We start from the raw sequence: 53,666 nt of genomic DNA, 5'->3' as shown, positions 1-53,666 counted from the left end.
TCGGTGGTGGCCACCGGATACGATATTTCCACCACCGACGGGGTTAACGAGAAGGGCCTGGCCGCCAACCTGCTGTGGCTGGTGGCGTCGCAGTACCCGGACTTCAACCAGGACAGCAAACCCGGGCTGACCATAGCGGCCTGGGCCCAGTATGTGTTGGACAATTTCGCCACAGTGGACCAGGCGGTCAAGGCCTTGGCCCAGGAGCCCTTCACCTTGGTAACGGACCAGGTGCCTGGCGAAAAACGCCTGGCCACCTTGCACCTGTCGTTGTCCGACAGCAGTGGCGACAGCGCCATCATCGAGTACCTGGGAGGCCGCCAGGTGATCCACCACGGCCGTCAGTACCAGGTGATGACCAACTCTCCCGTGTTCGACCAGCAACTGGCCCTGAATAGCTACTGGCAACAGATTGGTGGCACCGTGATGTTGCCCGGGACCAACAGGGCGTCTGACCGTTTTGCCCGGGCTGCCTTTTACATCAATGCCATTCCCAAGCACGAAGACCCAGCCAAGGCGGTGGCCAGCGTATTTAGCGTGATACGCAATGTCTCGGTCCCCTTTGGCCTGACGACGCCGGACCAGCCCAATATTTCCTCCACCCGTTGGCGGACCCTGGTGGACCACAAGGCCATGCGCTATTTCTTCGAGTCGGCCCTGACCCCCAATACCTTCTGGGTCAACCTCAAAGATCTCGATTTCTCCGCCGAGACCGGCCAGGTGAAAAAACTGGATTTGGGGCCAGAGCAGCGCAATGTCTATGCCGGCAATGTGGCTGGCAAGTTCCAGGCGAGTCCGCCCTTTCCCTTTCTTGGGCTGACTCCATAAGCGTTTAAAAAAGGGCCCGCAAGGGCCCTTTTCTCAGTAGAAGCTGTAGATGAAGCTGATGCCGAAGGTCCGTGGCGGGGCATAGATCTCGGTGCTGATACTGAGGTCGGAGCTGGCCAGGTCCTGTACATAGACCTTGTCGTCCTGGTCCAGCAGGTTCTTGGCCCAGAGCATCACTTCCAGGCTGCCGTCATCGGACACCAGGCCCAGTTGGGCGTTGACCCTGTGGCTGTCGTCCAACTTGGTGCTGTCAAGGTTGCGGGCGTCGGAATACATGGCGCTGTGGTAGCTGTAATCAAGGCCGGCGAACAGGTCCCAGTTGCTCAGCAGCGGGTAGTCAAGGTTGACGCCGGCGGTGGCGGTCCACTTGGAGGCGCCGGGCAGCCGGTTGCCGGTGCAATCATCCACGGCGTGGCAGTTGCTGAAGTCATCGAAGGTGGCGTCGGCATAACCCAGGGCGGCATTGAAGGACAGGTACTGATGGGCCCTGACCGTCAGTTCCGCTTCAAGGCCCTTACTGGTGGCGGCGGGGCCGTTGATCACCCGGTTAACACCGGCGTCGTCCACCACCCGGGTCTGGATGTCCTGGTAATCCAGGTAGAAAGCGGCCAGGTTCAGGCGCACCCGGCGCTCGAACAGATCGCTTTTCAGGCCCAGCTCATAGCTGGTGACCTGTTCCCGGCCAAAGTCCATCTGCGGGTTGCTGGTGTCGCCCCCGATAGCGTCCAGGGACTGGGGCCGGAAGTTATAGCCCCCTTCCTTGTAGCCACGGGACACCTTGGCGTAGGTGTGGATGGGCTGATCGGTCAGCCCCTCGATACGGGCATTGGCCCCCAGGGTCCAGGACAGGAAGCTGTCGTCCTGCTTCTGGTGGGTTTCGGGAATGTCGTGGTAGTCCAGCAGGTAGACGCCGGGCAGAGAGGTGGCAAAACCGTTCTGGAAGAAGCGCATCTTCTTGTCCACCTGGGAATAACGCAGGCCGACAAAACCGCTGTAGATGTCGCTGAAGTCGTAGGTGAGGTTACCGAAGGCGGCGCTGCTCTTGGTGCTCAAATCGCCCCCCAACGTTACCCCGGCCCTCGGCGCCAGGTTCAGGCTCTGGGGGTAGGGCTGGGGCAGGCCGGTGGGGATACCGAAGATACCGGCCGTCGAGCCGAAGGCCTGGTCGTTGACTGCGTCGTTATCCAGATAATAGAGGCCGGCCACATAGCGCAGGGGCTGGTCCGAGGGGGAGATCAGCTGGAATTCCTGGGTGAACTGGTCGTTGTTCTCGGTTTCTACCGAATGGTAGAGGCGGATGTCGGTGCCGTCGGCGTCATTGCCGACGCTGGAATCATAGACTTTGCGGGCGGTGATGGCCTTGAACTCAAAGCCGTTGTCGAAGCGGTAGCTCAAGGTGGCATCCAGGCCCCAGTTGTCGCGGCTGCCAAAGGACTCGTCGGCATTGGCGTAGAGGTCGCGCTTGCCCGGGGTCAGGTAGTCGGCGGCGCTGACGCCGTTGTTGTACAGGCCAAGGGCGGCCAGGCCATAGGGGCTGACGGCGGTCAGCTTGTTGGCCGGGGGCAGGGAGTCTTCCTTTAACAGCTCGGCGTTGACGTCCAGGGTCAGCTGGTCGTTGGGGGTAAAGCGGAACTGGGCGCGGCCGCCGTAGCGGTCGTCGTCTTGCAGGTCTTCGCCGCCGGCCAGGTTGTGCTGGTAGCCGTCCCGTTTCACCGAAAAGCCGGTCAGGCTGGCGGCCAGGGTGTTGTCGATAAGGGGCCCGGAGATATAGCCGTTGAAGCGGCGCAAATCGTAGTTGCCAAGGTCAATCTTCAGTTTGCCTTCCAGCAAATCGGAGGGCTTGCGGGTAACGATATTGACCACCCCCAGGTTGGTGTTCTGGCCAAACAAGGTGCCCTGGGGGCCGCGCAGCACTTCCACCCGCTCTATGTTGCTCAGCTCCTGGTTAAAGCCGGTGGCCCTGGCATAGACCACGCCGTCCACGTAAATGCCCAGGCCCGGGCTGGTGCCGGAGTTGAACACACCGTTGGGGTTGGAAGGCACGCCGCGCATGTTGACCGTGGTGGCAAAGGGAGAATAGGTGGCCATGGTCAGGTTGGGCACCGAGTATTGGATATCCTGGAAAGACTGGATATTGCCCCGTTCCAGATCCTTGTTGCTCAGCACCGACACCGCCAGGGGCACTTCCTGCAGGTTCTCACCGCGCTTTTGCGCCGTGACGGTGATCTGTTCCACTTCCAGGTTGTCGCTGTCCTGGGCCAGGGCATTGCTCAGGGGCAGCAGTATCAGCAGGCCGGGCAGGGCGGTTTTGGGGGATGGCTTCACTGTCCTTCTCCTTGTCAGGGCTATTGTTATGGCCAGCGTCCCGTTACGGCAAAGGACGGCATTGGCGTTGTTATAACCAAGGTCGCGAGGGGCGGCGTCCGACTTTGCAAAGTTGTAGCGAAATGGTGCAAGCAGTTGTACGGATTGGCAAAGCTGGAATAGGAAAGTACCGCATTTTGTGAGCTGGCGCCTTTTCCCTGACTGTTATTCATTTGTAATCTAGGGGCCATAACAACAAAAGAAGGGAAGTATCATTGATGCAAGGGCTGCTGGATAGGGAATTGACGTTGCACCTAAACAGCCTGGTGATACTGCTGGGTGTGGCCATGGGCCTGGGATTGGCCTTTTACATGTGGTGCCATGCCGCCGCAGGCAAAGCGGCCCGCCTTTGCCTGGGGCTGATGATGGCGGTGGTGGGAGTCTTGGCACTGACCTATGTGCTGCGCCGGGAATCCCTGGGATTGGGGCTGGTGCTGCTGACCCTCACCTCCCTGCAGATGGCCTTGGGGCCGCTGCTCTACCTTTATACCCGTATCCTCACCCAGGACGGCTTTCGCTGGCAGCGCCGCCAGCTGTGGCATTTCTTGCCGGTCCTGCTGTTGGGTTTGCTGTGGCTGGGGCAACTGCCCCTGGCCGAAGACGGCGTGCTGACCCTGTCTTGCGCCACCATTGGCCCTTGCGATCTACTGAACCAAAGCCGCTTTGTGCACAGGGCCTTTACCTGGATGTCGCTGCTGGCCTACGGCTGGTGGTCCCTGACCCTGCTCAAGCCCTACGGCGAGCGGATCCGCGCCTGCTATTCGGATATCGAAGGCATCAACCTGGCCTGGCTGCAATTGCTGGTTCGCAGCTTCCTGGGGCTGACGGTGCTGGCCATGGCCATGGAACTGGGCCATCACCTGGGGCTGCCCCTGGATCTCAACGGTGCCCAGCTTCAGGCCTGGGGGCCGCTGCTGTGGTCGGTGCTTATCGTGCATTATGGCCTGCGCCAACAGGGGGCCAGCAAGGGCAGCCCCCCCGACGCGCCGGCGGCTCAGGCCGAGCCCCGCAAGTACCAGACCTCCAGCCTCACCAAGAGCGACGCCGGCCAGTTGTGGGAGCGCCTGCAGCGGCTAATGGTCAAGGAGGCCCCCTATCTGGAACATGGCCTGAAGATCTCCGAACTGGCGGCCCGCCTGGACGTGCCGCCCCACCATTTGTCGGAAACCATCAATGGCCTGGCCGGCCAGAGCTTTTACGACTACATCAATCAGTTTCGCCTGGACCAGGCCCTGCGGCTGCTGGCGGATCCGGCTTTTGGCCACCTGTCGGTGACGGAGGTGGGCTTTGAAGCCGGTTTCAACTCCAACTCCACCTTCTTTGCCCATTTCAAGAAACGCTACAACCAGACCCCCAGCGCCTACCGGCGCCAATTGCAGCCCGCCGAAGCCGGATAATTGCAGTTTTGCAAAGGCGGACGTCAGGGCCCTTTGGCTGGGGTATACCCCTGAACATCGCACCCGGTATGGCGCCGGGTGCCTTTGTTGAGAGGTCCAAGGCATGACGATTCGAAGAGCCCTGCTGGTACTGCTGGCGGCCCTGGTACTGTTGGCGGCAGTGCTGGTGGTCCGTACCCTGCAATTTACCCCCGCCCCCCAACCCCAGCAGCCGCGCCAGACGGTGGCGGTGGATGCCCAGCAGGTGGCGGCCCACCTGGCCGAGGCCATTCGTTTCAGGACAGTGTCCTACGGTGAAGCCGAGCGTATCGACTACGACCAGTTCGGCGCCTTTATCCAATGGCTGGGCCAAACCTATCCCAAGGTCCACCAGGTGCTGAGCCGCACCCCCATCAACCAGTACACCCAGCTCTATCGCTGGCAGGGCACTGATCCCAGCCTGGCCCCGGTGTTGCTGTCGGCCCACTTCGACGTGGTGCCGGTAGATCCGGGCAGTGAAGCCCTGTGGCAGCACCCGCCCTTTGCCGGCGTGGTGGCGGACGGCCAGGTATGGGGCCGGGGCGCCTTGGACGACAAAGGCTCGGTAGTGTCCCTGATGGAGTCCCTGACGCTGCTGATAGATCAAGGCTTTAGCCCCAAGCGCACCATCTTGGTGGCCCTCACCCATGACGAGGAAATCGGCTCGCGCCACGGTGCCCAGGCGGTGGTGGCTAAGCTCAAGGCCGACGGCATCAAGCCGGCCTGGTCCCTGGATGAAGGCTCTTTTATCCTCGACGGCGTGGTGCCCGGCGTCACCCAGAAGGTGGCCAGCATCAATGTCGCCGAGAAGGGCTTTTTAACCCTGGAACTGGTGGCCAGGGCCCAGGGCGGCCACAGCTCCATGCCCCCCAGGGAAACGGCGGTAGGGATATTGGCCAAGGCCCTGGTCAAGCTCCAGGACCACCCGGTGCCAGGCGGCCTTGATGGCCTGAGCGCCGAGATGTACGGCACCCTGGCCCGCAACATGGGCTTTGGCAAGCGCCTGCTTTTTGCCAACCGCTGGTTGTTCGACCCCCTGATCACCGGTGCCCTGGAAGCCATGCCCAGCGGCAATGCCCTGCTGCGCACCACCACCGCCCCCACCATGCTGTCCGGTAGCGTCAAGGCCAACGTCTTGCCCATCGAAGCGGTGGGTACGGTCAACTTCCGCCTCCACCCCCGTGACAGCGCCGAATCGGTGGTGGCCTATGTCAAAGAGCAGATCCAGGACCCCCGGGTCGAGGTCAAGGTCACCGACAGCATGGACGCCTCCCGGGTGTCCAGTGCCGACACCGACGGCTTCAAGGCCCTGGCCCAGGCGTCGCAGCAGAGCTATGGTCAGTTGGTGGTTACCCCCGGCCTGACCCTGGGAGCCACCGACAGCCGCTTTTACGATAACTGGGCCGACAACGCCTACCGCTTTACCCCCATGGTGCTCAGGGCCGACGAGATCCCCTTGTTCCATGGCACCAATGAACGGGTGCGTATCGACAACCTGGCCGGGGCGGTCAGCTTTTACACCCTGTTGCTGACCCACAGCTGCGGCGGCTGAGCAGCCTGGCCGGGCTCGGCTATTCTTGGACCTGTAACCCGCCAACCAAAGGGAATGCGCATGTCCGTGGAAATGATGAGCCTGGCCTTATCCACCCTGTTACTGTTGCTGCTGGTGTTGATCGCCGCCAGCCTGCATATCCAGCAGGCCGGCTTCAAGGCGGTGATGGGCAACAGGGAAGCGGTGGCCGAGCCTTCCGGTATCGCCGGCCGGGCCCGCCGGGCCCATGCCAACCTGCTGGAAAACCTGCTGCCCTTTGCCGTGGCGGTATTGATGGCCCAGGCCCTTGGGGTGTCCAGCAGTTACACCGTGGCCGGCGCCTGGCTGTTCCTGGGGGGCAGGGTTGCCCATGGGGTCTTTTACCTGCTGGGGGTAACGGTGCTGCGCACCTTGGCCTTTTTTACCGGCCTGGCCGGCATAGCGCTGATACTGGTGCCGCTGCTGTTTCGCTAAGGCTTACCAGAACACCAGCACCACAGTTGCCGCCGTCAGGGTGCCCATGCCATGGGCAAACCAGCGCTGGCGGCGGGGGCTGTGCAGTAGCCGGCGTATCCCCACCCCAAAGCCTATCCACATCAGGTTCATCACCGAGCCGCTCACCAGCCAGGCCAGCATCAGCCACCAGATAGACGGCCAGTATTGGCTGCCGGGCAGGCTGAAGGCACTGACCGAGGCCAAGGTGGTGGCCCAGATCTTGGGGTTGACGAATTGGAAGGCGGTGGCGCCAAGCACCCCGATGGGCTGGTCCTGCTGGGACTGGTCCTGGCTAAAACGAACCTGGGCGATACGCCAGGCCAGGTACAGCAGGTAAAGCGCCGAGGCCACTTGCAGGCTGCGATGCAGGGCCGGGTAGCGGGTCAGTAATTCGCCCATGCCGGCGGCCACCCCCAGCAGCATCAGCACGCCCCCCAGCCTTATCCCCAACCAGAACGGCAGGCTGCGCCACAGGCCAAACTGGGCCCCGCTGGCGGTCAACAACATGTTGTTGGGCCCCGGTGTGCCGGCGGCGGCGGCGGTAAATAGCAGGGCGGCGCCGAAGGTGCTCAACAGCTCAGGGGTCATGCGTTTTCCTTTATTGTATGCATACAATTTTCTTGGTAGATACCGGGCTTGTGCAGCTCCATCAGCCCTTCGGGATTGGCCGGGGGCACAAAGCCCAGTTGCCGGTATAGGCCCTGGGCGTCACGGGTGACCAGCAGAATGCGGCGCAGCCCCTGGCACCATTGCTGGGCAAACACCGACTGGAGCATCCAGCGAGCCAGGCCCTGGCCCTGGTAGGGGGCCAAGACAAACACATCCGCCAGGTAGGCAAAGCTGGCCCTGTCGGTGATCAGGCGGCCAAAGCCGATCTGCTGGTCGCCATGGAACAGCCCAAAGCAATAGGAACCGGCCATGGCCTTGGCCACCTGCCCCTGGCTGATGCCCTTGGCCCAGTAGCTTTGGGTCAGGTAACCGTGGATAACCGCCAATTGCTGGCGGCCGGGATCGTCGCTAAGAATGATGTCGCCCTGGTAAGACTCCATGGGATCTCCCTACTGGTATCGGCCTGGTCTTTCTGTAAAAATCATGCAATCCGTTGGTTTTGTATGGCAACAATTTTATTGTTATGGTGACAATCTGGGTGCCCGATCTGACCCCTTTCCAGGGGCCCAAATACCAAAGGCTGGCCGACGCCCTGGGGGCCGCCGTGGCCGGTGGCGAGCTGACTCCGGGTAGCCGGCTGCCGCCCCAGCGGCAACTGGCCGATCGCCTGGGGGTGACGGTGGGCACCGTGACCCGGGCTTATGCCCTGGCGGAGCGCCGTGGCTTGGTGGAGGCCAGGGTGGGCAGCGGCACCTTTGTCAAAGGGGTGGTCGAAGAGGCTCCCAAGCTGCAAAAGGCGCCCCTGGCCATGGACGGGGCCATGGCCCCCCTTGGGCCCCAAACCCAGATGATGAGCACCGCCCTGGCCGCCTTGGCCAGTGACCCCTTGGGGCTGGCCGCCTGCCTACCCTATCCCCAGGACAACGGCCTGCCCGAGCAGCGCCAGCGCTTTTTAGACTGGTTGGCCGGTCAGGGGCTGGCGGTGGAGGATGACCAGCTGCTGCTGACCTGCGGTGGCCAGCACGGCATCAGCCTGGCCCTGCAGGTATTGTGCGAGCCGGGGGATACTGTGCTGTGCGAGGGCTTGGCCTTTGCCGGCATCAAGCTGGCCTGTGAAAGCCAGGGCCTCAAGGCCGTTGGCCTGGTCATGGACGACCAGGGCCTGGTGCCGGAGGCCCTGGAAGCAGCTTGCCAGCAATACCGGCCCCGGGTGCTCTACCTGACCCCCAACCTGCAAAATCCCCGCTGCCTGACCATGCCCCTGGCCCGTCGCCAGGCCCTGCTGGCGCTGTGCGAGCGCCATGACATCTGGGTTATCGAGGACGACGTCCAATTCAGCGACCCCAGCCTCAAGCCGCCGTTCCTGGTCAGCCTGGCTCCCCAGCGGGTGCTAATGCTGTCGAGCTTTTCCAAGCGCTTTGCCGGCAGTGTGCGGGTGGGCTTTGTGCTGAGCCCGCCGGCCCTGAAAAACCGCCTGCGCCTGAGCCTGCAGGCGTCGGTCTGGGCGGTGTCCCCTTTGCTGCTGGAGCTGGTCAGCCGCTGGCTGGAAGACGGCCAGATGGCGGCCCTGGAGCAGTGGCTGGCGGACGAGATGCGCCAGCGCCGGGCCTTGGCCGAGGCGGTGCTGGGCCCAGGCTTGTTGCAAGGGGAGAGCAGCGGCTTTAACGCCTGGCTGCCGCTGCCGGAGCCTTGGCGGGCCAGCAGCTTTGCCCGGGCCGCCGCCGAGCGCGGGGTCAGGCTACGCCTGGCCGAAGACTATGCCATTGGCCGTTTCCCGGCGCCCCAGGCGGTCAGGCTCAGTCTCAGCCAACCGGCCAGCCGGGCGCTGCTGGCCGAGGCCCTGGCGGTGCTCAAGGAGTTATTGCAGGAAGGCCCAGGGCTGAGCCGGGCGGTACTTTGATTGGTTATGAGCCCTAACGCAGGATTTATGCAGGTGTGGCAGGCTGTGTAATCTGAATAGATATTATCTAAATGGCGTTTTTGAGAGGTTTAACGCAGTTTTTTCGGGGCTTTGCTAAAAAATTATTCGCTGATATTTCATAATTATTTCATCTGAATATAATGGCGTTTCGTCGGAGCCCCAGGCTCGGGTTGCTTGCCATCAAGCCCGGGTCAAGACCACTCCAAGGTGGCGGGGACGGACGCTAGACCCGATGTAAGGGCCCGCTGCGGGATCGGCGGCGCCCCTCCAGCCCCCGAGAGAACACAGATGAATCGCACCAGCTTCAAGGCCTCATTGTCGCCTCTGGCCCTTGCCGTAGGCTCCCTGTTCACCAGCTTGCCCCTTATCGTCCACGCCGAAGAGGCCACCGACGACAGCGGTGTGGAGCGGATCCAGGTCACCGCCTCCAGGCGCCTTACCACCACCGACGAAATTCCTTACAACATCAGCGTGCTGGACGGTAAGAAGCTGGGCGAGCAGGGGGTCAACAACCTGGCCGACCTGGGCTACGCCATTCCCGGCCTGACCGTGGTTGATACCGGCCCCCGCAACAACAAACCCATGAGCATGCGTGGCCTGACCGTGGACGAGCTGTCCGCCAACGACCAGGGCGACAACGGCGGCACCGTCTCCGTCTATGTCAACGACACCCCGCTGCTGGTGGATCTGAAGCTGATCGACATCGACCATGTGGAAGTGCTGCGCGGCCCCCAGGGCACCCTCTACGGCGCCGGCTCCCTGGGCGGTACCCTGCGTTACATCCTGAAAAAGCCGCAGATCGGCGAGGCCGACGGCTACGTGGGGGTCAAGGCCTACCAGGTCAAGGAAGCGGACGACCCCAGCGGCGAAGTCTATGGCGCCGCCAACATTCCCCTCAACAGCGACAGCTTTGCCCTGCGGGTGGCCGGTAGCTACCGCAAGGACTCGGGCTTTGTGGACTACCCCAATATCCTCAGCGGCGCCCAGAAGGACGTGGACGACGAAGAGTCCTTCTCCGGCCGTGTTGCCCTGCGTTATGCCCCTTCCGATGAGTTTGACGCCACCCTGACCTACATGGCCCAGTCCCAGGACGTGGGCGGCCGTACCGGCGTCAACCCCGGCTTTACCGGCGACGACTACAGCAACGGCCTGCGCTACGACGAGCCCCTGGACCGGGACGTGGATCTGACCAGCCTGGAGCTGAACTGGGATCTGGAATTTGCCACCCTGTCCTCTTCCACCAGCTACACCACCGTCAAGGAAAAGGGCCAGCGCGACCAGACCGACCTGCTGGTAACCTCCATCTGGCCCGGCTATGCCGACTACCCGGACTTTTCCGCCTACACCCGTGAAGACCAGGACGACAGCACCTTCACCCAGGAACTGCGCCTGGCCTCCAACGACGACGGCGGCAAGGTCTTGTGGCTGGTGGGCGCCTATTACAGCAAGGAAGACAACCAGGACAGCTCCATCGAGTACACCCCCGGCTACCCCGAGTTCATCGGCCTGAACCGCCCGGACAACATCGAGTACTTCGAGGATCACAGCGAGAACGTCAAGGAAAGGGCGCTGTTCGGCGAACTGACCTACCGCCTCACCGACCAGTGGGACCTGACCTTCGGCGCCCGTGCCTTCCACCTGGAGCAGGACCAGGTCAGCTGCCTGGACTTCCCCATCTACGCCGAGCGTGAAGGCACCACCCTGGAGCCCGAATGCTCCCTGGGTGAAGGCAAGAACAGCGACGTGATCTACAAGGCCAGTACCTTCTACCGCTTCACCGACGACTTCAACGTCTACGCCCTCTACTCCCAGGGCTTTCGCCGTGGCGGCTCCAACGGCGTACCGGAAGGCGGCCAGGTGTCCTTCACCGATGACGAAAAGCAGTTCAGCCCCGACACCGTCGACAACTACGAGATGGGCTGGCACAGCAACTGGCTGGGGGGTGACCTGAGCGTGCAGGGCTCCTTCTACTACATCAACTGGGAAGACATCCAGGTGTCGGGCAAGACCAGCGAAGGCTCCATTCCCATCACCGTCAACGGTGGCAAGGCCCGTTCCCAGGGCCTGGAACTGGAAAGCGTCTACAGCCCGGTGCGTGGCGTGCTGCTTACCGCTGGCTACGCCTTTACCGACTCCAAGCTGGCTGAAGACGCCCCCTCCCTGGACGGTAAGGATGGTGACCGGGTGCCCGGCGTGGCCCGCCACGAAGGTAACCTGGGCGCCACCTTTATCCAGGATTACGGCAGCATCGAGGCTCGCTACAGCCTCAACGCCGTCTTCAAGAGCGCCGTCTACACCCGGGTCAACGGCAATGTCGGCACCCGCAACGAAGACAACCAGAAGCTGCCGGGCTTTGCCATCGTCAATGCCTCCGCCACCTTCAACCTGGACGACTGGATGCTGCGCCTCTACGCCGACAACCTGCTGGACCGCTACGCCTACGTCGGCGCCAGGGGCGCCCGGGACTACGGCGAGCAAGGCCAGCTGTACTTCATCAACAGGCCCCTTACGGTAGGCGCCGAGTTGCAGTACCGTTTCTAACACCCAGCCCCCGCAAGGGGGCTTTTTGTTACCGCTCACCGGAGCCTTTTGATGTCCCCTCTGCACCAGGCGGCCCAGGCTGCCTTGACCGCCCAGCAATGGCCCAAGCTTGAGCAATTGGCCCGGCAGCTGCTGGCTACCGACCCTGCCGAAGGCCAGTTCCTGCTGGGCCTGGCCCTGTGGCGCCAGGGGCTGCTGGCCAAGGCCGGCCCGGCCCTGCAACAGGCCGCCACCCTGGCCCCCCGGCGCCTGGACTACCGGGCCCAGCTGCTGCACTTTTTGTTTGACGCCGGGCTGATGGCGCCGGCCTTGCAGGTGCTGGCCGGGGCCATGGCCCTGGCGGGCGGCCAGGCCCAGGATTGGGATACCCTCGGCAATGTGGCCACCCGCTTAGAACGCCATGATCTGGCCCAGCGCTGCTTTGAAACCGCCACCGCCCTGGCTCCGCAACAAGAGCCGCTGTGGCGCCACCTGGGGGCGGCCTGCACCTTCCTTGGGGACAAGCCGGCGGCCCTGGCCGCTTACGCCAAGGCGGTGGCCCTGGCGCCGGATGCGCCTTTGGCCCACTGGGCCCGCAGCCAGTTGCTGCGCTACCAGGAGGGCAGTACCGAGCTGGCCCAGCTGGAGCGGCTCTGGCAGCGGCTTGAGGGGGAAGACAAGGGCATGGTGGGCATAGCCCTGGCCAAGGCCTTGGACGATCTGGACCAGCAGCCAAGGGCCTTTGCCCTGCTGGCGCAGGCCAGGGAACTGCTGGCGCCAAGCCAGCCTTACCCGGCCGAAAAGCTGGAGGCAGCTCTTGCACCGCTGATGGCCGGCAAGGTGGCCGCCAAGGCCCAAGTGGCCGGGCGCCCGGCGCCGCTGTTTATCGTCGGCCTGCCAAGGGCCGGGTCCACCCTCCTGGAGCAACTCTTGGGCAGCCACCCGGCCATTGCCCTGGGGGGCGAGCAGCTGGCCCTGCCCAGGGCCTTGCAGGAACTGGCCGGGGTGCGCAGGAACTGGCCGGGGTGCGCAGCGACGACGGCCTGGACCAGGCCCTGGTGCAGCGCCTGGACCAGCTGGACAGCCGGCGCCTGGCCGAGCGCTACCGGCAGCTGGGGGGCCACCTGCCCCAGGACAGGCCCTACCTGACCGACAAACTGCCCTTCAACGGCCTCTACCTTGGCGCCATACTCCAGCACTGGCCGGACGCCCGCATCCTGTATATCCGCCGTGCGCCCCTGGCCGCCTGCTGGGCCAACTACCGGCGGCTGCTGCGCTTTCCCATCGCCCTTGGCCAGAGCCTGGACAGCGCCCTGCATTACTACCGCTGCCAGGAACAGCTGGCGAACCATTGGCAAGCCCAGGCACCGGAGCGGATGCAGACCCTGGACTACGAAGCCCTGGTGGCCAACCCCGAGCAGAGCCTGGCCACACTTTTTACCTGGCTGGACCTGGCTGGACCTGGCGCCCCTGGCCGGCCCCTTGAGTACCGACCGAGGCCAGGGGGTGGCCACCGCCAGTGCCGCCCAGGTGCGCCAAGGGGTGCATACCAGGGGTATCGACGAGTGGCGGCGCTATCAGCAGCCCTTGCTGGCCTGGGCCAAGGCCGCCGGTATCAGCGCTCCCAAATAATCGCTGGACTGCATCTCCACCAGCCGGCTCTGGGTGCGGCGAAACTCAAAAGCCAGGGCGCCGCCCTGGTAAAGCGCGGCCGGTGGCGCCGGCGCTTCCAGACACAGGGCCACTTTCTGGTCGTAGAGCTCGTCCACCAGGCTGATAAAGCGCCGGGCCGGATCGTCCCCCACAGCGTAATGGACCCGCCGTTCGCCGGTAGCGGTGGCTTCCACCCCGTCTTCGGTGCCCCTGGCTTTGATCCATTCCTTGGCCTGGCCCCCCAGCAGCGGCACGCCGCTCAGCAGCACCAGCTTTACCTGGCCGGCCAGGGCGATGTAATCGAGGGCAGAGCGCGGCCCTTCGCACAAGGCCTTGAAGTCAAACCAGGCCACCCCGTCGGCCAGCCCCAGGGTGGGTACTGGCCTGTTGCACAGCAGCAGCTGCCCTGCCTGGGGGGCTTGGCCGGTCATTTGGGTAAAGAGGGCGGCAAAGTGGCCCTGGCCTGGGGCAAAGCAGGTGGGCACCACCTTTAGGTGGCGCAGCCTGTGGTCAAGGCCCCCGTCCAGGTGCAGCTGCCGGCAGTGGCGCTGCAACAGGGCGATACCCGGCAGGAACCTGTCCCGCTGCAGGCCGTTTTCATAGAGGCGCTGCATCGGGATATTGGAGGTGGCCACCAGCACCAGCCCTTCGGCAAAAAGGGCCTGGAACAGCCGGGTCAGCAGCATGGCGTCACCGATGTCAGAGACGAAGAACTCGTCAAAGCACAACACCCGGCAGCGCTGGCGCAGCCTTTTGGCGATCAGCGCCAGGGGCTCGGCGTGGCCCGCCTCCTGGCGCAGTTCCTCGTGCACCCAGGCCATAAAGCGGTGAAAGTGCAGCCGCAATTTCAGGCTGTCGTCCAGGGCCTCGAAGAACAAGTCCATCAGCATGGTCTTGCCCCGGCCCACGTCTCCCCAGAGGTAAAGGCCAAGGGGCTGGCCGGGGGTCTTGAGGGCCTGGTAAAGCTGGTTGAGGGCGGTAACGGCCTGGGCCTGGGCGGGGTCCGGGGCAAAGCCGGCACCGGCCAGCAGGGCCTGGTAGCGCTGGGCGGGGGTCTGGGACATGGCACAACGGGGCTGACAAAACTGGCGCCAGCTTACCAGGCCAGGGGCTTGCCAAACAGGCTGCCTTGGCGTTAGCTGGGCACAGCAACTGCCGAGAGGAACAATCATGGACGTCAAAACCCCAAGGCCCGGCTGGGTCAGCGCCTTTGCCTGGGTAATGCTGGTGTGGAACCTGCTGGGGGTCTTTGCCTGGGTGATGCACCTGAGCCTCACTCCCCAGGCCCTGGCCCAGTTGCCGCCGGCCCAGCAGGCCCTGTACCAGGACATTCCCCTCTGGCTGACCCTGGCTTTTGGGGTGGCGGTGCTGGCGGGCACCCTGGGGGCGCTGCTGCTGTTGGCCGGCAAGGCCCTGGCGCTACCGGTTTATGCCCTGTCCCTGCTGGGCATAGGGGTGCAGCAGTTCTACAACTTCGTGGTGATAGACAGCCTGGCGGTACTGGGCCACGGAGCCCTGGTGATGCCAAGCCTGGTGCTGCTGCTGGCCCTGGTGCAGCTGCGCATCAGTTGGCAGGGCCGGCAATTGGGCTGGCTGCAATAAAAAAGCCGCCCTAAGGCGGCTTTTTGGCAAGGCTCTGTTAGGAGCGGATCAGGTGGTCGAAGGCAGAGAGGGCGGCGGTGGCGCCGGCGCCCATGGAGATCACTATCTGCTTGTAGGGCACTGTGGTGGCGTCGCCGGCGGCAAAGACCCCGGCCATGGAGGTGGCGCCTTTGGCGTCGATGATCACTTCGCCAAAACGGGTCAGCTCGATGCCGCTTTCCTTGAGGAACTCGGTGTTGGGCACCAGGCCTATCTGCACGAAGATCCCCGCCAGTTCCAGCTGTTTGTCCTTGCCGCTGACCCTGTCCTTGTAGGCCAGGCCGTTGACCTTGCTGCCGTCACCCAGCACTTCGGTGGTCTGGGCGTTGGTGATGATATCGACGTTGCCGAGGGAGCGGGCCTTTTTCACCAGCACTTCGTCGGCGCGCAGGGTGTCGGCAAATTCCAGCACCGTGACGTGCTCGACGATACCGGCCAGATCGATGGCCGCTTCGATACCGGAGTTACCGCCGCCAATCACCGCCACTTTCTTGCCCTTGAAGAAGGGGCCGTCGCAGTGGGGGCAGTAGGCCACACCCTTGGTGCGGTACTGGGCTTCACCCGGTACTCCCAGTTCCCGCCAGCGGGCGCCGGTGGCCAGGATCAGGCTGCGGGCCTTGAGGGTGGCGCCGCTTTCCAGGGCCACTTCCACCAGATCGCCACGGCTGACCTGGGCGGCGCGCTGGCCGGTGATGATATCCACCCCGTATTCCTTTACGTGCTGCTCCAGGCCGGCGGCCAGTTTCGGGCCTTCGGTGTAGGGCACGGAGATGAAGTTTTCGATGCCGACGGTGTCCATCACCTGGCCGCCGAAGCGCTCGGCCACCAGGCCGGTGCGAATGCCTTTACGGGCGGCATAGATGGCGGCAGCGGCGCCGGCCGGGCCACCGCCCAGTACCAGCACGTCGTAGGTTTCCTTGTCGTTAAGGGCGGCGGCCTTGGCCTCGGCGGCGTTGCTGTCGACCTTGGTGACGATCTCTTCGAGGGTCATGCGGCCCTGGCCGAAGTGTTCGCCGTTCAGGTAGACGGCGGGCACGGCCATCACCTGGCGCTGGTTGACCTCGTCCTGGAACAGGGCGCCGTCAATCATCACGTGGGTGATGTTGGGGTTGAGGCTGGCCATCAGGTTCAGGGCCTGCACCACGTCCGGGCAGTTGTGGCAGGACAGGGAGATAAAGGTTTCGAAGTGGTACTCGCCCTTGAGGCTGCGGATCTGCTCGAGCAGCGCCGGATCGGCCTTGGAGGGGTGGCCGCCGGCTTGCAGCAGGGCCAGTACCAATGAAGAAAATTCGTGCCCCATGGGGACACCGGCAAAGCTGACCCTGGGGGCCTGGCCTTGGGGGGCCACGCTCATGCTGGGGCTGCGCTTGCTGTTGCTGTCGGTCAGGCCGATCAGGCTGGACATGGTGGCCAGTTCCTGAGCCAGGTCTTGCAGTTCCTGGGCTTTGGGGCTGTTGTCGGTGGACACGCTGAGTTCGATCGGCTGCTTGATGTGCTGCAGGTAGGTGTCCAGTTGCTTCTTGATATTGGCGTCTAACATGGGCGTGTCCTGTGCAAAATGCGGAATTTTGGGTGTAAAAAACCCGGCCCGCCAACCGGGTGCGCAAGCACCGCAGCGGGCCGGGTTGCTACCGGGTATTTAGATCTTGCCGACCAGGTCCAGAGAAGGAGCCAGGGTGGCTTCGCCTTCTTTCCACTTGGCGGGGCAAACTTCGCCCGGGTGGGCAGCAACGTACTGGGCAGCTTTGATCTTGCGCAGCAGGTCGGAGGCGTCACGGCCGATACCTTCGGCGGTGATTTCGATGGCTTGGATCACGCCTTGGGGGTCGATGATGAAGGTAGCGCGGTCAGCCAGACCTTGACCTTCACGCATTACGCCGAAGTTGTTGGTGATGGTGCCGGTTTGGTCACCCACCATGAAGTAGTCGATCTTGCCGATGGTCTCGGAGCTGTCGTGCCAGGCTTTGTGGGTGAAGTGGGTGTCGGTGGACACGGAGAACACTTCTACGCCCAGGCGTTGCAGTTCGTCGTAATGGTCAGCCACGTCGCCCAGTTCGGTGGGGCAAACGAAGGTGAAGTCGGCAGGGTAGAAGAAGAACACGGACCACTTGCCTTTGACGTCGGCTTCGGTGATCTCGACGAACTCGCCCCTTTTGAAGGCGGTGGCTTTAAACGGCTTGATTTCGCTGTTGATAGATACGGACATGTCGACTCCTCGATAAATGTCGTGAATGAAAGATTCCCTAAGACAGGCTCTATACTAGGTGGTTTTTCTAATCGGTTAAAATTGCAAAATACAATTGCCTGTATTGGCAAAACCGATTGAAGCCCTGAGGCCTACCTAGCTGTTTCAATGACTTGGCGCTTATTATCCCGACGCGCGGCCCTGCTGTCCCGCCAGGCTTTCCTATCATGGCAATCGCCCCATGACAGGGGCATGACCGGCCTCGGGCCAGACCTGGGGGTTGACCAGATCCCGGGGCCGCTCCCCCTTCATGGCCTGGTGGAAGTTGTCCAGGGCCCGGCGGGCCATGGCGTCGCGGGTTTCCTCTGTGGCGGAGCCCAGGTGCGGCAGCGTCACCACCTGGGGCAGGGCAAAGAGGGGAGAGGCGGCCAGGGGTTCTGTTTGATAGACGTCCAGCCCCGCGCCTCTGATCTGGCGGCTTTGCAGGGCTTCAATCAGGGCCGGCTCGTCCACCACCGCGCCCCTGGCCAGGTTCACCAGAATGGCGCTGTCTTTCATCAGGGCCAGCTCGCGGCGGCCGATGAGGTTGCGGGTCTCGGGCCCAAGTGGCACCACCAGCACCACGAAGTCCGCCTGGGCCAGCAGGTCGTCCAGGGGCAGGAAACGGGCGCCCAGCTCCGCTTCCAATTCCGGCTTGCGGCTGTTGCGGCTGTTGCCGCTGTAGAGCACCGGCATCCTGAAACCAAAGTGGCCGCGGCGAGCCAGGGCCGCCCCTATCCTGCCCAGGCCGACGATGCCCAGGGTCTTACCGTGGATATCCACCCCGAATTCGGCCGGGCCGACGGTGCGCTGCCATTGGCCGGCCTTGACCCAGGCATCCAGCTCAGGCAGGCGCCGGGCGGCGCTCATCAGCAAGGCAAAGCCCAGATCGGCGGTGGTCTCGGTCAGTACGTCCGGGGTGTTGGTAAGCATGATGCTGCGGCTGTTCAGGTAGGGAAGGTCGTAATTGTCGTAACCGACCGAGACGGAGCTGATCACTTTGAGCTGGCCGGCCTGGGCCAGCTCGGCCTCTCCCAGGGGCCGGCCTACCCCTATCATGCCCTGAACATGGGGCAGGGCGGCGGCGTATTGGCCCTGGATATCACCCTTGGGGTCGAGCTGGGTGACCTGGTAGTGGGCTTCAAGCTCTGCCAGGAAGGGCGGCTTGAGGCGGCTAAAGACAAAGACCTGGGGTTTCATGGGGCTTCCTTTGACCGGTAAAACCCCAGGGTAACGCCCGGGCTGCATCGGCGGCCAGGCCGCTGGGCCCGCGCCCAGCGCCGTTCACTGGCTTAGGTAGCCGATACGAAAGCCCCCCCAATGTTGACCCCGCACATAGATGGGAGCCGACACGTCGTGCATTACCTCGCCGGTGTCGCGCTTATAGGTCTGCAACAAAAAAGGCTCGGTATGGTTGCCGCAACGGCTGCCGGTCCTGTCGTTGAAGATGCGCTTGGTGCGGTTGCTGGCGATGTCCTTTTCCTTGTTGCCGGTCAGCGGCTGGCTGAACTGGCGGTTGTGGGTGGGAAAATAGCCGTTGATGTCCACGGCCCCGGCGTAAATGGCCCCCTGGCAGCGGCCCAGCAGCGGCTCTTGGATATCGGGGAAGAGCCGGTCGGTCAGTTGGTCGAAGGGGCTGTGGAACTTGGGCGGATCGGTGCCTTCGATGGGTTGGTATTGGAAACGGAACAGCGCCTGTTCGCTGATGGCGCCCTGGGCCATGGCTTGCTCCAGCACTTGGCCTATGGCCTCGGCCCCTTCCTGGGCCAGCCTGGCCATCTGGCTGTGCCTGTCGTCCAGCTCGCAGTGGCGCAGGGCCACGAAGATGCCTTCGGTGTGGGTGCTGAGTTCGAGGATCCGCCCCGAGGCCTCCCCTATGGCATGTTCTATGGCCCCCATGGAGCCGTGCAGGGTTTCCACCTGGTCGCCAATGCCGCTGTTGTCGCGGCCAAAGTCCTGTTGCAATGCCGCCATGGTGGTGGCGCTGTCCTTGGCCTGGGCCATGCGTTTTGAGACCTCGGCCAGTTGGGCACTGACATCTGCGGTCAGGGCCGACATACGGGTATCCACCGCCTGCAGGGCGTCCATGGCCTGGGCCACTTCCTGGGTCTGTTCCACCATGGTGCCCAGCAGCTGCTCGATGTTGCGGGTGGCCTGGCTGGTTTGCTGGGCCAGGTGGCGCACTTCCTCGGCCACCACCGCAAAGCCCCGCCCTTGATCGCCGGCCCTGGCCGCCTCTATGGCGGCATTGAGGGCCAGCATGTTGGTCTGGTCCGCCAGTTGGTCTATGGCCTGGGTAATGCCCTGGATGGAAGCGGACTGTTCCTTGAGCTTTTCGGCCTGGGCCTGGGCGCTGCCCAGCCGTTGTAATTGTTCCTCTCGAACGGCGCTGAGCTCGTTCATCTGGGCCTGACCCTGGTCGGCGGCCTGAGCGGCGGCAGCCACTTCCTGGTTGGCTTCTCGGGCTGCCTCTTGCATGGCTTGGGCCGAGGTTTCCAGCCCTTCCACCCGCTCCAGGATCAGGGCCGCTACCTGCTTTTGCTGCCCCAGGTGGGCCTTGATGCCGTCGACAAAGTGGGAGGCGTTGGCCGACTCTATGGCCATCAGGCTGGCGGCTTGGATGATGCTGTGGGCCGGCAGGTTGGAGCCCTGGCCGGGTTCGGCCAAGGGCTGCGGCTGGCGCCAAAGCCAGAACAGGGCGGCCGCTGCACCAGTGAGAACCAGGGTCCACCAGGGCGATTTGAGCAGATGGTGGCTGAGGGCAGCGGTCAGCCCCACTATCACCACCAGCAAAATGGCGGGCAGGGCGCTGCTTTTAAAGGCTCCTTGCGATGCTGACATTCTTATCCCTCTGAATGAAGCTGCTTTTTTATTAACCAGTCTAGCATCGGGTGCTGCATCTTCAGGCGCTGCTTTTTCCTTAGCTGCGTACGGCTATCACTTCGCTGCCCGGCTTGGCCAGGGCCGCATCTTGGTGCTTTTTTCTGCCCTGCCAGACACTTGCCAAAAAATGGCTGTTTTTAAATAAAGAATCTATTTTGCAGTCCAGACGTCTATCCATTTAAAAGGAAAGAAATCCCGCCATCCTCATATCCTTTTTCTCTCTAAGGCATGAAAAAAGGCTATTTCCGCTCTTTGGGCTGTCTAATTACTATCCCGGTTCCCAAGGGAGTTTCTTTTCCCGGGGCCAGGTCCTGATGTGGAGGTAAAGATGAAAAAGCCCGCCTTACCCGTTTTGGATATGAGCCAACTCAATGGCTCGGCCGAGGAACGCCTGTCCTTCCTCAAAGCCTTGCGTGGCGCGGCCCGTGACTACGGTTTCTTTTATCTGACCGGCCACGGCCTGGCGCTGGAAAAACAAAAAGCCATTCTCGATTTGGCCCGGACTTTTTTCGCCCTGCCGGAAAAAGAAAAACTGGAAGTCCAGATGGCTAATTCTCCGCACTTTCGTGGTTATACCCGCATGCAGGGTGAAATTACCCGGGGCAAACCCGATATGCGCGAGCAGTTTGATATCATGAATGAAGAAAAGGCCCTGGCCCCTGCTGTTATTCACCATGCCTGGCAACGGCTCCATGGCCCCAACCAGTGGCCGGCGGCCCTGCCGGCGCTAAAAGGCGCCCTGCTGGATTGGCAGCAGCGCCTGAGCGACATCACTGTGCTGCTGCTCAAGGCCTTTGCCGAGGCCCTGGAGCAGGACAAAGACGTCTTTGCCGACAACGTCGACGGCGGCCCCTACCAGCACATGAAGCTGATCCGCTACCCGGGCCAAACCCAGGGCAGCAGCAACCAAGGGGTAGGAGCCCACAAGGACCCTGGCTACCTGACCCTGGTGATGCAGGACGGCCAGTCCGGCCTGGAGGTACAGACCGACAAGGGCTGGGTTAGCGCCGAGCCCATCGAAGGGGCCTTTGTGGTCAATATCGGTGAGCTGTTGGAGCTGGCCTCCAACGGTTACCTGCGGGCCACCTTGCACCGGGTGGTTAGCCCGCCGGCGGGCATAGAGCGCCTGTCCTGCGCCTTTTTCATGGCGGCCCGCCTCGACAGCACAGTGCCGCACCTGGCGCTGCCGGCGCACCTGGCGGCGGAAGCCAAGGGCCCGGAAAGCGACCCGGCCAACCCCCTCTTTTTCGAGGTGGGGGAAAACGTCCTCAAAGGGCGACTGCGTTCCCACACCGATGTGGCGGCGCGCCATTACCCTGATCTGATGCGCGCCACCGCCTGAGTTTGACGGAGACAACAATGAAATTTAAAACCCTGAGCGTCCATGCGGGCCAACAGGTAGACCCCCAAACCGGCGCCCTGACCACGCCGGTTTACCAAAGCAGCACATTCAGCTACTTCACCGCCGAAGAGGGCAAGGCCCGTTTTGGCGGCCAGAACCCCGGCTTTATCTACAGCCGCTTTGGCAACCCCACCACCGCCGAGCTGGAACAAAAGCTGGCGGCCCTGGAAGGGGCCGAGGAAGCCCTGGTGGTGGCCTCGGGTATGGCGGCGGTGTCGGCCATCATGTACGCCCTGGCCGACAGCGGCGACGAAGTGGCCTTCGTGGACCCTTTGTACGGCGGTACCGACGCCTTCTTGAAGCAGACCCTGGTCAGGGCCGGCATCACAGTGACCCGTTACGGTTCAGACCAGGAGCTGCTGGACAACATCAGCGCCAACACCAAGGTGATCCTGTTTGAAACGGTGACCAACCCCAACCTCAAGGTCATCGACCCCCGTAAGGTGGTGGCGGCCGCCAACAAGGTGGGGGCCATCAGCGTCTGTGACAACACCTTCCTGACCCCTTATCTGATGCAGCCTTTGCAGCTGGGCGTCGACCTGGTGATGCACAGCGGCACCAAGTACCTGGGCGGCCACGGCGATATCATCGCCGGCGTGGTGGCCGGCCGCACTGAGCTGATGGCCAAGGTGCGCACCGTGGCCCTCAAGCATATCGGTTCCCCCATCGGCCCCCAGGAAGCCTACCTGTTGCAGCGCGGCGTCAAGACCCTGCCCCTGCGCATGGACGCCCACCTGCACAACGCCCAGCAGCTGGCTCAGTTCCTGCAAAGCCACCCCGGGGTAAAGAAAGTGGTGTATCCGGGCCTTGCCAGCCACCCCGGTCATGAGGTGCTTAAGGATGTCAGCCGTGGTTTTGGCGGTATGATCAGCATCGAGCTGGACGGCGGCTTTGGCGCCTGCGCCCGCTTCCTGGACAAGCTGGAGCTGTTTACCCAGGCGGTGAGCCTGGGGGACCTGGAAAGCCTGGCTTGCCACCCGGCCAGCACCACCCATGCCGCCATGAGCGCCGAAGCCCGCGCGGCAGCCGGCGTTAACGACGACCTGGTGCGACTGAGCATCGGCGTGGAAGACGCCGACGACCTGATTGCAGATATCCGCCAGGCCCTGGCCTGACGCCAGGCCGCCCCTTGGGGCGGTTTTTTATGGCCATGAAAAAGCCCCGCCTAAGCGGGGCTTTTTTGCGACCGGGGTTAGACGGCGACGTGCAGCCTGACCTCGATGTTGCCACGGGTGGCGTTGGAGTAGGGGCAGACCTGGTGGGCTTTTTCTACCAGGGCCTCGGCGCTGGCCTGGTCAAGGCCGGGCAGGGTGACGAAGAGGTCGATGTCCAGGCCGAAACCGCCGGGGATCTGGCCTATGCCCACTTCGGCGCGGATCTGGGTGCTGGCCGGTATCGCCACCTTGGCCTGGCCGCCCACGAATTTCAGGGCGCCGATAAAGCAGGCGGAGTAACCGGCTGCGAACAGCTGCTCGGGGTTGGTGCCGTCGCCGCCGGCGCCGCCCAGTTCTTTGGGGGTGCTCAGCTTGACGTCCAAGACGCCGTCGGAGGATTTGGCGCTGCCGTCACGGCCGCCGGTGGAAGTAGCGATGGCTTTGTAAAGTACTTGCATGGTCGTTTCCTCTTGAAGTGATTTAACTGGCTACGGGAATGATGTTATCGCGATAACTATTATCGCGCAAAGCTGTTTTGTCGATAGCCGACTGCGGCTTTTCCGATGGGCGCCCCGCGCCCATAAAAAAGGCCCCTGACGGGGCCCTTTGCGGGACGGCCTTAGTTAAGGTGGTTTTTCAGGGCCAGGCCGGCCTGGTCCATAGCGCCTTGGACGGCAGGCACCTGGCTCAGGGCGTTGAGTAGGCCGTAGTCATGGATCATGCCGTTATAGCGGATGGCGGTGACGCTGACCCCGGCCTCGGCCAGCTTGCGGCCGTAGGCTTCCCCTTCGTCACGGAGCACGTCTTTCTCGGCGGTCTGGATCATCGCCGGCGGCAGGCCCTGGAGCTGGGCGAGGCTGGCCCGCAGCGGCGAGGCGTAGATCTCGGCGCGCTCGGCGGGGCTGGTGGTATAGGCGTCCCAGAACCACTTCATCATGTTGCGGGTCAGGAAGTGGCCCTCGGCAAACTCTTTATAAGAGCCGGTATCGAAGTTGGCGTCGGTTACTGGCCACAGCAACAGCTGGAACTTGATATGGGGCGTGCCCTTGTCCTTGGCCATCAGGCTTACCACGGCCGCCATGTTGCCGCCGACGCTGTTACCGGCCACCGCCAGGTTGCTGCCGTCGACGCCGATCTCCTGGCCGTGCTCGGCAACCCAGCGGGTGGCGGCATAGGCCTGGTTGATGGCTACAGGGTAATGGGCCTCGGGGGAGGGGCTGTAATTGACGTAGACGGCGGCGGCGCCGGAGCGGCTAACCAAGTCGCGGATCAGCCGCTCGTGGGTGGGGTAGTCTCCCAATATCCAGCCGCCGCCGTGAAAGAACATGAACACCGGCAGCACCCCCTTGCTTCCCGCCGGGCGCACTATGGTCAGCTCGATATTCTGGCCGTCGGCGTTGATGGTCTTGGTGGAGACGTCGGCGGCGGGCAGTGTGGCTCCGGCCTGGGCACCGGTCAGCACGGCGCGGGCGTCAACCGGGCTCAGCTGCTCCAGGGGCTTGCCACCACCCTGTTCCAGGGTATTAAGGAATTGTTGGGTGGTGGGTTCTACCCCTTCGGAGCCGGCTGCAAAGGCGTGGCCGACACTCAGGGCAAGCAGGCTGGTGGTCAGGATGCGGTTGATGGCGTTCATGGCAATTTCCTCTCGTGGTTGATTTGGGGGCCTGGTAGCGGCCACGAGAGAAATCTTATTGTGATAATGATTATTGCGATAACTAAATTGCGCTATAACCCCTATCGTATTTTCAGATGGACTCTTGCAGGGCCCGGCGCAGCAGTTCCAACTGGCTCTTCAGGGCGACGGCATCTTCTACATTCAGGTGGCTGGCGCAGAGGATCTGCTGGGGTACCGTCTCGGCCTTGGCTTGCATGGCCCGGCCGGCTTCGGTCAAGTGCAGGTGCACCTTGCGATCGTCCTTGCTGCTGCGGCGCCGCTCAATCAGGCCCTGGCTTTCCAGGCGCTTGATCACCGGGCTCAGGGCGCCCAGATCCTGCATCAGGCGGCGGCCAAGGGCGGTGGCGGTCAGGCCGTCTTCTTCCCAGAGCACCAGCATGATCAGGTACTGGGGGTAGGTGAGGTCCAGGTCCTGGAGCAACGGCTTATAGAGCTTGCTCATGGCCAGGGACGTGGAATAAAGGGCGAAGCAGAGCTGGTTATCCAGCTTAAGTGACTCACATGCCGGCGTTTTCATGGCATACCTCGGTATTGGCCTTCAGGCAGGCAGTCTACCTTAGTCTGGGCTTATGGCCTTGCGGTAATGGCTATAACCACTATCGGACAAAACCCTTTGACAGCCTAGGTCAGATTCGCCAACGGGTGGCGAATTTACCCAATTCTAGCACTGCCTTTTCAAACTATTTCTTTGTATTACATGATGTTAATGGTTGGCAAGGTGATTGCATAGTTTGCGCTGTCAGAACAAGGAGACTGCAATGAACAATAAGAACCTGGTCAAACTCGCCGCCGCTGCCCTGCTGGTATTGCCCCTTTCTGCCTGTGTGGTGATCGCCGACGGTGACAACGACGACAGGGGCAACAGCAGCCACACCAAGCTGGAGCGCCAGAACCGGGACGCTATCGCTGGCCTGTCCACCGGCATGAGCCGGGCCGATGTGGTCACCCGCCTGGGTACCCCGGAATTCGACGACCAGCTCACCGACGGCCACCGGGTGCTGTTTTACCGCACCCAGCGTAAACACGGTGACGGCATGACCAGCAGGGACGAATGTACGCCGCTGATTTTCGATACGGATAAACTGATCGGGTGGGGCGATCTGGCCCTGCAACGCCTTTAATCGCAACAGTTAACGGAGGTCACAGGGATGGACGGAACTACCATGGTCGTGGCCATAGTCGCCTTAAGTGTCGGCTTTGGCACCCTCTACGATGCCTATGTGCGTCGCTTGAAGCTGCAGGAAACCCGCATCAAGGCCGAGAGCCAGAATGGTGCAGGCAACCAGGCGCTACAGGAAAAGATCGCCAAGATGGAAGAGCGGATCCGGGTGTTGGAGGCCATCGTCACCGACGAAGGCTACCAGTTGTCCAACAAGATCCGGGAGCTGGACCCGGCCTCCAAAGCTTCATGAAAAAAGGCGCCCCAGGGCGCCTTTTTTGTCAGCCGCGACCGGCCTTGGTCATCATCCGGGCTATGCCGTCCATGGCGCTGGACACCCCGGCCAGGGACCAGCCCCCATCCACCGGCAGGATCACACCGCTAATATAGCTGGCCAGGGGCGAGGCCAGGAACAGGGCGGCATTGGCCAGGTCGGCGGGGCTGCCGTTGCGCTTAAGGGGCACCGAGTCTTCCACCATGGCGGTCAGCTCGGGGGTGGGGGCCAGGCGGGCCATGCCCTCGGTGCCGGCGATGGGGCCGGGCACCAGGGAGTTGACGCGAATGCCCTCTGGGCCCCATTCCATGGCCAGGGTGCGGGTGATCATGTCGACACCGGCCTTGGCGGCGCAGACATGGACCTGCAGCGCCATGGGCACATAGGCCTGGGGCGCGGAGATATTGATGATAGCGCCTGGGCGAGCCAGGTGAGGGTAGGCCCCCTTCATGACGTTGAAGGTGCCTTGCAGGTCGATATCGGCCACCGCCTTGAAGCCATTGGCGGACAGGTCCTTGGCCGGGGCCGGGAAGTTACCGGCGGCGCCGCTGACCAGCACGTCGATGGGCTGACCAAAGCGAGCCTGGGCTTCCTTGAAGATCGCCGCCACCGCCTCGGCGTCACGGACATCGACACTAAAACCAAAGGCCCCTTGGCCCAGGGTGGCCACGGCTGCGTCTACTTTGTCCTGGCTGCGGCTGGCCACAGCAACACGGGCCCCGGCCTTGGCAAAGCCCTGGGCAATACCCAGGTTTATGCCGCTGGTACCGCCCATTACAAACACTGCCTTACCGGTAAAATCAAAAGACATGGGTTATTCCTCTCTCCCAACAAGTCATACCAGTTTAACGGGCTGCGCGTCTTCTAACCAGTTGCACATTAAGGGCTTTTCTTATGACGGTTTTCCCCTATAATCGGTGCTCCTCGCGGGTGTAGTTCAATGGTAGAACGGCAGCTTCCCAAGCTGCATACGAGGGTTCGATTCCCTTCACCCGCTCCAGAATCCATAAAAAAGCCGCCCAGTGGGCGGCTTTTTTGCGTTTGGCTTTCAGCCACCGACCAGCACAGTGGGGTTACCGACCACGATAACGCCGCTGTGATCGGTGCTGTCGCCCATGCGGGCGGCTTTCTTGCCGTTGATAAGCACGGTGCCTGAACCGCTTTTGACCTTGTCCGGCGGCCCGACGCAGACCAGCATATCGCCGACCCGGGCGGCCGGCAGATTGCCAATCAGCACATTGGAGGAGCCCACCACTATAGGGCCGCCCACGTGGGGAACCGTGCCCGTGGTCTTGGGGCAGACATGCATATGGGTGATGGTGGCGGCGGGTTTGCCCATGCTTGCATCCTTTCTGTCTGGGAGGGGATCTTGGCATCTGGCCTCCTGGCCTTTGCCTTGGAATTTGGCAGATCCGCCTATTGAGCGTAATTTAGGCAGATGCAAGACCCGGCTCAACTGCATGGCGTCTATCAGTGTTATACAAAGTGCCTTGCCTGGTGCCCAGTCGATGGAGTGAAAATGAAGATAGGTGAATTGGCCCAGGCGTCTGGGGTCAGCGTCGATACCCTGCGCTTTTGGGAAAAACAGGGGCTGCTCAAGGCCAACAGGGGTGGCAACGGCTACCGCTATTACGACCAGGGCAGCATCCACACCCTTAACTTCGTGCTGGCCATGAAGTCCTTGGGTTTTGCCTTGGAAGACATTCGCGAGTTGCTGGAGATCCGGGTCGACAAAGACAGCCACACCTGCGCCGAGGTCAAAAGCGTGGCCCAAGGGCAATTGCAGCAGGTTGAAAAGCGCCTGGCCCAGTTGCAAAAAATCCGTGGGGCCTTATCGGCCATGATTGAAGCCTGCCAGGGTGGACAGGCCCAGGCACAGCATTGTTCCATATTGGAAACCCTGGAAGCCCAGAATCAACTCCTTTGAGCCCTGGTCGCACCCAAGCGGCCGCTGGTCGCAGGCTGTTAAAAAAATGCTGTGACTTGTATGGCGAATATGGCGCGAATCGCAGTCTACGCCTTGGCGCCGTAAAGGGTGGGCGGTATTATCGGGGCGCAAGGAAGGAAAAAGTAAGGCCGGAGCGGCTGGAACCATAGCGCTGTGAAGCGGTCCCCGGATAGCACGTGCCGCGATATTGCAAGAAAAAAGCATCTGTCAGCCCTGCGCAACCAGGAATGCCTTTTGCTTTTGCGGCGTGACCCTTTAGGGTCAAGGCGATTTATCCGGCGGGCTATTATGGGTAGACTGGTTAATCTAACCGGCTCAAATCTAAAGCGAATCGCCCCAACGGGAGCCCCCAAGGGAGTTGGAGCCTGAATGTCCAAAAAATCCTTAGAACAATTTTTCTCGCGTCCCCAGAATCTGCCTCAGATCCCCCAGGTGGTAAAGGATCTGATTGCAACCTTTAACGATCCGGACACGGATGTACGTACCGTGGCCAAGAAGATCGGTATGGACGCCGTGATCACCGCCAAGACGCTGCGCCTGGCCAACTCGGCCCGATACGGCCGTTCCCGCCAGGTGGCCACCGTCAATGAGGCGGCGGTACGCCTGGGCCTGGATGTGCTGCGCAACATGGTGTTGGCCGCCGGCCTGGTGGATATCTACCCCAGCGTGCCCCATTTCGATCTCAAGGAATTCTGGCGCCAATCATTCTGCGTCGGCGAACTGTGCCGCCTGCTGTCCAGCAAGGCCCAGTGTGACAGTGAGCTGGGTTTCACCTGCGGCATGCTGCACAACATAGGTGAGCTGATCATCCATGCCACCGAGCCGGAACTGGCTGCCGAGCTGGACGAACGGGTTGCCGCTGGCGAGGCCCGTGCCTATGCCGAGCATGCGGTGCTGGGCTTTACCTATGCCGAAGTGGGTGCCGAGCTGTCCAGCCGCTGGCTGTTCCCGGACGTGATCCAACTGGCTATCCGCAACCAGCGGGTACCGCTGCTGGCCGAGCCTTTCAGCCAGTACGCTGCCCTGGTATACATGGCCGCCTATCTGCAGCGCCATGAAGAGCTGAGCGAAGACACGCCGGTGGACTGGCCTTTGCAGCTGGCCATCAAGCTCAAGATTGATTGGAACTTCGCCCGGGAAGCCTGGCTCAAGGTCAAGGAAGAAGGCTCGGCCTACTCCATGCTCTTGGAAAACTGAGGCTCCATCAAAAAGCCCCTCCGAGGAGGGGCTTTTTTTATGCCTATTGAGGGGCGACCTGGTCCAGGGTCTTTAGGAACTGGACCGGTTTTTGAAAGCCGGTAACCCTAAGATCCTGGCGTTCCTGGCCGTCAGGACCGAAGAACAAGATGGTGGGCAGGCCCAGGATGGCGAAATGGTCCATCATCGCCACCTGCTCGCTGGTGCTTTCGGTGACGTCGGTCTGCAGCAGCACCATATTGGCAAAACGGGCTTTGACCCCGGGGTCGGAGAAGGTGTACTTCTCGAACTCCTTACAGGCCACACACCAATCCGCATAGAAGTCCACCATCACCGGCTTGCCGCTGGCGGCCGCCTCGGTGATGGCGGCCTGCATTTCCGCCAGGTTTCTCACCTTCTTGAAATGGCCGGCCTCCTGTTGCACAGGGGCGCTGGCGGGGGCTTGCTCGAACAGGGTGCGATAACCGAGCATGGCGCCGGCAAAGAGCCCCAGGAAGGCCACCAGGGTGCGAACCCCTTTCCAGAAGCCCGGTTGGGTGCTGCTGTTGGCTTGGGCCAGGAAGGCAAAGGTAACCAGCAGCCAGGCGGCCCAGGCCAGTAAGGCCCAGTGGTCCGGTACCAGGCGGCCCAGCAGCAGCAGCGGCACCGCCAGCAGGATAAAGCCGAACAGGTGTTTGATGGTTTCCATCCAGGCGCCGGCCCTTGGCAGCCACTGGCTGCCGGTAGAACCGATCAGCATCAGTGGCAGGCCCATACCCAGGGACAGGGCATAAAGAGCCAGGGCGCCCAGCAGCAGGTCACCGCTCTGGGCTACAAATAGCAGGGCACCGGTCAGGGGGGCGGTGGTGCAGGGGCTGGCCACCAGGCCGGAGATCACCCCCATCACCAATACCCCGGGCACCGAGCCGGCCTTTTGCTGGTTGGAGAGGGCGTTGAGCCTTTCCTGCAGCCCGGAGGGCAGTTGCAGGTTAAGGCCGCCGAACATGGCAACGGCCAGCAGCAAGAACAGCAAGGACAGGCCAATCAGCACCGCCGGGTGCTGGAAGGCGGCCTGCACCTGGGCACCGGCGCTGGCCACAATCAGGCCAAGGGCGGTATAGGTGATGGCCATGCCCTGCACATAGATGAAGGACAGCCACATGGCCCGGCGGGTGGTCAGCTGCTTACCGGCGCCGGCAATGATGCCGGTCAATATGGGATACATGGGGAAGACGCAGGGGGTAAAGGCGATCAGCACCCCGGCGCCGAAGAAAGCCAGCAGGGTCAGGCCCAGGCTGGACCCGGCCAGCATCTGGGCCAACTGGTTTTGTTCGCTGACAAAGCCTTGCTCAGGTGCCGTTGCCGCCGGCGCCTCAGCCACCACAGGGTCCACCGGTACCGTTTTACGGGTCGGGGGGTAGCAAAGGCCATCGTCGGCGCAGCCCTGGTAGCTCACCACCACAGTGGCGCCGGGCTGGATGTCGCTCAGCGGCAGGGTCAATTGCACCTGGCCGTAAAAGACCTGGGTCTGGCCGAAGAACTCGTCGTAGTGGTCCTGCCCTTGGGGCAGGGCCAGCTCGCCAAGGGTGAGGCCCTTGCCGTCTACCTTGAATTTGGCCTTATACAGGTAGTAGCCGTCGGCCGCCGTCCACTCCAGCAGCAGCTGGTCGCCGTCCTGTTGGAAATTAAACTGGAAGGCCTGGTCTACCGGCAGGAACTGGGGCTGGTCGGCCAGCAGTTGGTCGGCCTTGGGTAGGGGAATAGCGCCGGCCTGGACGGCCAATGGCAGGAGCAACAGCAGGGATAACAGCAGTTTTTTCATCACGGGCTTACAACCTCTTCAAGCCAAGTCAGGTAACGGCTATCGCCCGCGCTGACCGGCAGAGCCAGGATTTCAGGAATGTCATAAGGGTGCAAGGCACGGACCCGCTCGGCCAGGGCCTCGAAATGAGGGAGGTTGCTTTTAATGACCAGTTGGACTTCGGTGTCGTCACACAGCTGGCCTTGCCAAAGATAGAGAGAGCGGACCTTGGGGATCAGATTGACGCAGGCGGTGAGCCTGGCTTCCAGTAAGGTCTTGGCCAGGGCCAAGGCGCTGGCCTCGTCCGGGCAGGTGCACAACACCACCAGGGCCTGGGTCATGTTCATCTCCTATCGGAACTATGGCGCTACATTAACCCTTTGTCTTCGGCTACAAAAGCCAAAGGGCAAGGGCGCCGGGCTTGAAAATGGACCCGGGCGCCCCCAGATTTCTTGCAAGCCCTTATAAGGAGGCCCCATGTTCGGCCGACTGTTCCTGCTTTTTCTGGTTATCCCCTTTATCGAGATCACCTTGCTGATCAAGCTCGGCGGCCTGATCGGTGCCTTGCCCACCATTGCCTTGATGATCATCACCGCCATTATCGGCGCCAAGCTGGTGCGCCAGGCGGGCCTGGCCACCTGGATGGAGGCCCAGCGCCGCATGGCGGCCGGTGAAGTGCCCGGCCAGCAAATCTGCGAAGGCCTGGTATTGCTGATCGCCGGTGTGATGCTGGTGACCCCGGGCCTTATCACCGACGCTGCCGGTATCGCCCTGCTGTTGCCGGCCTTGCGTCGTAAGCTGGCGGCCCAACTCAGTAAGCGCATGGTGGTGCAAACTGCTGCTGGCTCCATGGGTGGCGGTTTTGGCCAGCGCCCAGAGGGCAACCAGACCATCGAAGGCGAGTTCGAGCGTAAGGACTGAAAATTTTTTTCGCCCAGCCCTTGGAAAGCCTGACCGGGCGCCCCATATGGGATGACATAACAGGATTGGGCCAGCGAAGGCCTTTATCAAAAACGTTCAGACTTAAACGTCTAGGAGACTTTCAGATGAAACTGCGTCCGTTGCATGACCGCGTCATCGTCAAGCGCATCGAAGTTGAAGCCAAATCCGCTGGCGGCATAGTGCTGACCGGCTCTGCCGCTGAGAAATCCACCCGTGGGGAAGTACTGGCCGTAGGCCAAGGCCGCGTCCTGGACAGCGGCGAGGTTAAACCCCTGGATGTGAAAGTCGGTGACAAGGTGATTTTCAACGACGGTTACGGCGTGAAGACCGAGAAGCTCGACGGCCAAGAAGTGCTGATCATGAGCGAAACCGACATCCTGGCGATCGTCGAAGGTTAATCTCCCCCGTTTCAACTCGTTTTTGAGAGGAATTTAGAAAATGGCTGCAAAAGAAGTCAAATTCGGTAACGACGCCCGCGTCAAAATGCTCAAGGGTGTGAACATCCTGGCCGACGCCGTCAAAGTCACCCTGGGCCCCAAAGGCCGTAACGTGGTGCTGGACAAATCCTTCGGCGCGCCGCTGATCACCAAAGACGGTGTCTCCGTTGCCAAGGAAATCGAACTGGAAGACAAGTTCGAAAACATGGGCGCCCAGATGGTCAAGGAAGTGGCTTCCAAGGCCAACGACGAAGCCGGTGACGGTACCACCACCGCCACCGTACTGGCCCAGTCCATCGTTAACGAAGGCCTCAAGGCCGTTGCCGCCGGCATGAACCCCATGGATCTTAAACGCGGCATCGACAAGGCCGTGATCAAGGCCGTGGAAGAGCTCAAGGCCCTGTCCGTGCCCTGCGCCGACTCCAAAGCCATCGCCCAGGTCGGTACCATCTCTGCCAACTCCGATGAAACCATCGGCAACATCCTGGCCGAAGCCATGGACAAAGTGGGCAAGGAAGGTGTTATCACCGTTGAAGAAGGCCAAGGCCTGCAAGACGAGCTGGACGTGGTTGAAGGTATGCAGTTCGACCGTGGCTACCTGTCTCCCTACTTCATCAACAACCCCGACAACGGCTCTGTTGAGCTGGACAGCCCCTTCATCCTGCTGGTGGACAAGAAAGTCTCCAACATCCGTGAAATGCTGCCCGTGCTCGAAGGCGTTGCCAAGTCCGGCAAACCCCTGCTGGTGATCGCCGAAGACGTGGAAGGCGAAGCCCTGGCCACCCTGGTGGTGAACACCATGCGCGGTATCGTCAAGGTTGCTGCCGTTAAAGCTCCTGGCTTTGGCGACCGCCGTAAGGCCATGCTGCAAGATATCGCCATCCTCACCGGCGGTACCGTGATCTCCGAAGAGATCGGCATGGAACTGGAAAAGGCCGGCCTGGAAGAACTGGGTCAAGCCAAGCGCGTGGTGATCACCAAAGACGAGACCACCATCATCGACGGTATCGGTGAAGCCGCCGCCATCGAGGCTCGCGTCAAGCAGATCCGCGCCCAAATCGAAGAGTCCACTTCCGACTACGACAAAGAAAAACTGCAAGAGCGCGTGGCCAAGCTGGCCGGCGGTGTTGCCGTTATCAAAGTCGGCGCCGCGACCGAAGTGGAAATGAAAGAGAAGAAAGCCCGCGTTGAAGACGCCCTGCACGCCACCCGCGCCGCAGTGGAAGAAGGCGTGGTACCTGGCGGCGGCGTAGCCCTGGTGCGCGTTGCCTCCAAGATCACCGAACTGACCGGTGACAACGAAGACCAGAACCACGGCATCAAGATCGCCCTGCGCGCCATGGAAGCCCCGCTGCGCCAGATCGTCGCCAACGCCGGTGGTGAAGCCTCCGTTATCGCCGCCAAGGTCAAAGACGGCAGCGCCAACTTCGGCTACAACGCCGGTAACGACACCTACGGCGACATGCTGGAAATGGGTATCCTGGATCCCACCAAGGTCACCCGCTCTGCTCTGCAGTTCGCCTCTTCCGTGGCCGGTCTGATGATCACCACCGAAGCCATGGTCACCGAACTGCCGAAGAAAGATGCCCCGGCAGCCCCCGATATGGGCGGCATGGGTGGCATGGGCGGCATGATGTAATGCCCGCTCACTGAGCCTTGAAAAACCCCGCTTCGGCGGGGTTTTTTATTGGTCGCATGGTGCCGGGGCAGGCATTGCTTTTATCCATTAAGCCTGTAACGCCTGAGTTTTTTTCGGTTAAGCCAAGGTTTAGTCGAACCTGCTTCAATTGCGCATGATTTAACCAAAGTTCATGGAAGAGGACGATGCGACCTTGGCTCTGGCTGCTGCTGCTGATCTTGGTTTTTCAGCACGGTGACAGCCTTAAAGACATGGCCCAAAGCCACCAGCTGTGGCCCTTCGAGGGGGCTAAGGCCAAACTCTATACCAACGACTGGTGTCCGGCCTGCCTGCGCACCGACAGTCTGCTTGAGGAACTCGAGATACCGGTGGACAGGGTAAACCTGGACTATGCCCTCGAGGCCTCTCAGGTCGAGCAGCGTTACGGCCGGGGTAACCTGCCGATCCTGGTGATAGGGGATCAGGTGATCCGGGGCTTTGCCCCTGACCGTACCAAAGAGGCCTGGCATCAAGCCAAGGCCAAGGGATTTTGGGCGGGGATGACCGACAATGACGATCTCTGAATTTAAAGCGATGCTGGCCAACGGCTTCAAGCCGCCGGTGGAAGTGGTCGCCACCGAAACCATCATCTACCAGCTGCGGCTGCGCCTGGGCGAAAAGATCTTATGGATCACCCAAGGCGGCAGCGCGCCGCTGCGTTTTGTGTCTGCCTCCCAAGCTTGCCGTTGGCTCTGGGACCTGGGCATCAGGAAAGCCACCCTGGTCACCGAAGGCTACTGCGATGCCGAAGTGGGTGGTGGCAGTGACCCAGGCCTTAGCCACCTGCTTTCCTTTCCCGACCGCCCCTGAGCCAAGCTCCTTCTGGACAGGGGCCAGCCTTTAGCGGACACTGCGCTGCCAACAAGGCAGGTAAATGAGGAAAGGGCAGTGGCACTGGGTGCAACCATCTACAAGGCGCAATTGAACATCAGCGATCTGGAACGGCATTACTACGCCGAACACCCGCTGACCCTGGCATGCCACCCTTCGGAAACCGAGACCCGCCTGATGGTGCGGCTGCTGGCCTTTATCGCCAATGCCGATGCGGACCTGGCCTTTACCAAAGGCATCAGCACCGACGACGAACCGGATCTGTGGCTCAAGGCCCCGGACGGCCGTATCCTGTTGTGGATAGAGCTGGGGGAACCCACAGTCAAGCGCATCAAGCAGGGCCTGTCCCGGGCCGAGAAGGTGCTGGTCTATTCCTACGGCGCCCGGGGCGCCGAGCAATGGTGGAAGCAATTTGGCGATGAGATCAAGGCCCTAAGGCGCCTGGAGGTCTTTAACCTCGGCTTTGAGCAGTTGCCGGCCCTGGCGGCCTTTGCCCAGAAGAACATGAGCCTGAGCGCCACCTTGATGGAAGGCAGCTGGTTGCTGACCGACGGTGAGCGCTCGGAAGAGTTTCGTATCGACCGCTGGCTTTAAGACGCCGGCCATGAAAAAGCCCCGCTTAGGCGGGGCTTTAGCGTTTTTAGAAGCGGTATTGCAAGCCCAGGCCAAAGTTGCGCCCCGGCTGGCTGTATCGCTCCAGATTCTGGCTCTGGGTACTGAGGGTACGTACTTCACTCCAGACCCAATACTGTTTGTCGAACAGATTGTAGAGGCCAGCCGACAACCGCAGCCTTTCCAGAGGCTGATAGTAGGCGGTCATGTCTACAGTGGTGAAACTGGACGTAGCCAGCCATTGGTTGGCGGTGCTGATGTCGCTGCGTTTTTTGCGCGCAGTCCAAGTCAGGTTGAGGCTGGCGCCCCACTGGCCGGTTGGCGCGTCGTAGTCCAGGCCGCTGAATAGCTGCAAGGGCGAGATAGAATCCAATGGCTCGTCATCGCCGGTGTTTTCGCCTTCGGCGTAAGCCACGGCGCCCTTAAGGGCCAGGCCGTCCAAGGTGCTGCCCCAGAATGCCGCCAAATCCAGGGCGCCTTTGAACTCGAAACCCTTGATGCGGACCTTGTCCAGGTTCATGGCGGTGAACTCCCCCAGGCTGTATTCGGGGCTGGCTCCTAGGGGTACCTGGCTTTCGATAAAGTTGCGGTAATGGTTGTCAAAGAAGGCCAGCTCGGCCTGGCCCTGGGTGCCGCTCAGGCGTAGGCCCAGCTCGGCAAAGGTGCTTTGCTCCGGTTTGAGATCCGGGTTGGGCCTGATGATGTAGGAAAACTGGTTACCACCGAAGCTGACGTTGTTTTCGTAGTAGTAATAGAGGTTGTTGATGGTGGGGGCACGAAAGCCGCTGCCGTAACGGCCAAAGAGGCCAAGGCCGCTCGCCAGTTGCCACTCGAAACCCAACTGGCCGGTCAGTTTACTGTTCTTACTGTCGCCCCAGTCGGCCACATATTGGTCGGCCTGAGTCTGGTAATGGTAGTGGTCGTAGCGCAGGGCCGGCAGCAGCGCAAAGTCCTCGCTCAGCTGCCAGTGGTCTTCCATATAGAGGCCGACAATATCCCCGTCCGCCTTGGGGGAGAAGCGGCTGCTATCGGTTTGGCCATCTACCGTATTGCGATTGAGGTTTTCGTATTCCTGGCGCTGGTAGCTGGCACCGTAACGCAGTCGGTGGTTGTCCAGTTGCTTGGCCAGATCGGCCCGGCCCTGGTAGCCCCGCTGGTCGTAGAAACGGTTCACAAAACGATGACTGCTGGCACTGTCGACCAGGGTACCGTTCTCGGTGCGGGTTTTCTGGAAGTCCAGCTGCCAGTGGAGCTGGTCAAAAAACAGCTGTTCTGCGGCTAGATCCTGGAAGAGGCCAACACGGGTACGCTGGATGTCGTCGTCAGAGCGATGCAGGGCTTCGGCCGTGCTCTCCGAATAAAGATCAATCTTGGAGCGGCCTTTAAAGTGCTCGGCAACCAGCCCCAGCCGGTTGTCTGCGCCCAACTGCCAGACCAGTTTACCGAGCAGGTTGTCGGATTGGGTGTCGGCCGGGTTGACGGCGCCGCGCCCGGGGCCCCTGTCGTCGCTGCCGCCACCGTGGTTGTCGGTCTCCTTGCCGTCGCGGCGGCTGTAGACCAGCAAGGATTCCAGGTCTCCGATGCGGTTGGCCAGGGTGGCGGTTTCGCTAAAGCGCTCAGAATCGCTGCGATAACTGGCTTGGAGCAGCAGTTGGCTGTCATCCCCCTGGGCCTTGAGGTAGTCGGCGGCTTCCTTGGTGCGAAACTGCACCACGCCCCCCAAAGCTCCCGAGCCGGCGCTGACATTGCCGCCTTTGATGATGGTCATCCGTTGCAGGGCATCAAGATCCACCGTATTACGCCCCGACTGCAGGTAGGTGGTGGTGGGGCCATAGCTGTCCGCCAGTTCGACACCGTCAACCAGGATCTTGACCCTGTCGCCGTCCATACCCCTGATGTTGATGCTGCCAATACCAAAACGCTCATCACGGGTGACAGTCACACCGGGTTCGTAGCGCAGCACGTCGCTCAGATCGGTGCTGAGGTTACGGCGGATCTGCTGCTCATCGATAACGACGCTGCTGGCGTCGGGGTGGATGGCCGGGCTTCTTTGGCCCTGTACTGTGATCCGTTCCAGGCTGTCATCCGGTGCCTGGGTAAGGTTTTGATCATTGGCCAGGGCCTGGCTGACGGCGCAGCTCAGAGCCAGCAGGGTCCAGTGGGCAGGCGATTTCATGGCGTGTGATTCCCTTGTTCAGCAAAGTGCCAAGGGAGACTACCATTTTACAAATGATAATCAATATCAATTGCATTTGTTTCTTGCTAATAAAGTCAGGCGCCTTGTCTGTGGCGCCAGGTGCAGCCATTAAAAAACCCCGCTTAGGCGGGGCTTTTTTTAGACCTCAAGGTCGATGTGCGCACCCATGGCGCCACTGGGGGCCGGTGGTGCCTGCATCGTTTGAACCTGGGCGGCGCTTTCAATCAGGTCCAGGGCCATGGCCCCTTCACGGCGAATTTGCTCGTTGCCGAAACGGGCCGCTAGTGCCTCGTATTCGCCGCTGACTTGTACGCTGTTGACGTTCATTGTTCCCCCATCAGGGATTCGGCGATGTCGCCGGGTTCCAGTTCCAGGCCCTCGAGTTCTTCGTTCCAGTCGGGACCGACCAGGATGTCGTCCTCGGCCAGGTTGGGCAGCCACAGGCCCACGAAGTCGGACAGGCTGATGCGCTCGGCTTGGTAGTCGGCCCACTGGTCGACACAGTGGCGCTGGGCGTCCGCCTTGTTGGACCAAAACGGCATGACCTCGGCGTCTTCGAACTCGGCCGAATCACAAACAACCCAGCCTTCTTCACAGCTCAGGCTCCACAGTTCGCCGGTCTGCTGGATGGTCTCAAGGAAGGTGTCGTAACTTTTTTGCCATTGGGTCATGGGGGGGATCCTTAAAGAGGGGACGGCGACATTATCGCCTTAAAAGCAGGGTGTTGCGCGATTATTTTTCGCCGCCTGTTAAGGGTGGGCCCTCTGTCACACCCCGCTTTCGGTTATGCCGAGTTCTGCCACCAAGCGGGCCAGCCAGTCACTGAAACAGCGCAGGCGCTGACTGGGGTGGCGGTTGGCAGGGTAGAGCAGGGCCAGGGCCATGGGCGGTGGCGGGGTCTTTGGCAGCACCTCCACCAGTAGCCCCTTGGCCACCTGCTCTTCAAGGTCATAGCGCGGCCCCTGGATAAGGCCGAACCCGGCCAGGCCGGCGGCCACATAGGCGTCGGCGCCGTTGGTGCTCAAGTCAAAAGGCAGCATGCGGGTCTGGCATTGGCCGGCCAGGGTGAAATCCAGAGGCTCGATACGGCCACTTGAAGGCAGGGCATAGGCCACCATGCGGTGCCCGGCCAGTTGGTCGAGGTCCAACGGAGTGCCGAAGCGGGCCAGATAACCTGGGCTGGCCAGGGTGGCCTGGGGCATCTGGCCCAGGTTGCGGGCCCGCAGGTTACTGTCTTTTAAGGGGCCGGCCCGCAGCACCGCGTCCACCCCTTCTTTTACCGGGTCTATGGGCTGGTCGGCTATGGTCAGTTGCAGGGCGATCTTGGGGTAGCGTTGGTGAAAGTCGGCCAGATGCGGGATCACCACCAGCCGCGCCAGGCGGGTGGGCAGGTTGATGCGCAGTACGCCGCTTGGGGCCTTGTTCGGCAGGAACAAGCCTTCCAGCTCGTCCCAATCCGCCAGCAATTGCCGAGCCTTGTCGACAAAGGTTTCCCCTTCCGGGGTCAGGCTAACCTGGCGGGTGGTGCGCACCAGCAGTTGGGTCTTTAGTTGGGCTTCCAGGCGCTGCACCGCCTGGGTGACGGTGGAGCGGGGCAGGTTGAGGCTGCTGGCAGCCTGGGTGAAGCTGCGGGCCTCACAGACCCGAAGGAAGATGCCAAGGGTTCGAAAGCGGTCCATAGATTGTTCGTGATTTACAAACAGTAAAACCCTTATGCCGGTGTTTATCCCAATCGTCAACAGGGCCATGCTAGGCACCTGACGCAAGGAGGTTGCAATGAAACAACGTCAATTGGGGGCCAATGGGCCTTTGGTATCGGCCCTGGCCTTGGGCTGCATGGGTATGAGCGAGTTCTATGGTAATGGCGATGACCGCGAGTCTTTAGCCACCTTGGATCTGGCTCTGGAACAGGGGCTCAACTTTTGGGATACCGCCGACATTTACGGTCCTTACAGCAACGAAACCCTGGTGGGCCAGGCCCTTAAAGGGCGGCGTCAGCAGGTTTTCCTGGCCAGCAAGTTCGGCATAGTGCGGGACCCGACCGATCCCGGCAAGCGGGGGGTAAACGGCCGCCCTGACTATGTGCGCAGTTCTGTCGAAGGCAGCCTCAAGCGACTGGGTACCGACCACATCGACCTTTACTACCAGCACCGAATGGATCCGGCGGTACCGGTGGAGGAAACCGTGGGGGCCATGGCCGAACTGGTCAAGGAGGGCAAGGTCCGTTACCTGGGGCTGAGCGAAGTGGACGCCGCCACCTTGCAACGGGCACACAAGGAACACCCCATCAGCGCCGTGCAAAGCGAGTACTCTCTATGGACCCGCGACCCCGAGCGCCAGGTGCTGGATTGCTGCAGCGAATTAGGGGTGGGTTTTGTGGCCTACAGCCCCCTGGGGCGCGGTTTTCTGAGCGGCGCCATTCGCTCGGTAGAGGATTTTGAACCCGGTGATTTTCGCCGCTCCAATCCCCGCTTTATGGGGGAGAACTTCCAGAAGAACCTGGCGTTGGTGGATGCGGTTAAGGCCCTGGCCGATCATAAAGGGGTCAGCCCCAGCCAGTTGGCCCTGGCCTGGTTGTTGGCCAAGGGCGAGCACCTGGTGCCTCTTTTTGGCACCAAGCGCCGCCGTTACCTGCAAGACAACCTGGGGGCTCTGTCGGTTAACCTGAGCCCCGGGGAGCTGGCTGAAATTGAGGCGGTGTTTCCGACAGGCGCTGTCGCCGGCAGCCGGTACAGCAGCGAAGTGATGGAGCTGTTGCCGCAATAAGTGGCAAGGGCAGGTAACGCCTGCCCTTCTATACTCCATGGGCCAATCACCGCAAGGAGCAGCCCATGTCCGTCAACGCCATACCCGAGGGCTACCACAGCCTGACCCCCTACCTGGTCGTCAGCGACGCCGCCGGTGCCATCGATTTTTACCAGCGCGCCTTCGGCGCCGAGCTGGTGATGCGCCTGGACATTCCCGGCACCCAGCAGGTCGCCCATGCCGAACTCAAGTTTGGCGACAGCCACCTGATGCTGAGTGAAGAGAACCCCGACTGGAACAGTATCAGTCCCGCCACCCTGGGGGGCACGCCCCTGTCGCTGATGTTCTATGTACCTAATGTGGATAGCGCTTTTGCCCGGGCCCTAGAAGCCGGTGCCAGCCAACTGATGCCTGTGCAAAACCAGTTTTACGGTGACCGCGCCGGTACCTTGAAAGACCCCTACGGCCATCAATGGACCCTGGGTACCCATGTGGAGGATGTGGGCTTACAGGAGCTGTCTGACCGTATGGCCGCCATGTTCAAATAAAAAAGGGCCCTTGGGCCCTTTTTTATGCAGTGGCCTTGAAGCGGGCCAGGGTTTGCAGCAGCAGCGCCAGCTTGCGGGCCAACGGCTCGAGGTCGGCGGCGAAGGCTTCGCTTGCCTCCAGGGCTACCAAGTCCTGGCCCAGCTCTTCCACATAGGGCTTGAATCGCACCGCCTCGACAGTAAAGCCACTGCCGGTTTTCAGTACCGACTCGAACTGGGCCAGGTTTTCGCTGGCCAGGGCGTCGAGGCGGGTGTCGGCGTCCAGGGCTTGCTGGTAGGCGGCTTTGAGGCTGTCGCGCAGGTGCGCCAGCACGGTTTGGCGTTGGGTGTCGTTCATAGGTTCAAATCCATCAGGGTCTTGCCGGGCTTGCCGGCTTCTTCCCGGGCCAGGCGTGGCACCAGGTAGCCGGACAGGCGGGCGTTGAGCTGGCGCATGATAACGCGGGCGCGCTCATCGTCCACCAGGAAGTGGGCGGCCCCTTGCACCTTGTCCAGCACATGCAGGTAATAGGGCAGGATACCGGCGGCAAAGAGCCGGTGTGACAGGGCAACCAGCACCTCGGCGTCGTCGTTGATGCCGGCCAGCAGCACGCTTTGGTTAAGCAGGGTGACATTGGCGGCGCGCAGGGCGGCGGTGGCCTTAGCCAGATCCTGCCCCACTTCTGCCGGGTGGTTGATGTGCAGCACCAGAGTCACCGGCAGGGCGCTTTGGGCCAGGGTGTCGAGGAAGGACTGGTCGATACGGCTGGGGATCACCACCGGCAGCCGGCTGTGGATACGCAGCAGTTTCAGATGCTTGATACCGTTGAGCCGCTCAATCAGCCAGGCCAGTTCCTCGTCCTTGGCCATCAGCGGATCGCCGCCGGAGAGGATCACCTCTTCGATTTCGGGGCGATTGGCAATGTAGTCCAGGGCCGCCTGCCAGCTGGCCTTGCTGCCGGGGTTGTCGGCATAGGGGAAATGGCGGCGAAAGCAATAACGGCAGTTGACGGCGCAGCCACCTTTGAGGATAAAGAGCACCCGGCTCCGGTATTTATGCAGCAAACCGGGCACGGCCGCGTCCTGCTCGTCCAGGGGATCGGTGGAAAACCCGGGGCTTTCGACAAATTCGGCAGCGTCGGTCAGCACCTGGCGCAGCAGCGGATCGTTACCGTTGCCTTTTTCCATCAGGGCCACGAATGGCCGGGGTACGCGCAGGGCAAAAAGGCGGCGCGCAGCAAAGCCCGGCGCCAATGGCTCGGCGTCCAGATCCAGCATCCTTGCCAGGGTCAAAGGGTCGGAAATGGCGGCTTTGAGCTCATCACGCCAGCAAAGCTCCCACATTGGGGCTTTTGCGGTTATTATTTGCGGCATTATGTTCGCGACAACAGATTGTACAAGAGGCAAAAATGGCGTCCTATAGTACCAACGAATTCAAGGCCGGTCTCAAAATCATGCAGGACGGTGAGCCCTGCAACATCATCGAGAACGAGCTGGTCAAACCCGGTAAAGGCCAGGCCTTTAACCGCGTGCGCATCAAGAAGTTGATTTCCGGCAAGACTCTGGAAAAAACCTTCAAGTCCGGCGAGACCGTTGAAGGCGCCGACGTCATGGACATGGAACTGGCCTACCTCTACAACGACGGCGAGTTCTACCACTTCATGAACAACGAGACCTTCGAGCAGCTGGCCGCTGACGCCAAAGCCGTAGGCGACAACGCCAAGTGGCTGGTGGAGCAGAACGTCTGCACCCTGACCCTGTGGAACGGTGCCCCCATCGCCGTGACCCCGCCCAACTTCGTTGAGCTGGCAATCACCGAGACCGATCCGGGCCTCAAAGGTGACACCGCCGGTACCGGTGGCAAGCCCGCTACCCTGACCACCGGCGCCGTGGTCAAGGTTCCGCTGTTCGTACAGATCGGCGAAGTGGTCAAGGTCGATACCCGCTCCGGCGAATACGTTTCCCGCGTCAAGTAATTGACCGAAAAGAAAAAGCCGGCTTATGCCGGCTTTTTTTATGCTTAGGCGGCGGCCCTGCTTTTATGGGCCAAGGCCACCAACGCTTTTCGTACCGCCATGGGGTCCATGGCTGGCGGGTCAAAGGCCAACAGCCTGGCCCGTTCTTCGCCGCTGAGGCGCAGCAGGCAGCCTTCAGGGTGTATGGCCAGCAGCTCGCCGCCTCCTTCCTTGCCAAAGAAGTAGCGGCCCATATTGCTGATGGCATCCTGGTGGTCCTGGTGCATGTGCCGGATCATCCCCGCTTCTCCTTCCTGGTCCCAGGCGCCGGTGGCAGCCTGCCATTCGGCCACTTCCAACCAGAAAATCTTGCCAAAGCCGCCGATAAAGCGGATGCGTTTGGGCACCAAGCGCCACACCGCAAAGTCGTGGGCCTGGCGATAGCCTAAGGCTTCTGGGAATTGGCTGGCGTAGCGAGCAAAGGCGGCTTGGTCTTCACCTTCGGCCAATTTGCTGGCATCTCCCAGTACCGTCACCCGGCCCTGGGTATTCTGGTCGGTCTCCAAGCTCTGCTCGAAGACGGTGACTGAACATTTGGGGTCCATGGCCAGATTGCGGCTGTGTTGGGCGATGTCCGAAATAAAGAGCAGCAGGCTGCCGTCAATGTCCAGGCAGAAGGGGGTGACAGAGCCAAAGGGATAGCCAGGCAGGGCCTTGGAATGGGTGGCCAGCACTCCGGATTGGATCTTGAGCAGAAGCTGCCGGGCTTGATGTACAGCGCTGTTACGCATGTTAAGGAACTCCAAGTTGAGCCTGCCAGAAGGCGTATGGGGGCGTGCCCAGACGGTGGCAGTGCATGGGATGATTATAAAGGCGACTGGCCAGGGAAGGGCTGAGTTCGTTGGGGGCCAGGTCGGCCAGCAGGAGGCCCCCCTTGAGCAGTAATAGCCGGCTGGCGTATTGGCACGCCAGGTTAAGGTCGTGCACCACCCAGATCACCAATGCGCCCCTGGCCACCAGGGCGCTGACCTGGGCCAGCAGCTGATGTTGGGCGGCCAGGTCCAAGGCGGCGGTGGGTTCGTCCAGCAGCAGCAAGGGCCTGGTCACAGCTTGCAGCTGGCACAACACCCTGGCCAGGTGCAGCCTGGCCCGCTGGCCACCGGACAGGGCGGTTAAAGGGCGATTGGCCAGGTCCAGTGCCTGGCAGGCTTCAAGGCTCAAATTGCAGGCGGCTTGGGTGGCCGCAGCCGTTTCATGGAATGGGGCTCTGCCCAGGGCAACCAGTTCGGCCCCGGTCATGGCGGCGGGGTTGGCCGGATGCTGCCCAAGGAAGGCGCGCCGCCTGGCCAGTTCGGCTAGGGACCAGGAGGCCAGAGGTTTACCGTCAAAGCGCACGGCCTGCTGCTGGCCGTCGGCCAGTTGCTGCAGCAGGGTGGACTTGCCGGCGCCGTTCTCCCCCAGCAGTGCGATCAACTCACCGGGGCCCGCCTGGAAGTGGATGCCTTCGAGCAGGCTGGCGCCGTTTTTCAAACGGTAGCCTAGGTTGTTGACCTCAAGCATGCTGCCTCCTTAGCAGGGCCAAGAACAAAGGGGTCCCCATCAGGGCCGTGACTATGCCCACCGGCAGCTCCTGGGGGGCCACGCTGGTGCGGGCCAACCAGTCTGACAGCATCATCAGCAGGGCACCTCCTACCAGGCTGGCCGGCAACAGTTGTCGAAAGTCACCCCCCAGTAGCAGCCGGCAAAGATGAGGCACCACCAGGCCGACGAAGCCGATCACGCCGGTAAAGGCGGTGGCGATAGCCACCAGTAACGAGACCAGCAGCAACAGCCTTTGTTGCATCTTTCCGACCTCAACCCCCAGGCTTTGAGCGTCCCGTTCACCCAGCAGCCAGAGTGTCAACGCCAGGCGCCAGGGCCAAAGCAGGGCCAGGGCCAACACCATCAGCGGGGCGGCAATGGCCAATTGGGCCCAGTTGGCGCCAGCCACACTGCCCAAGGTCCAATAGGTCATCAGTTTGAGGCTGGACTCATCGGCCACATGGCTGAGCAGGCCCATCATGGCCCCGGCCAAGGCGTTGATACCGACTCCGGCCAGGATCAGGTGGGTAATGGACAACCTTGCCTGGCGGTAGGCAAAACGGATCACCATATAGCCGGTGACCAGGGCGCCGACGAAGGCAGCCAAGGGTAGGCGCCACAGGGGGGGCAGGCCCCAGTCCAGTTGGAAGGCGATAGTGGCCAAGGCGGCCAGGGCAGCCCCGGACGACAGCCCCAGTAGGCCGGGATCGGCCAAGGGGTTGCGACATAGCCCCTGCAAAACGGCGCCACTGGCGGCCAGGGCGGCACCGACCAGGGCGGCCAGCAGCAACCTGGGCAGGCGGATCTGTTCAAGGGCCAGCAACGCCGGACTCTGGGTGCCTTCGATAAGGCTGCCGACGTATTGCCAGGGCAGCCAAGGGTCGGATCCGGCCGGTCCTGTGGCCAGGCTTATCCAGGCCAGCAGCAGGGCCGCCAACAGCCAGGGCCAGCGACGGCGTTTAAGGAAGAGCATGGCGTATGGCTTTCACTGCTTCGACGACGGCAGGACCCTGGGACATCACCAGGTCTGCCGGCAGGGCCCTGACATGGCAGCGCGGGCCCAGAATATCCAAAGGCGGTGACTGGCAAAGGGCCTGGGGATCGGAGCTGAGGTGTTCCGGTACCAGTATCAGGTCTACCCCGGCCAGCAGCATTTCCCGGGAGAACGCCTTATAACCGTTCTGGCTGGCAGCCAGGTTGTCAATGCCTGCCAGGGTCATCAGGGTGTCGGGCCAGGTTTGGGCTCCGGCGGCGGTCAGGCCCCGCTCACCGGCCCCCAGCAGGAACAGTGCCTTGGGTTTGCCCGCCAGGGGAGGCAGGGCGGCAAGGCCGGCCTGGATTTGGGTCACCAGAGCCTCTGCCCTGTCCGGTTTGTCCAACCATTGCCCCAGGGTCTGGATATGGTTGAAGAGGCCTTCAAGGCCTGGCTCGGCTGGCAGTTGGCGTACCCTGATACCGCTGTCGGCCAGTTGCGCCAGCACCGATGCCGGGCCTGTGCCGGGGGCCGCCCAAATTTCAGTGGGGGCCAGGCTTAGCACTCCTTCCGCCCCCAACTGACGGAAGTAACCCAGCTTGGGGTGCTCGCCGGGGCTGGTGGAGTCGGTTCCGACTATATAGGTGTCGCCCCCCAGGGCCTGCACTATCTGGGTCACGCTGGCACCAGTGGTAACCAGTTTGGGTTGGGCCCAGGCCAGGGTTGGGAGTAACAGCAGTCCAAGCAGGCGTGTCACGGCAGTTCCTTAAATGGCAATTCAATAATGCGAATTATTATCATTTAATGATTGCCGCGTCCAGCTTGTGAGAGATTGCCTCGGCCAACTTGCGACATTGCCGATTTATCTTTTACTGGTACCTGATTAAAGTGTTGTCCTCCGGCACTGGACGCCGGCCCAACCTGCCAAGATAAGGATATCGATATGGACAATTACCTCGCAGTACTCAAGCAATACGCCAACTTCAACGGCCGTGCCCGCCGCCAGGAATACTGGATGTTCTTCCTGTTCAACATGATTGTGGCTTTCGTGCTGGGCTTTGTTTTCGGTCTTATCGGCCTGCCCTTTTTGGGCATGATCTACTGTGTGGCGGTGCTGGTGCCCTCTATCGCCGTGGCGACCCGCCGCCTGCACGACACCGGCCGCAGCGGCTGGTGGCAGCTGATCTCCCTGGTGCCCCTGGTTGGCGTCTTCATCCTGATTTACTTCCTGGTGCAGGACAGCCAGGAAGGCAGCAATGCCTACGGCCCCAACCCCAAGGGCATTGACGCAGCGCCGGCTGCCGCCTAAGAAAAAGCCCCCGAATGGGGGCTTTTTTGTTAGAAGGCGTAGCGTACCCCCAAGGTCAGGTTGCGTCCCGGCAGGGGCGCCTTGTCCTTGAGGAAGGAGGTGTGGGGGCGGGCCTCCCGGTCGGTGAGGTTGTTGCCCTTGAGGTAAAAGAACAGATCGCCATTGCCGCTGTAGTAGCGGTAGCTGAGGCTGGCATCCACCAGGGTGTAGCCGTCGCTGGCACTCTCAAACTCCGCCACCTTGTCCTGTTTGCCGTAGCGCACGGCGCCAAGGTCGGCATGCCAGTCCTGCCAGTCTAGGTTCACCGTCAGCCCCAGGCGCAGCGGCGAGATACGCGGCAGGTTGCCGCCGTCCTTGAGCTTGCCACGGGTGTAGTCGCTGAAGGCGTCGATGGACCACAGCTCACCCATGGGCACCTTGACCTGGGCTTCAAAGCCGTAGAGGCGGGCATTGCCCTGACTGTACTGGTAAATGGGCAGGCCTTCGCCGTGGTGATGGTGTTCACCTTCCTCTTCATGGGCTTCCTCTTCTTCGTCTTCGCCAACCACCACCCCGGTGTTGCGCTGGTAGAAGTAGTTATCCACCTCGTTGTAGAAGAGGTTCAGTGACCAGGACCAGTCCCCTTCGAACTTGCGCAGGGTCAGGTCCAGGTTGTTGGCCTTTTCCTGCTCCAGGCTGCCGTCGCTGGGGTGGCCGTGGTCACCGTGCAGATGGTAGAGGGCGCCCACTTCGAAGGTGCCGGTGGCCAGGTGCGGGCCATAGCTGTAGAGCTCTTCGGCGGTGGCGCTGCGCTCGGCATGGGTCAGGGCCAGGCCCAGGTTGTAGCCGGGGCTAAATTCCCAGACGCTGCCGGCAGAGAGGCTGAGGTTGGTGTCCCGTTGTTTGGCCGGAGTGAAGACTTGGTCGCCGTCATGGCCTTCCAGCACCAGGGTGCCAGCCTTTATCTGGTAGCGCTCGACCCTGGCACCCAGTTCCAGGTTGAGGTTGCCAAACTGGCGCTCTTCCACCACGAAGGCGGCCAGGGAGTCGGTCTTGGAACTGGGGGTAATGGCTTCTTCGCCGCTGGCGGCAAAGTCCCTGTGGTTAAGGTGTAGGCCTATGACTCCCTGCCATTCCCCCAAGGGATCATGGTAGAGGCTAAGGCGCCCTTCGGACTCCTTGTTGGTAAAGGTGGTGGCGGCCAGGCCCTCTTCCAGCTCCCGGTGCTGGTAGTCGGTGTAGGCGGCGGCAAAGCTCAGGCGGTTAAAGCCCGGCAGGGGGTTGCCCAGGCCAGCCAGCAACTGGTAGTTGGTCTTTTCCAGATCGATACGCACCCCTTCATCGCCGTGCTCTTCGTGCTCGGCTTCTGCTTCCTCTTCATGCTCGTGCTCGTGGCCGACGATGCCGTAGTTGGACTCCAGGCGGTTTACCGACACCCCGATAAAGCCCCTATCGCCGGTATAGGCAATACCGGCGGTGCCTTCATCCTGGCGGATATCGGAGTTAGCCAGGGTGCCGTGGGGCTGGGGCTTGTCCTGGTCCTTTTCGCCGTAACCGGGAATGTCCACGTCATGGGTGCGGCGACGGGTGCCGTCCAGGTGCAGGGCAAGGCGGCCGTTACCGCCGTTGAGGCTGGCGGCCAGGGTGCGCTCGTCGGCGCCGGTGCCGTAGCGGCCGTCCACTTCGCCGCTCAGGCCCTCTATGGGGTGCTGGGCGATGCGGTTGTCCACCACGTTGACCACGCCGCCAATGGCGCCGTTGCCGTACAGCAGGGTGCCGGGGCCACGGAGTATCTCGATTTGCTGAGCGGTGCTGGCCTCGGCAGTGACGCTGTGGTCGGCCGAGATGGTGGAGGCGTCAGACACCGACAGGCCATTTTGCAACACCTTGACCCTGGCGCCGTCCATGCCCCGGATCACCGGGCGACTGGCCACGGGGCCAAAGTAGGAGGACTGAACACCGGGCTCCTTGGCCAGAGTGTCACCCAGGGTGGGGGCGGTGGCCAGGCGCAGCTTGTCGTCGCTCAGCACTGACACCGGGGTGGCGCTTTCCAGCACCGAGCGGCCAAGGGCGGTGCCGGTTACCGTGATGTTCTCGATATTGGAGGGGCGCAGTACCAGATCCTGGACCAGCAGGCCAGTGGCGATGTCCAGATCCAGCTCCTGATGCACATAGGCGGGAGCGCCCACATGCAGGTGCAGATGCTGGTTGTCGGCTACCGCCAGCCGGTAGCGGCCCTGGGCGTCGCTTTGGGTGCGCAGCTGGGCGCCGGTCACTTCGATGGTGACACCGGCCACAGGGGCGCCGGTCAGGTCAGTTATTTGGCCTGACACTTCGGCGGCCCAGGCAGGGGTGATGGCACCAGCAGCGGCCAGTGCCAGGGTAAGGGGAGCAAGTCTCATGCTACCGATCCTCTAAAACGGCAAAAAAGAAAAAGGCGTTTTTGACAATCAGCAGGACAGGGGAGGGCCTCTGGCCCTTTGCACCAGGCTGTGCACCGCCAGGAGGCGGGGAGCATAGGGCTGGGGCTGGGGTAACCAGAGCTTGATCTGTGCTACCTGGGGCGGCGTCGAAGCCAGGGCCTTGGCCAGGTGCTGGTGATGGTGGCAGAGGCTACAGCGGTGCTGTTCACCGAGCTGCTCCGCGTCGTCCACATGGGCAAGGGCCCATGACTGGGCCAGCACCAGCCACGCGGCCAGTACCCACCAAAGCAGTCTGTGACGAAGGGGTTTGTGCAGCACCATCAAGGACCCGGAATGATAACGGGGCTTACCTTACGCAGTCGGTCCCTGGGGGTAAAGAAGAATATGTTATAACGCAACAAATGTGGGATGAACGAAGCCGGCCACTGGGGCCGGCTTGAGGGGTTAGAAGCTGTAGCGCAGCCCCAAGGTCAGGTTGCGCCCCGGCAGGGGGGCCACGTCCTTGAGGAAGGAGGTGTGGGGCCTGGCTTCCTTGTCGGTGAGGTTGTTGCCCTTTAAGAACAGGTACAGATCCCCGCCCTGGGTGTAGAGGCGGTAGCTGACCGAGGCGTCCACCAGGGTGTAGCCGCCGGTGCTGGTTTCGTTCTCGGCCACCTTGTCCTGCTTGCTGTAACCGACGGCGCCGATGTCGGCATGCCAGTCCTGCCAGTCGTAGTTGAGGGTGGTCCCCAGGCGCAGCGGCGAGATGCGCGGCAGGTTGCCGCCGTCGTCGAGCTTGCCACGGGTGTAGTCGCTAAAGGCGTCCAGGGACCAGTTGTCACCCATGGGCACGTTGACCTGGGCCTCGAAGCCATAGAGGGTGGCGTCCCCCTGGCTGTACTGGTAGACCGGCATGTCCCCTTCCTCACCGTCACCCACCAGATCGGCGGCGGTCAGGCCGGTATTACGCTCGTAAAAGTAGTGGTCCACCTTGTTGTAGAAGAGGCTGACCGAGCCAGACCAGTCCCCCTGGAACTTGCGCAGGCTCAGATCCAGGTTGTTGGCCACTTCCTTGTCCGGGTCCTGGCTGATGGGGCTGACCTGGCCGCTTTGGGCCAGATACAGGGAGCCCAGCTCAAAGCTGCGGGTAGCGTCGTGGGGGCCGTAGCTGTAGAGCTCCTCGGCGGTGGCGCTGCGCTCGGCCCGGGTCAGGGCCAGGCTCAGGTTATAGCCGGGGCTGAAATCCCAGACGGTACCGGCGGACAGGCTGAGGTTGTTGTCACTAAGATCCTTGGGCTGGTAGGCCAGGTCGCCGGCCAGGCTTTCCAGCACCATGGCGTCGGCCTTGAGGCGGTAATGCTCCAGGCGGCCACCCAGTTCCAGGCGCCAGTCACCCAGGGTGCGTTCCTGCACCAGGAACAGGGCGTTGGCGTCGGTGCGGGTGTCCGGGGTCAGGGCTTCTTCCCCCTGGATGCTGAAATCCCGGTGATTGAGGTGCAGGCCCATGACCCCCTGCCATTCCCCCCAGGGGTTATTGCTCAGGGTCAGGCGCCCTTCGGACTCCTTGTTGGTAAAGAGGGTGCCGGCCACGCCGTCTTCCTCTTCGGCATGCTGGTAATGGGTGTAGCCGCCGTCAAAACGCAGCTTGGAGAAACCGGCGAAGGGGTCGTTCAGGCCGCCGTGCAGCTGCCAGGCGGTTTTTTGCATGTCGATGGTGATGGCCGGCTCTTCACTGTCGCCGTCACCGGGGATGCCGTAGTTGCTCTCGGTGCGGCTGCCGGAGACGGCAATAAAGCCGTCATCGCCGGTGTAGCCGGCGCCGGCGGCAAAGTCGTCCAAAGACAGCTGGCTGTTGTCCAGCTTGCCTGACGGGTTGGGCTGGCCTACTACCGCATGGCCGGGAATGTCCTCGCTATGGGCGCGGCGGCGGGTGCCGTCCAGATGCCAGTTATAGCGGCCGTCGCCACCGTTGAGGTTGGCAACGGCGGTGCGCTCGTCGTTACCGGTGCCATAGCGCCCTTCCAGTTCCCCGCTCAGGCCGTCCACCGGCTGGTCGCTGTAGCGCTGGTCCACCACGTTCACCACGCCGCCAATGGCGCCGTTACCGTACAGCAGAGTGCCGGGGCCGCGCAGGATCTCCACCTGGCGGGCGGTACTGGCTTCGCTGGTCACCGCATGGTCGGCAGAAACGGTGGAGGCGTCCCCCACCGACAGGCCGTTTTCCAGCACCTTGACCCGGGGGCCGTCCATGCCGCGAATGATGGGGCGGCTGGCGGCAGGGCCGAAATGGCTGGCCTGGACACCGGGTTGGCGCTCCAGGGTGTCCCCGAGGGAGGGGGCGGTGGCTTTACGCAATTCGTCTTCGGCCAGCACCGTCACCGGGGTGCTGCTTTCCAGGGCGGTGCGGCCAAGGGCGGTGCCGGTTACTACGATGTTTTCGACATTGACCGGGGCCAGGGCAAAGTCCTGGACCTGGCTGCCGGTGGCAACGCTGATATCGGCCTCGCCGTGGGCAAAGTCGTTGGCGCCGGCGTGCAGGTGCAGGTGGCTGTTGTCCGCCACTGTCAGGCGGTAATGGCCGTTATCGTCGGTGCGGGTACTGGCTTTGGCGCCATCGACGCTTACTTGGGCGCCGCTGATGGGCTTGCCGGCCAGGTCGGTAACGGTGCCGGTCAGTTCGGCGGCCATCAGGGGGGTCACCAGGCCGGCCGCAGCCAGACCCAGGTAAAGGGGTGCAAATTTCATGGTGCTTATCCTTGGAACAGCAAAACAAAAAAGGATTGTTAAGTTCTAGCAAGGATCAGGCAGGAGGGCCCCGGGCCATGAAGGGGCTTTGGGGGGCCAGGTTGGGGCGCTGGTAATGGCCGCCCTGGTCGGGGTGCGCCACCATGGGCGCGGCCACCACCAGGGGCTGGGGCGTTGGCCCCATGTCGTGGTGTTCGACAAAGTTGCAGAGCAGGCAGTTTTCCTGCTCTTGCACCAGGCTGTGCTTGCTGGCGTGCACCAAAGCCAGGCACTGGGCGGCCGTCAGCCAGAAGGCCAACAGTATCCAGAGCCAGGTTTTCTTTTGGGGGCGCAGCAGGGTCATTTGTGATGTTACAGCCTAGCAATGTCGGTCACCTTACCGGGCCAGCCTGGCGCCGTCCAGTGACAAAATATTACGTAATGTGACTGTGCAGCCATTGGCGGCTGCGGGCCGGGTAATTGGTAAAGACGCCGTCAATGCCCATCAATGCCAGGCGGTGCAGGTCTTCGGGCTCGTCGGCGGTGTAGGCATAGACCTTGAGCCCTAGGGCCTGGGCTTCGAACACCAGGGCCTTGTCCACAAAGGCGCAGTCCAGGTGCAGGGAACTGACCTTGAGGGGCCCGAGCATGCAGGGCAAGTCCAGGGGGATGTGGCTTATCAGCAGGCCTATGGGCCAGTGGGGTTTCATGGCCTGGAAGGCGGCCAACTGGCGGTGGTGAAAAGAGGAGATCAGCAGATCCTCGGGCTGCCAGCCCAGTTCGGCCACGGCCCTGTCCAGCATGGGTACCAGCACCGGCAGCAGATCATGGCCCTTGAGTTCGAGGTTGAGCTGGCAGCGCCCGGCGCACATCTCCAGCACCTGCCAGAGATCGGGAATGGGCTGGCCGTCGCCGGCGTCCACCTGGGCCAGACTCTGGGCGCTCTGGTTGGCCAGTAGGCCCTGGCCGCTGGTGGTGTGGTGTAGCCAGCGGTCATGGAGCACCAGGATGCGGTCTGCAAAGCGCTGCAGGTCCAGCTCTATGGCCTCGGCCCCTTGGGCCAGGGCTAGTTCGAAGGCGGCCAGGGTGTTCTCCGGCGCCTCGCCCGAGGCGCCACGATGGGCAAAAATCTTCATGATTCAGGCTCTTGGTGCGGCGCCCGGCGCCGGTTGCAACAGGTTGACGTCCAACTTGGGCCAGGCCAGCTTGATGCCTTGGGCCTGGAGGCGGCGGTGGATGTCGCTATAGAGGGCATGGCAGGTGCGCAGGCGGTTGTCGGTGTCCCCCACGAAGGCCCGCAGCTCGAAATCCAGGGAAGAAGGCCCTATGCCCAGCAGGTAGGCCGACGGCTCCGGCAGGTCCAGTACCATATGGCAATGGCCGGCGGCTTCCAGCATCAGCTTTTGCACCAGATCGGTATCGGCGCCGTGGTTGACGCTGATGCGGATGATAAGGCGGGTCACCGGATCCGACAGGGACCAGTTCACCAGCTGCTCGGTGATAAAGGCCTTGTTGGGGACGATGATCTCCTTGTGATCCCAATCCACTATGGTGGTGGCCCTGGTATTGATGCGGGTCACGGTGCCGGACAGGTCGCGGATGGTGACGGTGTCGCCAATACGGATGGGCTTTTCAAAGAGGATGATCAGGCCAGATACGAAGTTGGCGAAGATCTCCTGCAGGCCAAAACCCAGGCCTACGGTCAGGGCCGCCACCAGCCACTGGGCCTTGGACCATTCAATGCCCAGCAGGCCAAAGGTGGTCACCACCCCCACCACTATCACCAGGTAGCGAGACACTGTGGTGATGGCAAAGCCGGTGCCGGGGGTCAGGCGCATCCGTTGCAGCAGGGCCAGTTCCAAGAGGCCCGGCAGGTTGCGGCTGCCGATCACCGTCAGGGTGATGGCCAGCAGCGCCCAAATCAGCGCCATCAGGGTTACCGGCACGTCTTGCTCTTCCCCATCTATGGTGGTGGTGACATGCCAAAGGTTGACGTGCTCGAAGTAGCTCAGGGAGTCGTACATAGATGACCAGAGCGCCAAAAGGCTTATCACCGCCACCAGCTTGAACAGGGTACGCATCAGGGCGATGGACTGGCTGG

General features: G+C 62.1%; 56 protein-coding genes, 1 tRNA gene and 1 pseudogene (1 of these 58 running past the window's edge). 27 read left to right on the top strand and 31 right to left on the bottom strand.

Features of this window, described 5'->3' with window-relative positions:
- Positions 1-828, top strand: the 3' portion of a protein-coding gene (locus tag B3C1_RS14565; protein ID WP_008485751.1) for a linear amide C-N hydrolase. Its footprint begins 231 nt before the window's first position; 828 of the gene's 1,059 nt are visible here — the last part of the coding sequence; the start codon falls outside the window, past its left edge; its stop codon occupies positions 826-828.
- 33 nt (positions 829-861) lie between these two features.
- On the opposite strand, the gene B3C1_RS14560 is transcribed toward B3C1_RS14565, so the two are convergent.
- A complete protein-coding gene (locus tag B3C1_RS14560) occupies positions 862-3,153 on the bottom strand; it encodes a TonB-dependent receptor (protein ID WP_008485750.1) in 2,292 nt (763 codons plus the stop codon).
- A gap of 257 nt (positions 3,154-3,410) precedes the next feature.
- Between B3C1_RS14560 and B3C1_RS14555 the strand changes: the two genes are divergently transcribed.
- The 3 genes from B3C1_RS14555 (at position 3,411) to B3C1_RS14545 (ending at position 6,612) form a co-directional block, all read left to right on the top strand.
- Complete coding sequence (locus B3C1_RS14555) at positions 3,411-4,589, top strand: helix-turn-helix domain-containing protein (protein ID WP_008485749.1); 1,179 nt, start codon at positions 3,411-3,413, stop codon at positions 4,587-4,589.
- A 103-nt stretch (positions 4,590-4,692) separates the two neighbouring features.
- Positions 4,693-6,159: a M20 family peptidase gene (locus tag B3C1_RS14550; protein WP_008485748.1), complete on the top strand. Its 1,467-nt coding sequence runs from the start codon at positions 4,693-4,695 to the stop codon at positions 6,157-6,159.
- 60 nt (positions 6,160-6,219) lie between these two features.
- Positions 6,220-6,612, top strand: coding sequence for an MAPEG family protein (locus B3C1_RS14545; RefSeq protein ID WP_008485747.1), 393 nt, complete (start codon positions 6,220-6,222; stop codon positions 6,610-6,612).
- 3 nt (positions 6,613-6,615) lie between these two features.
- Here the strand turns inward: B3C1_RS14545 and B3C1_RS14540 are convergent, their stop codons facing one another.
- Positions 6,616-7,221 carry a LysE family translocator gene (locus B3C1_RS14540; protein ID WP_008485745.1) on the bottom strand — a complete coding sequence of 202 codons (606 nt, stop codon included), beginning with the start codon at positions 7,219-7,221 and terminating at the stop codon, positions 6,616-6,618.
- Entirely contained in the window at positions 7,218-7,682 is a 465-nt protein-coding gene (locus B3C1_RS14535; protein ID WP_008485744.1) for a GNAT family N-acetyltransferase, read from the bottom strand. Before B3C1_RS14535 ends, B3C1_RS14540 begins: the two co-directional genes overlap by 4 nt.
- A gap of 83 nt (positions 7,683-7,765) precedes the next feature.
- Between B3C1_RS14535 and B3C1_RS14530 the strand changes: the two genes are divergently transcribed.
- From B3C1_RS14530 to B3C1_RS20270, 5 genes and pseudogenes are all read left to right on the top strand, one after another.
- Positions 7,766-9,142 carry an aminotransferase-like domain-containing protein gene (locus B3C1_RS14530; protein ID WP_156804564.1) on the top strand — a complete coding sequence of 459 codons (1,377 nt, stop codon included), beginning with the start codon at positions 7,766-7,768 and terminating at the stop codon, positions 9,140-9,142.
- A 309-nt stretch (positions 9,143-9,451) separates the two neighbouring features.
- Positions 9,452-11,704, top strand: coding sequence for a TonB-dependent receptor (locus B3C1_RS14525; protein WP_008485742.1), 2,253 nt, complete (start codon positions 9,452-9,454; stop codon positions 11,702-11,704).
- A 51-nt stretch (positions 11,705-11,755) separates the two neighbouring features.
- Positions 11,756-12,832, top strand: coding sequence for a tetratricopeptide repeat-containing sulfotransferase family protein (locus tag B3C1_RS14520; protein WP_008485741.1), 1,077 nt, complete (start codon positions 11,756-11,758; stop codon positions 12,830-12,832).
- Positions 12,742-13,077: pseudogene (locus B3C1_RS20870) on the top strand (sulfotransferase family protein); the annotation flags it as partial. The gene B3C1_RS14520 and the pseudogene B3C1_RS20870, both read left to right, overlap by 91 nt.
- A gap of 88 nt (positions 13,078-13,165) precedes the next feature.
- Positions 13,166-13,315, top strand: coding sequence for a hypothetical protein (locus B3C1_RS20270; protein ID WP_156804563.1), 150 nt, complete (start codon positions 13,166-13,168; stop codon positions 13,313-13,315).
- Here B3C1_RS20270 and zapE read toward each other — a convergent pair.
- Complete coding sequence (zapE, locus tag B3C1_RS14515; RefSeq protein WP_008485739.1) at positions 13,261-14,400, bottom strand: cell division protein ZapE; 1,140 nt, start codon at positions 14,398-14,400, stop codon at positions 13,261-13,263. The genes B3C1_RS20270 and zapE overlap by 55 nt on opposite strands.
- A 106-nt stretch (positions 14,401-14,506) precedes the next feature.
- Here zapE and B3C1_RS14510 point away from each other — a divergent pair, with 106 nt between their 5' ends.
- On the top strand, positions 14,507-14,938 hold the full coding sequence (locus B3C1_RS14510; protein ID WP_008485737.1) for a hypothetical protein: 432 nt from the start codon (positions 14,507-14,509) through the stop codon (positions 14,936-14,938).
- A gap of 37 nt (positions 14,939-14,975) precedes the next feature.
- On the opposite strand, the gene ahpF is transcribed toward B3C1_RS14510, so the two are convergent.
- The 4 genes from ahpF to B3C1_RS14490 form a co-directional block, all read right to left on the bottom strand.
- Entirely contained in the window at positions 14,976-16,517 is a 1,542-nt protein-coding gene (gene ahpF / locus B3C1_RS14505) for an alkyl hydroperoxide reductase subunit F (protein WP_008485735.1), read from the bottom strand.
- Between the two features lie 99 nt (positions 16,518-16,616).
- Positions 16,617-17,183 carry an alkyl hydroperoxide reductase subunit C gene (gene ahpC / locus B3C1_RS14500; protein WP_008485734.1) on the bottom strand — a complete coding sequence of 189 codons (567 nt, stop codon included), beginning with the start codon at positions 17,181-17,183 and terminating at the stop codon, positions 16,617-16,619.
- A 204-nt stretch (positions 17,184-17,387) separates the two neighbouring features.
- The gene (locus B3C1_RS14495) at positions 17,388-18,401 is read right to left on the bottom strand and encodes a 2-hydroxyacid dehydrogenase (protein WP_008485733.1); all 1,014 of its coding nucleotides are present in this window, start codon (positions 18,399-18,401) and stop codon (positions 17,388-17,390) included.
- 84 nt (positions 18,402-18,485) lie between these two features.
- The gene (locus B3C1_RS14490; RefSeq protein ID WP_008485732.1) at positions 18,486-20,042 is read right to left on the bottom strand and encodes a methyl-accepting chemotaxis protein; all 1,557 of its coding nucleotides are present in this window, start codon (positions 20,040-20,042) and stop codon (positions 18,486-18,488) included.
- Positions 20,043-20,412: 370 nt separating this feature from the next.
- Here B3C1_RS14490 and B3C1_RS14485 point away from each other — a divergent pair, with 370 nt between their 5' ends.
- Complete coding sequence (locus B3C1_RS14485; RefSeq protein ID WP_008485731.1) at positions 20,413-21,426, top strand: isopenicillin N synthase family dioxygenase; 1,014 nt, start codon at positions 20,413-20,415, stop codon at positions 21,424-21,426.
- A 17-nt stretch (positions 21,427-21,443) separates the two neighbouring features.
- Complete coding sequence (locus B3C1_RS14480) at positions 21,444-22,601, top strand: trans-sulfuration enzyme family protein (protein ID WP_008485730.1); 1,158 nt, start codon at positions 21,444-21,446, stop codon at positions 22,599-22,601.
- Between the two features lie 77 nt (positions 22,602-22,678).
- Here the strand turns inward: B3C1_RS14480 and B3C1_RS14475 are convergent, their stop codons facing one another.
- The 3 genes from B3C1_RS14475 to B3C1_RS14465 form a co-directional block, all read right to left on the bottom strand.
- Positions 22,679-23,098 carry an organic hydroperoxide resistance protein gene (locus tag B3C1_RS14475; RefSeq protein WP_008485729.1) on the bottom strand — a complete coding sequence of 140 codons (420 nt, stop codon included), beginning with the start codon at positions 23,096-23,098 and terminating at the stop codon, positions 22,679-22,681.
- Between the two features lie 161 nt (positions 23,099-23,259).
- Positions 23,260-24,273 carry an alpha/beta hydrolase gene (locus tag B3C1_RS14470; RefSeq protein ID WP_008485728.1) on the bottom strand — a complete coding sequence of 338 codons (1,014 nt, stop codon included), beginning with the start codon at positions 24,271-24,273 and terminating at the stop codon, positions 23,260-23,262.
- A gap of 112 nt (positions 24,274-24,385) precedes the next feature.
- Positions 24,386-24,832: a MarR family winged helix-turn-helix transcriptional regulator gene (locus B3C1_RS14465; RefSeq protein WP_008485727.1), complete on the bottom strand. Its 447-nt coding sequence runs from the start codon at positions 24,830-24,832 to the stop codon at positions 24,386-24,388.
- Positions 24,833-25,073: 241 nt separating this feature from the next.
- Between B3C1_RS14465 and B3C1_RS14460 the strand changes: the two genes are divergently transcribed.
- Together B3C1_RS14460 and B3C1_RS14455 are read left to right on the top strand one after the other, a co-directional pair.
- A complete protein-coding gene (locus B3C1_RS14460; protein ID WP_008485725.1) occupies positions 25,074-25,436 on the top strand; it encodes a DUF3192 domain-containing protein in 363 nt (120 codons plus the stop codon).
- A 27-nt stretch (positions 25,437-25,463) separates the two neighbouring features.
- Positions 25,464-25,727: a hypothetical protein gene (locus tag B3C1_RS14455; RefSeq protein ID WP_035482310.1), complete on the top strand. Its 264-nt coding sequence runs from the start codon at positions 25,464-25,466 to the stop codon at positions 25,725-25,727.
- Between the two features lie 28 nt (positions 25,728-25,755).
- On the opposite strand, the gene B3C1_RS14450 is transcribed toward B3C1_RS14455, so the two are convergent.
- Entirely contained in the window at positions 25,756-26,559 is an 804-nt protein-coding gene (locus tag B3C1_RS14450; protein WP_008485723.1) for an SDR family oxidoreductase, read from the bottom strand.
- 115 nt (positions 26,560-26,674) lie between these two features.
- Here B3C1_RS14450 and B3C1_RS14445 point away from each other — a divergent pair.
- Positions 26,675-26,748 (top strand) — tRNA-Gly (locus B3C1_RS14445).
- Positions 26,749-26,796: 48 nt separating this feature from the next.
- Here the strand turns inward: B3C1_RS14445 and B3C1_RS14440 are convergent.
- The gene (locus B3C1_RS14440; RefSeq protein WP_008485722.1) at positions 26,797-27,087 is read right to left on the bottom strand and encodes a PAAR domain-containing protein; all 291 of its coding nucleotides are present in this window, start codon (positions 27,085-27,087) and stop codon (positions 26,797-26,799) included.
- Positions 27,088-27,267: 180 nt separating this feature from the next.
- Here B3C1_RS14440 and zntR point away from each other — a divergent pair, with 180 nt between their 5' ends.
- Complete coding sequence (gene zntR / locus B3C1_RS14435; RefSeq protein WP_008485721.1) at positions 27,268-27,675, top strand: Zn(2+)-responsive transcriptional regulator; 408 nt, start codon at positions 27,268-27,270, stop codon at positions 27,673-27,675.
- Between the two features lie 390 nt (positions 27,676-28,065).
- Positions 28,066-28,893, top strand: coding sequence for an HDOD domain-containing protein (locus B3C1_RS14430; RefSeq protein ID WP_008485720.1), 828 nt, complete (start codon positions 28,066-28,068; stop codon positions 28,891-28,893).
- A gap of 43 nt (positions 28,894-28,936) precedes the next feature.
- On the opposite strand, the gene B3C1_RS14425 is transcribed toward B3C1_RS14430, so the two are convergent.
- The gene (locus B3C1_RS14425; protein WP_008485719.1) at positions 28,937-30,694 is read right to left on the bottom strand and encodes a protein-disulfide reductase DsbD; all 1,758 of its coding nucleotides are present in this window, start codon (positions 30,692-30,694) and stop codon (positions 28,937-28,939) included.
- Entirely contained in the window at positions 30,694-31,014 is a 321-nt protein-coding gene (gene cutA / locus B3C1_RS14420; protein ID WP_008485718.1) for a divalent-cation tolerance protein CutA, read from the bottom strand. The genes B3C1_RS14425 and cutA overlap by 1 nt, the downstream gene beginning before the upstream one ends.
- Positions 31,015-31,150: 136 nt before the next feature.
- Here cutA and B3C1_RS14415 point away from each other — a divergent pair, with 136 nt between their 5' ends.
- The 6 genes from B3C1_RS14415 to B3C1_RS14390 all read left to right on the top strand — a co-directional run bounded on the left by B3C1_RS14415 (position 31,151) and on the right by B3C1_RS14390 (position 35,155).
- Positions 31,151-31,594, top strand: coding sequence for an FxsA family protein (locus B3C1_RS14415; RefSeq protein WP_008485717.1), 444 nt, complete (start codon positions 31,151-31,153; stop codon positions 31,592-31,594).
- Positions 31,595-31,719: 125 nt separating this feature from the next.
- Positions 31,720-32,013, top strand: a complete 294-nt coding sequence (locus B3C1_RS14410; protein ID WP_008485716.1) for a co-chaperone GroES — start codon at positions 31,720-31,722, stop codon at positions 32,011-32,013.
- A gap of 40 nt (positions 32,014-32,053) precedes the next feature.
- On the top strand, positions 32,054-33,691 hold the full coding sequence (groL, locus tag B3C1_RS14405; RefSeq protein WP_008485714.1) for a chaperonin GroEL: 1,638 nt from the start codon (positions 32,054-32,056) through the stop codon (positions 33,689-33,691).
- A 185-nt stretch (positions 33,692-33,876) separates the two neighbouring features.
- Positions 33,877-34,254: a glutaredoxin family protein gene (locus B3C1_RS14400; RefSeq protein ID WP_008485712.1), complete on the top strand. Its 378-nt coding sequence runs from the start codon at positions 33,877-33,879 to the stop codon at positions 34,252-34,254.
- A complete protein-coding gene (locus B3C1_RS14395; protein ID WP_156804561.1) occupies positions 34,241-34,540 on the top strand; it encodes a hypothetical protein in 300 nt (99 codons plus the stop codon). Before B3C1_RS14400 ends, B3C1_RS14395 begins: the two co-directional genes overlap by 14 nt.
- A gap of 78 nt (positions 34,541-34,618) precedes the next feature.
- Positions 34,619-35,155, top strand: a complete 537-nt coding sequence (locus tag B3C1_RS14390) for a YaeQ family protein (RefSeq protein WP_008485710.1) — start codon at positions 34,619-34,621, stop codon at positions 35,153-35,155.
- 46 nt (positions 35,156-35,201) lie between these two features.
- Here B3C1_RS14390 and B3C1_RS14385 read toward each other — a convergent pair whose 3' ends face one another.
- From B3C1_RS14385 to B3C1_RS14370, 4 genes are all read right to left on the bottom strand, one after another.
- Positions 35,202-37,349 carry a TonB-dependent hemoglobin/transferrin/lactoferrin family receptor gene (locus B3C1_RS14385; protein ID WP_008485709.1) on the bottom strand — a complete coding sequence of 716 codons (2,148 nt, stop codon included), beginning with the start codon at positions 37,347-37,349 and terminating at the stop codon, positions 35,202-35,204.
- A gap of 159 nt (positions 37,350-37,508) precedes the next feature.
- A complete protein-coding gene (locus B3C1_RS14380; protein ID WP_008485708.1) occupies positions 37,509-37,697 on the bottom strand; it encodes a hypothetical protein in 189 nt (62 codons plus the stop codon).
- Complete coding sequence (locus B3C1_RS14375) at positions 37,694-38,041, bottom strand: DUF2750 domain-containing protein (RefSeq protein WP_008485707.1); 348 nt, start codon at positions 38,039-38,041, stop codon at positions 37,694-37,696. The genes B3C1_RS14380 and B3C1_RS14375 overlap by 4 nt, the downstream gene beginning before the upstream one ends.
- A 96-nt stretch (positions 38,042-38,137) precedes the next feature.
- Positions 38,138-39,049 carry a LysR family transcriptional regulator gene (locus tag B3C1_RS14370; RefSeq protein WP_008485706.1) on the bottom strand — a complete coding sequence of 304 codons (912 nt, stop codon included), beginning with the start codon at positions 39,047-39,049 and terminating at the stop codon, positions 38,138-38,140.
- A 97-nt stretch (positions 39,050-39,146) separates the two neighbouring features.
- Here B3C1_RS14370 and B3C1_RS14365 point away from each other — a divergent pair, with 97 nt between their 5' ends.
- Both B3C1_RS14365 and B3C1_RS14360 read left to right on the top strand, forming a co-directional pair.
- Positions 39,147-40,136: an aldo/keto reductase gene (locus B3C1_RS14365; protein ID WP_008485704.1), complete on the top strand. Its 990-nt coding sequence runs from the start codon at positions 39,147-39,149 to the stop codon at positions 40,134-40,136.
- Positions 40,137-40,201: 65 nt separating this feature from the next.
- Complete coding sequence (locus B3C1_RS14360; RefSeq protein WP_008485702.1) at positions 40,202-40,663, top strand: VOC family protein; 462 nt, start codon at positions 40,202-40,204, stop codon at positions 40,661-40,663.
- A gap of 22 nt (positions 40,664-40,685) precedes the next feature.
- Here the strand turns inward: B3C1_RS14360 and B3C1_RS14355 are convergent, their stop codons facing one another.
- Both B3C1_RS14355 and epmB read right to left on the bottom strand, forming a co-directional pair.
- The gene (locus tag B3C1_RS14355) at positions 40,686-41,000 is read right to left on the bottom strand and encodes a hypothetical protein (protein ID WP_008485700.1); all 315 of its coding nucleotides are present in this window, start codon (positions 40,998-41,000) and stop codon (positions 40,686-40,688) included.
- On the bottom strand, positions 40,997-42,016 hold the full coding sequence (gene epmB / locus B3C1_RS14350; RefSeq protein WP_035482304.1) for an EF-P beta-lysylation protein EpmB: 1,020 nt from the start codon (positions 42,014-42,016) through the stop codon (positions 40,997-40,999). Before epmB ends, B3C1_RS14355 begins: the two co-directional genes overlap by 4 nt.
- Before the next feature lie 35 nt (positions 42,017-42,051).
- Here epmB and efp point away from each other — a divergent pair, with 35 nt between their 5' ends.
- A complete protein-coding gene (efp, locus tag B3C1_RS14345; RefSeq protein ID WP_008485698.1) occupies positions 42,052-42,618 on the top strand; it encodes an elongation factor P in 567 nt (188 codons plus the stop codon).
- Between the two features lie 44 nt (positions 42,619-42,662).
- Here efp and B3C1_RS14340 read toward each other — a convergent pair whose 3' ends face one another.
- Genes B3C1_RS14340 through B3C1_RS14325 form a run of 4 tightly spaced genes read right to left on the bottom strand, consistent with a single transcriptional unit; the run spans position 42,663 to position 45,908 of the window.
- Complete coding sequence (locus B3C1_RS14340) at positions 42,663-43,388, bottom strand: HugZ family pyridoxamine 5'-phosphate oxidase (protein ID WP_008485697.1); 726 nt, start codon at positions 43,386-43,388, stop codon at positions 42,663-42,665.
- 1 nt (position 43,389) lies between these two features.
- Positions 43,390-44,157 carry an ABC transporter ATP-binding protein gene (locus tag B3C1_RS14335; protein ID WP_008485696.1) on the bottom strand — a complete coding sequence of 256 codons (768 nt, stop codon included), beginning with the start codon at positions 44,155-44,157 and terminating at the stop codon, positions 43,390-43,392.
- Positions 44,150-45,151, bottom strand: a complete 1,002-nt coding sequence (locus B3C1_RS14330) for a FecCD family ABC transporter permease (protein ID WP_008485695.1) — start codon at positions 45,149-45,151, stop codon at positions 44,150-44,152. Before B3C1_RS14330 ends, B3C1_RS14335 begins: the two co-directional genes overlap by 8 nt.
- Entirely contained in the window at positions 45,138-45,908 is a 771-nt protein-coding gene (locus tag B3C1_RS14325) for a heme/hemin ABC transporter substrate-binding protein (RefSeq protein WP_008485693.1), read from the bottom strand. Before B3C1_RS14325 ends, B3C1_RS14330 begins: the two co-directional genes overlap by 14 nt.
- A 186-nt stretch (positions 45,909-46,094) precedes the next feature.
- On the opposite strand from B3C1_RS14325, the gene B3C1_RS14320 reads away from it, so the two are divergent.
- Positions 46,095-46,460 carry a DUF805 domain-containing protein gene (locus B3C1_RS14320; protein ID WP_008485691.1) on the top strand — a complete coding sequence of 122 codons (366 nt, stop codon included), beginning with the start codon at positions 46,095-46,097 and terminating at the stop codon, positions 46,458-46,460.
- Between the two features lie 29 nt (positions 46,461-46,489).
- Here the strand turns inward: B3C1_RS14320 and B3C1_RS14315 are convergent, their stop codons facing one another.
- The 6 genes from B3C1_RS14315 to B3C1_RS14290 all read right to left on the bottom strand — a co-directional run.
- A complete protein-coding gene (locus tag B3C1_RS14315) occupies positions 46,490-48,841 on the bottom strand; it encodes a TonB-dependent receptor (protein ID WP_008485690.1) in 2,352 nt (783 codons plus the stop codon).
- A gap of 48 nt (positions 48,842-48,889) precedes the next feature.
- The gene (locus B3C1_RS14310; RefSeq protein ID WP_008485689.1) at positions 48,890-49,183 is read right to left on the bottom strand and encodes a hypothetical protein; all 294 of its coding nucleotides are present in this window, start codon (positions 49,181-49,183) and stop codon (positions 48,890-48,892) included.
- Positions 49,184-49,306: 123 nt separating this feature from the next.
- On the bottom strand, positions 49,307-51,586 hold the full coding sequence (locus B3C1_RS14305; RefSeq protein WP_008485688.1) for a TonB-dependent receptor: 2,280 nt from the start codon (positions 51,584-51,586) through the stop codon (positions 49,307-49,309).
- A gap of 55 nt (positions 51,587-51,641) precedes the next feature.
- Entirely contained in the window at positions 51,642-51,929 is a 288-nt protein-coding gene (locus tag B3C1_RS14300; RefSeq protein ID WP_008485687.1) for a hypothetical protein, read from the bottom strand.
- Between the two features lie 70 nt (positions 51,930-51,999).
- A complete protein-coding gene (locus B3C1_RS14295) occupies positions 52,000-52,701 on the bottom strand; it encodes a glycerophosphodiester phosphodiesterase (protein ID WP_008485686.1) in 702 nt (233 codons plus the stop codon).
- Positions 52,702-52,704: 3 nt separating this feature from the next.
- Positions 52,705-53,666: mechanosensitive ion channel domain-containing protein (locus tag B3C1_RS14290; RefSeq protein WP_008485685.1), on the bottom strand; the 962-nt coding region annotated here is incomplete at its 5' end.

It is taken from the genome of Gallaecimonas xiamenensis 3-C-1, from assembly GCF_000299915.1.
Classification (GTDB): Bacteria; Pseudomonadota; Gammaproteobacteria; order Enterobacterales; family Gallaecimonadaceae; genus Gallaecimonas; species Gallaecimonas xiamenensis.
Note: the sequence above shows the minus strand (reverse complement) of the source record. Positions and strands in the feature narration are given on the sequence as shown.

Coding starts and splice junctions, on each gene's coding strand:
- B3C1_RS14555 (WP_008485749.1), top strand. CDS start 3,411: ATGCAAGGGCTGCTGGATAGGGAATTGACGTTGCACCTAAACAGCCTG.
- groL (WP_008485714.1), top strand. CDS start 32,054: ATGGCTGCAAAAGAAGTCAAATTCGGTAACGACGCCCGCGTCAAAATG.
- B3C1_RS14490 (WP_008485732.1), bottom strand. CDS start 20,042: ATGTCAGCATCGCAAGGAGCCTTTAAAAGCAGCGCCCTGCCCGCCATT.
- B3C1_RS14380 (WP_008485708.1), bottom strand. CDS start 37,697: ATGAACGTCAACAGCGTACAAGTCAGCGGCGAATACGAGGCACTAGCG.
- B3C1_RS14355 (WP_008485700.1), bottom strand. CDS start 41,000: ATGAACGACACCCAACGCCAAACCGTGCTGGCGCACCTGCGCGACAGC.
- B3C1_RS14485 (WP_008485731.1), top strand. CDS start 20,413: ATGAAAAAGCCCGCCTTACCCGTTTTGGATATGAGCCAACTCAATGGC.
- B3C1_RS14450 (WP_008485723.1), bottom strand. CDS start 26,559: ATGTCTTTTGATTTTACCGGTAAGGCAGTGTTTGTAATGGGCGGTACC.
- B3C1_RS14475 (WP_008485729.1), bottom strand. CDS start 23,098: ATGCAAGTACTTTACAAAGCCATCGCTACTTCCACCGGCGGCCGTGAC.
- cutA (WP_008485718.1), bottom strand. CDS start 31,014: ATGACCCAGGCCCTGGTGGTGTTGTGCACCTGCCCGGACGAGGCCAGC.
- B3C1_RS14520 (WP_008485741.1), top strand. CDS start 11,756: ATGTCCCCTCTGCACCAGGCGGCCCAGGCTGCCTTGACCGCCCAGCAA.
- B3C1_RS14300 (WP_008485687.1), bottom strand. CDS start 51,929: ATGACCCTGCTGCGCCCCCAAAAGAAAACCTGGCTCTGGATACTGTTG.
- ahpC (WP_008485734.1), bottom strand. CDS start 17,183: ATGTCCGTATCTATCAACAGCGAAATCAAGCCGTTTAAAGCCACCGCC.
- B3C1_RS14535 (WP_008485744.1), bottom strand. CDS start 7,682: ATGGAGTCTTACCAGGGCGACATCATTCTTAGCGACGATCCCGGCCGC.
- B3C1_RS14455 (WP_035482310.1), top strand. CDS start 25,464: ATGGACGGAACTACCATGGTCGTGGCCATAGTCGCCTTAAGTGTCGGC.
- B3C1_RS14510 (WP_008485737.1), top strand. CDS start 14,507: ATGGACGTCAAAACCCCAAGGCCCGGCTGGGTCAGCGCCTTTGCCTGG.
- B3C1_RS14335 (WP_008485696.1), bottom strand. CDS start 44,157: ATGCTTGAGGTCAACAACCTAGGCTACCGTTTGAAAAACGGCGCCAGC.
- B3C1_RS14460 (WP_008485725.1), top strand. CDS start 25,074: ATGAACAATAAGAACCTGGTCAAACTCGCCGCCGCTGCCCTGCTGGTA.
- B3C1_RS14440 (WP_008485722.1), bottom strand. CDS start 27,087: ATGGGCAAACCCGCCGCCACCATCACCCATATGCATGTCTGCCCCAAG.
- B3C1_RS14320 (WP_008485691.1), top strand. CDS start 46,095: ATGGACAATTACCTCGCAGTACTCAAGCAATACGCCAACTTCAACGGC.
- B3C1_RS14480 (WP_008485730.1), top strand. CDS start 21,444: ATGAAATTTAAAACCCTGAGCGTCCATGCGGGCCAACAGGTAGACCCC.
- zntR (WP_008485721.1), top strand. CDS start 27,268: ATGAAGATAGGTGAATTGGCCCAGGCGTCTGGGGTCAGCGTCGATACC.
- B3C1_RS14410 (WP_008485716.1), top strand. CDS start 31,720: ATGAAACTGCGTCCGTTGCATGACCGCGTCATCGTCAAGCGCATCGAA.
- B3C1_RS14550 (WP_008485748.1), top strand. CDS start 4,693: ATGACGATTCGAAGAGCCCTGCTGGTACTGCTGGCGGCCCTGGTACTG.
- B3C1_RS14495 (WP_008485733.1), bottom strand. CDS start 18,401: ATGAAACCCCAGGTCTTTGTCTTTAGCCGCCTCAAGCCGCCCTTCCTG.
- epmB (WP_035482304.1), bottom strand. CDS start 42,016: ATGCCGCAAATAATAACCGCAAAAGCCCCAATGTGGGAGCTTTGCTGG.
- efp (WP_008485698.1), top strand. CDS start 42,052: ATGGCGTCCTATAGTACCAACGAATTCAAGGCCGGTCTCAAAATCATG.
- B3C1_RS14310 (WP_008485689.1), bottom strand. CDS start 49,183: ATGGTGCTGCACAAACCCCTTCGTCACAGACTGCTTTGGTGGGTACTG.
- ahpF (WP_008485735.1), bottom strand. CDS start 16,517: ATGTTAGACGCCAATATCAAGAAGCAACTGGACACCTACCTGCAGCAC.
- B3C1_RS14545 (WP_008485747.1), top strand. CDS start 6,220: ATGTCCGTGGAAATGATGAGCCTGGCCTTATCCACCCTGTTACTGTTG.
- B3C1_RS14530 (WP_156804564.1), top strand. CDS start 7,766: ATGGTGACAATCTGGGTGCCCGATCTGACCCCTTTCCAGGGGCCCAAA.
- B3C1_RS14425 (WP_008485719.1), bottom strand. CDS start 30,694: ATGAAAAAACTGCTGTTATCCCTGCTGTTGCTCCTGCCATTGGCCGTC.
- B3C1_RS14295 (WP_008485686.1), bottom strand. CDS start 52,701: ATGAAGATTTTTGCCCATCGTGGCGCCTCGGGCGAGGCGCCGGAGAAC.
- B3C1_RS14470 (WP_008485728.1), bottom strand. CDS start 24,273: ATGAACGCCATCAACCGCATCCTGACCACCAGCCTGCTTGCCCTGAGT.
- B3C1_RS14375 (WP_008485707.1), bottom strand. CDS start 38,041: ATGACCCAATGGCAAAAAAGTTACGACACCTTCCTTGAGACCATCCAG.
- B3C1_RS14365 (WP_008485704.1), top strand. CDS start 39,147: ATGAAACAACGTCAATTGGGGGCCAATGGGCCTTTGGTATCGGCCCTG.
- zapE (WP_008485739.1), bottom strand. CDS start 14,400: ATGTCCCAGACCCCCGCCCAGCGCTACCAGGCCCTGCTGGCCGGTGCC.
- B3C1_RS14340 (WP_008485697.1), bottom strand. CDS start 43,388: ATGCGTAACAGCGCTGTACATCAAGCCCGGCAGCTTCTGCTCAAGATC.
- B3C1_RS14385 (WP_008485709.1), bottom strand. CDS start 37,349: ATGAAATCGCCTGCCCACTGGACCCTGCTGGCTCTGAGCTGCGCCGTC.
- B3C1_RS14315 (WP_008485690.1), bottom strand. CDS start 48,841: ATGAGACTTGCTCCCCTTACCCTGGCACTGGCCGCTGCTGGTGCCATC.
- B3C1_RS14540 (WP_008485745.1), bottom strand. CDS start 7,221: ATGACCCCTGAGCTGTTGAGCACCTTCGGCGCCGCCCTGCTATTTACC.
- B3C1_RS14370 (WP_008485706.1), bottom strand. CDS start 39,049: ATGGACCGCTTTCGAACCCTTGGCATCTTCCTTCGGGTCTGTGAGGCC.
- B3C1_RS14395 (WP_156804561.1), top strand. CDS start 34,241: ATGACGATCTCTGAATTTAAAGCGATGCTGGCCAACGGCTTCAAGCCG.
- B3C1_RS14415 (WP_008485717.1), top strand. CDS start 31,151: ATGTTCGGCCGACTGTTCCTGCTTTTTCTGGTTATCCCCTTTATCGAG.
- B3C1_RS14330 (WP_008485695.1), bottom strand. CDS start 45,151: ATGCTCTTCCTTAAACGCCGTCGCTGGCCCTGGCTGTTGGCGGCCCTG.
- B3C1_RS14525 (WP_008485742.1), top strand. CDS start 9,452: ATGAATCGCACCAGCTTCAAGGCCTCATTGTCGCCTCTGGCCCTTGCC.
- B3C1_RS14360 (WP_008485702.1), top strand. CDS start 40,202: ATGTCCGTCAACGCCATACCCGAGGGCTACCACAGCCTGACCCCCTAC.
- B3C1_RS14305 (WP_008485688.1), bottom strand. CDS start 51,586: ATGAAATTTGCACCCCTTTACCTGGGTCTGGCTGCGGCCGGCCTGGTG.
- B3C1_RS14465 (WP_008485727.1), bottom strand. CDS start 24,832: ATGAAAACGCCGGCATGTGAGTCACTTAAGCTGGATAACCAGCTCTGC.
- B3C1_RS14400 (WP_008485712.1), top strand. CDS start 33,877: ATGCGACCTTGGCTCTGGCTGCTGCTGCTGATCTTGGTTTTTCAGCAC.
- B3C1_RS14430 (WP_008485720.1), top strand. CDS start 28,066: ATGTCCAAAAAATCCTTAGAACAATTTTTCTCGCGTCCCCAGAATCTG.